Origin of the sequence: Clostridioides sp. ZZV15-6388 (assembly GCF_020657755.1) — a bacterium.
GTDB lineage: Bacteria > Bacillota > Clostridia > Peptostreptococcales > Peptostreptococcaceae > Clostridioides.
On the sequence record NZ_JAGWCU010000033.1, the window covers coordinates 1 to 43,431 of the forward strand.

General features: G+C 28.9%; 33 protein-coding genes. 31 read left to right on the forward strand and 2 right to left on the reverse strand.

The window, feature by feature from the left end; all coding sequences use genetic code 11:
• Positions 1-190: 190 nt before the first annotated feature.
• The 30 genes from KGF48_RS16190 to KGF48_RS16335 all read left to right on the forward strand — a co-directional run bounded on the left by KGF48_RS16190 (position 191) and on the right by KGF48_RS16335 (position 40,409).
• Positions 191-691, forward strand: coding sequence for a QueT transporter family protein (locus tag KGF48_RS16190; protein ID WP_227841590.1), 501 nt, complete (start codon positions 191-193; stop codon positions 689-691).
• 82 nt (positions 692-773) lie between these two features.
• Complete coding sequence (locus KGF48_RS16195) at positions 774-1,742, forward strand: WYL domain-containing protein (RefSeq protein ID WP_227868262.1); 969 nt, start codon at positions 774-776, stop codon at positions 1,740-1,742.
• A gap of 49 nt (positions 1,743-1,791) precedes the next feature.
• Entirely contained in the window at positions 1,792-2,514 is a 723-nt protein-coding gene (locus KGF48_RS16200; protein WP_227868251.1) for a cell division protein, read from the forward strand.
• Positions 2,515-2,541: 27 nt separating this feature from the next.
• Positions 2,542-4,476, forward strand: coding sequence for an AAA family ATPase (locus KGF48_RS16205; RefSeq protein WP_227868252.1), 1,935 nt, complete (start codon positions 2,542-2,544; stop codon positions 4,474-4,476).
• The gene (locus KGF48_RS16210; protein ID WP_227840345.1) at positions 4,469-5,737 is read left to right on the forward strand and encodes an McrC family protein; all 1,269 of its coding nucleotides are present in this window, start codon (positions 4,469-4,471) and stop codon (positions 5,735-5,737) included. Before KGF48_RS16205 ends, KGF48_RS16210 begins: the two co-directional genes overlap by 8 nt.
• Positions 5,738-6,073: 336 nt before the next feature.
• Entirely contained in the window at positions 6,074-7,114 is a 1,041-nt protein-coding gene (locus KGF48_RS16215; protein ID WP_227829400.1) for a sigma-54 interaction domain-containing protein, read from the forward strand.
• 354 nt (positions 7,115-7,468) lie between these two features.
• A complete protein-coding gene (locus tag KGF48_RS16220; RefSeq protein WP_413894817.1) occupies positions 7,469-8,791 on the forward strand; it encodes a uracil-xanthine permease family protein in 1,323 nt (440 codons plus the stop codon).
• Positions 8,792-9,086: 295 nt separating this feature from the next.
• On the forward strand, positions 9,087-10,448 hold the full coding sequence (locus KGF48_RS16225; RefSeq protein ID WP_227840343.1) for a uracil-xanthine permease family protein: 1,362 nt from the start codon (positions 9,087-9,089) through the stop codon (positions 10,446-10,448).
• A gap of 72 nt (positions 10,449-10,520) precedes the next feature.
• Positions 10,521-11,915 carry an amidohydrolase gene (locus tag KGF48_RS16230; RefSeq protein WP_227840342.1) on the forward strand — a complete coding sequence of 465 codons (1,395 nt, stop codon included), beginning with the start codon at positions 10,521-10,523 and terminating at the stop codon, positions 11,913-11,915.
• A 61-nt stretch (positions 11,916-11,976) separates the two neighbouring features.
• Positions 11,977-12,447, forward strand: coding sequence for a (2Fe-2S)-binding protein (locus tag KGF48_RS16235; RefSeq protein WP_227434737.1), 471 nt, complete (start codon positions 11,977-11,979; stop codon positions 12,445-12,447).
• Positions 12,448-12,449: 2 nt separating this feature from the next.
• On the forward strand, positions 12,450-14,666 hold the full coding sequence (locus tag KGF48_RS16240; protein WP_227840341.1) for a xanthine dehydrogenase family protein molybdopterin-binding subunit: 2,217 nt from the start codon (positions 12,450-12,452) through the stop codon (positions 14,664-14,666).
• Between the two features lie 94 nt (positions 14,667-14,760).
• Positions 14,761-15,432: a flavodoxin family protein gene (locus tag KGF48_RS16245; RefSeq protein ID WP_003424384.1), complete on the forward strand. Its 672-nt coding sequence runs from the start codon at positions 14,761-14,763 to the stop codon at positions 15,430-15,432.
• Between the two features lie 393 nt (positions 15,433-15,825).
• Positions 15,826-17,040, forward strand: a complete 1,215-nt coding sequence (gene dpaL, locus KGF48_RS16250; RefSeq protein ID WP_227829395.1) for a diaminopropionate ammonia-lyase — start codon at positions 15,826-15,828, stop codon at positions 17,038-17,040.
• 138 nt (positions 17,041-17,178) lie between these two features.
• Entirely contained in the window at positions 17,179-18,366 is a 1,188-nt protein-coding gene (locus tag KGF48_RS16255) for a YgeY family selenium metabolism-linked hydrolase (RefSeq protein WP_227829394.1), read from the forward strand.
• A 139-nt stretch (positions 18,367-18,505) separates the two neighbouring features.
• Positions 18,506-19,876 (forward strand): dihydropyrimidinase, encoded by a 1,371-nt coding sequence (gene hydA, locus KGF48_RS16260; protein WP_227868253.1) that lies wholly within the window; start codon positions 18,506-18,508, stop codon positions 19,874-19,876.
• Between the two features lie 17 nt (positions 19,877-19,893).
• A complete protein-coding gene (locus KGF48_RS16265; RefSeq protein ID WP_227829392.1) occupies positions 19,894-21,300 on the forward strand; it encodes an amidohydrolase in 1,407 nt (468 codons plus the stop codon).
• Positions 21,301-21,378: 78 nt separating this feature from the next.
• Positions 21,379-21,825 (forward strand): (2Fe-2S)-binding protein, encoded by a 447-nt coding sequence (locus KGF48_RS16270; RefSeq protein ID WP_227829391.1) that lies wholly within the window; start codon positions 21,379-21,381, stop codon positions 21,823-21,825.
• A 39-nt stretch (positions 21,826-21,864) separates the two neighbouring features.
• The gene (locus KGF48_RS16275) at positions 21,865-22,659 is read left to right on the forward strand and encodes an FAD binding domain-containing protein (RefSeq protein WP_227829390.1); all 795 of its coding nucleotides are present in this window, start codon (positions 21,865-21,867) and stop codon (positions 22,657-22,659) included.
• A complete protein-coding gene (locus KGF48_RS16280; protein ID WP_227840339.1) occupies positions 22,649-24,940 on the forward strand; it encodes a molybdopterin cofactor-binding domain-containing protein in 2,292 nt (763 codons plus the stop codon). Before KGF48_RS16275 ends, KGF48_RS16280 begins: the two co-directional genes overlap by 11 nt.
• A 34-nt stretch (positions 24,941-24,974) precedes the next feature.
• A complete protein-coding gene (locus KGF48_RS16285; protein WP_227829388.1) occupies positions 24,975-26,288 on the forward strand; it encodes an amidohydrolase family protein in 1,314 nt (437 codons plus the stop codon).
• 35 nt (positions 26,289-26,323) lie between these two features.
• The gene (locus KGF48_RS16290; RefSeq protein WP_227840338.1) at positions 26,324-27,409 is read left to right on the forward strand and encodes a dihydroorotate dehydrogenase; all 1,086 of its coding nucleotides are present in this window, start codon (positions 26,324-26,326) and stop codon (positions 27,407-27,409) included.
• Between the two features lie 249 nt (positions 27,410-27,658).
• Entirely contained in the window at positions 27,659-28,486 is an 828-nt protein-coding gene (locus KGF48_RS16295) for a hypothetical protein (RefSeq protein WP_227868254.1), read from the forward strand.
• A 1,348-nt stretch (positions 28,487-29,834) separates the two neighbouring features.
• Positions 29,835-31,196 (forward strand): solute carrier family 23 protein, encoded by a 1,362-nt coding sequence (locus KGF48_RS16300; RefSeq protein WP_227868255.1) that lies wholly within the window; start codon positions 29,835-29,837, stop codon positions 31,194-31,196.
• A 108-nt stretch (positions 31,197-31,304) separates the two neighbouring features.
• Positions 31,305-32,093, forward strand: coding sequence for an FAD binding domain-containing protein (locus KGF48_RS16305; RefSeq protein WP_227868256.1), 789 nt, complete (start codon positions 31,305-31,307; stop codon positions 32,091-32,093).
• Entirely contained in the window at positions 32,093-34,393 is a 2,301-nt protein-coding gene (locus KGF48_RS16310) for a molybdopterin cofactor-binding domain-containing protein (protein ID WP_227868257.1), read from the forward strand. Before KGF48_RS16305 ends, KGF48_RS16310 begins: the two co-directional genes overlap by 1 nt.
• A 139-nt stretch (positions 34,394-34,532) precedes the next feature.
• Positions 34,533-35,810 (forward strand): transposase, encoded by a 1,278-nt coding sequence (locus KGF48_RS16315; protein WP_227829382.1) that lies wholly within the window; start codon positions 34,533-34,535, stop codon positions 35,808-35,810.
• Between the two features lie 201 nt (positions 35,811-36,011).
• Complete coding sequence (yqeC, locus tag KGF48_RS16320; RefSeq protein WP_227868258.1) at positions 36,012-36,740, forward strand: selenium cofactor biosynthesis protein YqeC; 729 nt, start codon at positions 36,012-36,014, stop codon at positions 36,738-36,740.
• 106 nt (positions 36,741-36,846) lie between these two features.
• Complete coding sequence (mocA, locus tag KGF48_RS16325) at positions 36,847-37,416, forward strand: molybdenum cofactor cytidylyltransferase (RefSeq protein WP_227868259.1); 570 nt, start codon at positions 36,847-36,849, stop codon at positions 37,414-37,416.
• On the forward strand, positions 37,413-38,432 hold the full coding sequence (locus KGF48_RS16330; protein ID WP_227841013.1) for a molybdopterin-binding protein: 1,020 nt from the start codon (positions 37,413-37,415) through the stop codon (positions 38,430-38,432). The genes mocA and KGF48_RS16330 overlap by 4 nt, the downstream gene beginning before the upstream one ends.
• A 351-nt stretch (positions 38,433-38,783) precedes the next feature.
• Complete coding sequence (locus tag KGF48_RS16335; protein WP_227868260.1) at positions 38,784-40,409, forward strand: ATP-binding cassette domain-containing protein; 1,626 nt, start codon at positions 38,784-38,786, stop codon at positions 40,407-40,409.
• 304 nt (positions 40,410-40,713) lie between these two features.
• Here KGF48_RS16335 and KGF48_RS16340 read toward each other — a convergent pair whose 3' ends face one another.
• A complete protein-coding gene (locus KGF48_RS16340) occupies positions 40,714-41,169 on the reverse strand; it encodes a GNAT family N-acetyltransferase (RefSeq protein ID WP_227868261.1) in 456 nt (151 codons plus the stop codon).
• 189 nt (positions 41,170-41,358) lie between these two features.
• On the reverse strand, positions 41,359-42,471 hold the full coding sequence (locus KGF48_RS16345) for a tyrosine-type recombinase/integrase (RefSeq protein ID WP_227841010.1): 1,113 nt from the start codon (positions 42,469-42,471) through the stop codon (positions 41,359-41,361).
• Positions 42,472-42,732: 261 nt separating this feature from the next.
• On the opposite strand from KGF48_RS16345, the gene KGF48_RS16350 reads away from it, so the two are divergent.
• Positions 42,733-43,110 (forward strand): BlaI/MecI/CopY family transcriptional regulator, encoded by a 378-nt coding sequence (locus tag KGF48_RS16350; protein WP_227827923.1) that lies wholly within the window; start codon positions 42,733-42,735, stop codon positions 43,108-43,110.
• Positions 43,111-43,431: the final 321 nt, after the last annotated feature.

Genomic DNA, 43,431 nt, shown 5'->3' on the forward strand with positions numbered 1-43,431 from the left:
TTATAACATATATTTAAAATCTAACTATTTAATTTTATATGTATTCTATTGTATAATATAAATTAGATTAATAAAATAGTTCGTCAAAGTAATTTATTTATTTGAAATTATTGTTTAAGTTTATAGATTTTGTATAAAATAAAATTATGTTATTAATTTTTAGCAATAAAATTTTTACTAGGAGAGATATATGAGAAGAAATAGTATCAATATAGCAGTAACAGCAGTTGTTACATCAATTTATGCAGTTTTAACTTTATCATTGGGATTTATAAGTTATGGACCAATACAATTTAGGATAGCCGAGATTATGATGCTTCTAGCATTTTTAGATAAGGGATATATAGTAGGTCTTACATTGGGTTGTTTTTTAGCAAATGTAATAGGTCCATATGGTGTACCTGATATAATTTTTGGAACGTTTGCCACATTTATAAGTGCAAGTTTAGTCTATATTACTAGTAAGTTAGGAGGTCAAAATAAGAGCACATTAATTATAGCTTCTATATGGCCTACTATTATAAATGCAATTGTAGTTGGACTAATGCTAAATATATTTTTTGGACTTCCTCTAATATTATCAATGATACAAGTAGGTTTTGGAGAATTTGTAGTAGTAACATTGGTAGGAGTACCATTCTTTTGTTTTTTAATGAAAAAATATAGAAATATCATTGACATTAAGTTTTAGAGTGAAGAACGTTATTTTGTAGATTGAAAATTAGTGTGGATTAAGGATAGTATTATTATAAGGGGGATTTTATTTGTCAAAGATGAAGAGATTAACTGATGTTTGGACATATATTAATGATAGGCAAAAGTTTACAATCAAAGAGTTGTCAGAAAAGTTTAATCTTTCAACTAAAACTATTCAACGATATTTAATAGAATTAAATAAAATGGGACTTCCAATTCAAGCAGAAAAAGGTAGAAATGGAGGTTATAGAGTATTAAACAATAGCTATATACCTCCTGTTATATTTACAGAAAAAGAAGTTATGTCTATAGTTTTTGCATTTAAGTCACTACAAGTTTACAATTTTTCACACATAAAAAAAGAAATTGATTCTATAATTAAAAAAATAAATTATAATCGTGAAAGTAGTGCAAAAATAGGTATAAACAACATTGAAAAATATATTGAGTTTATAGCTAATTATAGAAATATTGATATTAATATTGTAACTAAATTTTTCAAGGCTTCATCAAACTCTTGTGTTTTGAATATTCAATATAAATCTGGAAATCAATTGCTAGAGAAAAAAATATGCCCAATAGGTATATTTTTAAATGAAGGATTTTGGTTTTCGCCAGTGTATGACTATGAAAGTGATAGTATCACAATAATTCGTATAGATAAAGTACTAGAAATTAAAAAAGTAGGAGAATGCAAAAAGGCATGCATGAGTTTGAAAAAATGGCTAGATACAGTATATAGTAAGTTAAATGAAGAGATGGCAATTACTAATAAAACTAGTGAAATTGTCCACTTACATATATTACTCACAAAAGAAGGTATTTCTAAAATAACTAGAAGTTTTTTAGATTTGGATATAGAATTAAATGAAAATGGAAGTGGAACAATTAGTAAACTTATAAAGTATGAAGAAATAGATTGGTGGATATCTACATTATTTTCAATAGGAAAAGATGCTAAAGTTGTAGAACCAAAATTTATGAATAAATTACTTTATGATAAGGCTAAAGAGTTAAAATATTTTTATGAAGAAAATATGATATAATATTTAAAAATGTTAAAATTAAATAATTATTAAGGAGATACATATTATAATGGAAAATGTTAATAAGAATGCTAAGATAATTGGTGTTGGAGTTGAAGGTATTAGTATAATAGATGAAATAGAAGAAAAAGTAAAAATAAATATGGATATAGAAAGAATTACTATGAATCAAGAGGTTGAAAAAGAATATGTTAGAAGTCTTTTAGATGGAGTTGATATATTATTTTTAGCATATTCAACTGAAGATAAACAAAGTCGAGAAGTTATAAAAGCTATTTCATATATGTCTAATGAAAGACGAATTTTATCTATAGGTATAAATTCTTCAGAAGAAGAAAATAAAGATGACTTAGGAATTAATAGAGAATTTAAAGTCAATGAAAATAGTATTTTGAAATTTGTTGATTTGATGAATGTTATGATAGAGTCTATTTCAGATTCTTGTATGATAAATATAGATATAACTGATTTAAAAGAAGCTATTATAAGTGATAAAGGGATTAAGTACTCTTTTGAAGAATTTGAAGATTCAAAACAGCACAGTGAAATAGTAGATATTTTATTTGAAAAGATGGAACATTTTGGTGAAGAATTTATTGGGAAAAAAGGTATAGTTTTTGTTGAAGGAAATAATAAATTTTCACTAGTTGAATTAAATGATTTGATGAACAATATTCAAAATAAGGCAGAAGAAGGCTATGAAATGATATTTTCTTTATACTTAAAAGAAAATTTAGATGGAAAGATTAAAGTGGGAATGTTATATAATTAATGTATTTTAGATATTAAGGAGAAGTATATGTCTGAAAATATAAATGTTACAGAGTATTGGTTAATGGAAGAATTTTTTTATCAAGAGACAGACACACCACAAGTTTTTAAAGAAGAAAGCATAATTGCATTAGGATTTGATATAAAAATAAATTTAAAAAAAGTACTTAATATGGGAAAAAAATCCGAAAAATACATTAATGAGAACTGTAATGACAAAGATTTTATAAAAAAATTTATGTCAGTTAAAAAAGGAGATTATTTTCTATATAGGGCATATCAAAATGTAGAAGGAAAAATTAAGTATAGTGTCCTTATTGGTATTGTTGAAGAAAGTTTTGAAAATGGTTATGAATTAAGTCATATTTTGGGTCATACATTACCTATAAAATGGATGTACACATTTGATACAGTTTTAAATTGTAAAATATATACTAGTGAGTTTTATAAATTAAATAATGAAGATATAAATACATATTTAGACATTATTAAATTACAAGATAATAAATCATTAAAAAAAAGAATAGAAGAAAGTGACAATAATAAATGGTACCTAAAAAACTATTATTATATAGATGTAGATAAGTGTGTGGAGAATGAAGAACTATTTATTCAACCTACTAATTTAGAACAATTAGAAAACTTGAAAAATATAAATACAGATGATTATATTCTAGTATATAATAGCGAAAAAGTAATTTACGAAAATGACCATACAATGAAAAGCTTATTTGGTGTTTGTCAAGTTAAAGAAGGTTTTGATAAAGATAAAATAACTACTTCAGAAGGTGGATGTTTTTTACCTGTAGAATGGCTAGAAAATGAAAAAGAGAATATTGATGGAAATGCATGGGTTATCTTTAAAAATAATAATTTAGTTGAAAAGTATATAAAAAGATATACTAATAAAATTTCGTTAAATACCATACTCTATGGTCCACCAGGGACTGGTAAAACATATAACGCAAAACAAATAGCTTATAATTTAATAAATGAAACTAGTTTAAAAAATAATGATTGTACAAGTTATGTAGATTATAAAAATAATGTAGAATTTTGTACTTTTCATCAATCATATGGATATGAAGAATTTATAGAAGGTCTCAAGTCTGATGGTGAAGGTAATTTTAAGCCAGAAGATGGTATATTGAAGGACATATTTATAGAAGCATGTTATGATGGGTTGAAACTTGAAAAGAAGTTAAATTTTGAGCTAGAAAAAGATACTTTAACTATAGAAGATATAAAGGCAAGAAAAAAGATGTTGGTGCTTGATAATATAGAAGATGTTGAGAACTTTAATTTTGAAGAATCAGAAAGATATGTTTTAATAATAGATGAAATCAATAGAGGGAATATCTCTAAAATATTTGGCGAATTAATAACATTATTAGAAGATGATAAAAGACTTACTAAATCAAATCAAACTATTGTCAAACTGCCATATTCAAAAGAAAAATTTTCTCTACCTCCAAATTTATATATAATTGGTACTATGAATACATCAGATAAATCCATAGCTCTTTTAGATATAGCTTTGAGAAGAAGATTTGATTTTGAAGAAATTATGCCAGACTATGAATTACTGTCTGTTGCAGATGGAATAGATGTTAAAAATATGCTGTATACAATCAATAAGAGAATAGAGTTTTTATATGATAGAGACCATGTTATTGGACAGGCTTACTTACTAAATGTAGAAAATATTGATGATATAGTAGTCGTATTTAGAAAAAAAATAATACCACTTCTTCAAGAATATTTCTATTATGACTCAGAAAAAGTAGGACTTATTTTAGGTGGTATAGGTAAAAATGAAAAGGATAAATATATTGTTTATAAGGAAGAAATCACAGCATCTAAATTATTTAAAAATAATAATTCATCAATAATGGAAAGTAAAGTTAATTATTATATAAAACGAAATATATCTATTGAGGAGTTAAAAAATATATATGAGTAAAAATATATATGTAAAGGAAACTTATGAATGGATAAAAGTAGGTAATGATGAAAATGAGCTTACAGAAACTGAATATGAAAAATTACTTAAATATTTGGATAATAATAACGATGTATTAAAGAGCAATATAATAGATATCAGATATAAAAAACTGAGATTCATAAATTATGTAGGAGTTATATGTTTTGAAAATGTAATATTGGAGATACTTCCAAAGCTGTCATTAAGTAATAATACTGTAAAAGATAGAGAAATGCTATTACAAATGCTTTCTACATGTAATAAGATTCCAATTATAATAAACGAAAATATAAAATCAAGTTTAAAAAATTATAATCTCATGAATTTTTTTGTTCTGTATTTTATTGAAAGTATGCAAATGCAAATTAAGAGAGGGATTTATTTTGAATATATAAATAAGATAGATAATTCAAATGTTGTAAAAGGTAAGATATTAATAAGTAAATATGCAAGAGAAAAAAATATATCTCCAATGAAAATAAAATGTGAATATGATGAGTATAGCGAAAATAATTTTTTGAATCAAGTTTTAAAAAAGGCATGTATATCTATTTTATGTAGAATAGATGATAATTTAATTCAAAATAAGATAAAAAAAATTTTGAGTTATTTTTATAATGTAGATTTAGCTTATATAAATAGAGAAGAACTATTAGATTACAAATTTTATAAAAATAATGATAGATTTAAAGATTGTTACTCATTGGCCAAACTTATACTTTTAAATTTATCGATGGATAACAGCGAAAATAATCAAGATGCATTTTCTATATTATTTGAAATAAACATTTTATATGAAGAATATATAGGAAACTTAATAAAAAGTATATGGAATAATGAATTTAGAGAAACTTATATACAAGATAAAAGTAAGTTCCTTTTAAAAAATGAACAAACAGGAAAGAAAACTTTTAATTTAAGGCCCGATATAGTTTTATATGATTCAAAATATGAATCTGAAATCATAATTGATACAAAATGGAAAGCTATTGAAGTGGATTCAAATATTTTCTATAGGTCAAGTGATATATATCAGATGTATGCATATATAACATCTTATGAAAATGCAAAAAGATGTATATTATTATATCCTTGTATCAAAAAAGATAAAAATTACAGCTCATGGAGATTGTTGGAGTCATTTAAAGGTAAATTTATAGAAGCAAAAACTGTAAGATTGGATGACATAAAAAATACCATATCTGATTTAAAAAAAATAATTTTTAATTATAAATTTTAAAAATAAGAATTATAAAAATAATAAAAATACATTGTATAAAGTAATAAATAATTTTATAGCATGAAAGAACTATATAAAAGTAATAAATGAAAAGTTTTGGAAATTATTTTAGATATTAAATATGGTACTGTAATTGCTTATTTAATATAGAATGCTTGCAAAATAAAGAAAGTATACCTGTTAAATTAAAATTTAAGTAGGTATACTTTTTATTAAGCTTCATTTGAAAATTAAAATATTATTGTAAAATTATAACTAAGCTTTTCTGTTATGATATAATTAAATAGATAATTTGAATGATGATTATATATAATATTTATTTGGAGTTGATATTTTATGGATAAACACAGTGATTCAGTAATGTATGGTGGAATGGAAGTATACAATATTTGGGGAACAACAACAGTAGACTCTATAATTGGAGAATCTGATGTAATGCTTGCTCTTAAGAATAGAATTTGTAAAATTGGAAATAGTGATTCTACTGTAGCGATAACTGGAGAAAGTGGCACTGGAAAAGAGTTAATAGCAAGAGCCATTCATCTCGCAGGAAACAGAGGGAATAAAACATTCGTTGCTATAAACTGTGCTGCTATACCAGAACCCTTGCTAGAAAGTGAACTTTTTGGGTATACAAAAGGAGCTTTTAGTGGGGCAGATTCAAAAGGTAAAATTGGTAAATTTGAATTAGCTAATGGAGGAGTTGTATTTCTAGATGAGATAGGGGATATGCCAATTCAATTACAATCAAAGCTTTTGAGAGTGTTACAGGAAAAGAAGTTTACAAGAATAGGTTCAAATGAATTAATGGATATAGATGTTAGAATTATATCAGCTACTAATAGAGATTTATTTGAGTTGGTTAAAGAAAATAAATTTAGAGAAGACTTATATTATAGATTAAATGTAATACCTCTAGAAGTGCCTCCTCTTAGAGAAAGGGGAGATGATATACAAATATTAATAAATAATTTTATAGATAAATATTCAAGGAAAATGAAGAAAAATGTATACCATATAGAGCCAGATGTAGAACATATGCTACTTAAATATCCGTGGCCAGGAAATATAAGAGAATTAGAAAACACTATAGAATTAGCTTTAAATCTTCTTGAGGAAGATGGAATAATACATAAGGGTATAATAAATAGAAAGATACTTGAATATTTTAAGTTAAACAAAATAAATATAAAGTTGCTTGAGGAAAGTGACTATGAGATAAATATGGAACAAGATATACTTACCCTTGAAGAATTTGAGAGAGCATATATAAAAAAGGTATTAAAGTTTTATGGAAATGATACTAAATCTAAAAAGTTAGCTGCTAAAAAACTTGGAATATCGCTAGCAACATTGTATAGAAAGATAGATGTATAGTAATTATGCTTTTAATTCTCAATTCTAAAATTTGAAATTATAAAATTGATAAAAATCACTTGAAAAACTATTTTCCAAGTGATTTTTTTGTAATAAGATTTTATTATCCAAAAATAAAAAAAATTTAAAAGAATTTAAAAAAAGAAATGGTTTATCAAATTATCAAATACTAACAAATATAATAAAAATTATATATGTAAAACAATTTTGTTAAAATATTGGCATTATAATTGCTTCATATTAAATTAAGATGGCAAAATAAAAAAAGAAAGGATGTTGTGTGAGATAATAATAACTGTCATTAAAAAATAGTTGGGAGTGATAACCTTGAGTAAATATCAAAAAAGTGTTTCTATGTTTGATATTGATGGAAGGCCACCAATTTTAAAGTGTTTACCACTATCAATGCAACATATACTAGCGATGATAGTTGGAACTGTTACAGTACCTATAGTTGTTGGAGGAGCTGTGGGTGCTAGTGCTACACAAATAACACTTTTAGTGCAATATGCATTAATAATAGCTGGAATATCAACACTTATACAACTATATCCAATAGGAAATATTGGTTCAAGATTGCCTATAATTTTTGGAGTCGGCTTTACTTATGTGCCAACACTCGTAGCAGTCGGAGGAAGTTACGGACTAGCGAGCATCTTGGGTGCACAATTAATAGGGGGAGTAGCTACAGTATTAATAGGAATATTTATAAAAAAGATAAGAAAATTTTTTCCTAATATAGTTGCAGGAACAGTAGTTTTTACAATTGGATTATCTTTATATCCTATAGCAATAAATTATATGGCAGGTGGTGTAAATAGTCCTACTTATGGCTCTATGCAAAATTGGGCAGTAGCAGCTATAACACTAGTGGTAGTTATAGGTCTTAGCCAATTTGCAAAAGGGTATGCAAAATTGGCAGCAATATTTTTAGGAATTATAGTTGGATATTGTGTATCTTTAGTTTTGGGAATAATAAATTTTGACCCTATTAGAGAGGCAGCTTGGTTTGCTATACCTAAGCCACTTGAATTCGGATTGGAATTTGATATACCAGTAGTAATCTCTGTAGTAATTGTAAGTATAATCAATGCTGTTCAAGCAATTGGAGATTTGTCAGCTACTACAATGGGAGGTATGGATAGAAATATAACAGATAAAGAATTGTCAAGTGGAGTAATAGGAAGTGGAATTTGCACTATGATAGGCGCTTTGTTTGGAGGTTTACCACCATCATCATATAGTCAAAATGTAGGTATGGTAGCTATGAACAAAGTAATAAGTAGATTTGTGCTTGGAATAGCTGGTATATTTATGTTATTATCGGGGTTTGTACCTAAGTTTGGTGCATTGATGACAACTATACCATACTCTGTTTTAGGAGGAGCTACAATATCTATATTCAGTATGATAACAATGACAGGTATAAAGTTAATTATTACAGAAGAATTGTCATCAAGGAATATTACTATTGTAGGTTTGGCAATAGCTTTAGGTATGGGAATAACATCAGTTCCAGCAGCACAGGAAGCATTTCCTCCATTTATAAAATTAGTATTTGGAGAATCTCCAATAGTAATTGCGACATTGGTTGCATTTGTTTTAAATCTAATAATGCCAAATAAAAGTCTAGAAGATGAAGCTAAAGAAAGAGCTGTTATGGAAAAGGCTAATTAAAAAATGATAATTTAAAGGGGTTGTTTAAATTATCTTATTATGAGATTGTTAGATTACTTCAGATAGCTATTCATTTTAATAAGAAATTTAATAAAGAGTATACATCAGACATTTAATGTTTAGTCAAAAAGAAAATCGGGGAGGGTATATTTGCACGTTTGTTAATTTTTTATAAAAATAGCTCAGTTTAGCTGTGGTTATCGGTTGAGCAATAAATTCATGGTCATAAAAATATTTATAGAAAATAATTATAAAATATTTAGTCAAGATATTTATGTATGGGAGGATTTATTTTATGAAAACACGTAATACTTCAAAATATGATGTGGATGGGATACCACCACTAAAGGAATCGGTACCTTTAGCTTTACAACATTTGTTAGCAATGATAGTAGGAAATATGGTGCCTGCAATATTAATAGCAAACGTGGTAGGACTTAACCAGGGGCAAGCGACGATGTTGATTCAAGGTTCTATGTTAGCAGCAGGTTTGGCAACGTTTTTACAATTATATCCAATACCTTTATTTAAAGGATTTAAATTAGGTTCAAGATTACCTGTAATGATGGGAATGAGTTATGTATTTTTAGGAGCTTGTCTTTCTGTAGCAGCTAAAGATGGCTTAGCAGCTTTATTTGGAGCACAAATTGCTGCAGGGGTAATCGTATTCTTTGTAGGCTTTGCAGTTAAGAAAATTAGACATATATTCACTTCTATAGTTTCTGGAACTATAATAGCATGTATGGGACTTGGATTATTTGCAACAGCTATAAAGAATTTAGCAGGAGGAGAAGGTGCACAAACGTTTGGAAGTCCAATAAATTTTATAGTAGGAGTTATAGTTGCTTTTGTAATAATAATGATAAATAAGTATGGTAAAGGCTTAGTTAAAAACTCTTCAATATTAATTGGGATATTAGTAGGATATGCTATATCTTTAGTTTTAGGATTAGTTGATTTTTCTGCAGTTAAAGGTGCAGCTATAGTATCTTTACCAACACCAGCGGCTTTTGGATTGGAATTTAGACCAGAGTTAATAGTAATGTTTACTATTATTTACATAATAGGTATAGCTGATATGATGGGTGCGTGTACAATAGCAACAATAGGTGCAATGGATAGAGAGGTAACTGATGAAGAGTTATCATCAGTTGTTTTAGGAAACTCTGTAACTTCTATAATTTCATCACTATTTGCAGCTCTTCCAACTGGAGTATTCAGCCAAAACACAGTAATTGTATCTATGAATAAAGTTACAAGTAGATTCGTAATAGCATTAGGAGCACTTGTATTATTACTAGCAGGAATATCTCCAGCATTAGGAGCAATAATGACAACTATACCATCTTGTGTTGTTGGTGGAGCAACTTTAGTAGTATTTTCATCAATAGCGATGTCTGGTTTCTCTATTATGAGTATGGATGGTTTTACTGAAGAAAACAATCTTATAGCAGGAGTATCTATAGCAACAAGCATGGGTCTTACAACTGCTCCACAAGTTTTAGACCAATTTCCAGCGACAATTGGAACTGTTCTAGGAGGCTCAAGTATAGTTTCTGGAGCAATAATAGCTATATTACTTCAAACACTATTTAAACTAAAAGGAAGTAAGAAATCTGAAAACGTTACTTCAAATCTTGAGGAAAATATTGGATAAATGTATTAGATATGATATGAGAAAGCTATGTGATAAAATGTTGTAATGAAAGTATTAAAAGGGGGATTTAAGATGATTGATATACTAATAAAGAATGCAATAGTTGTTACAGTTAATAAAAATAGAGAAGTTATATTTGATGGAGCAATAGCTATTCAAGGTGACAGAATCTTAGATATAGGAAATACAGCTGATGTTGAGGTGAAGTATCCTGACGTTAAAAAAGTTATAGATGCTAAAGGAAAAGTGATATTCCCTGGATTTATAAACACTCATAATCATTTATTCCAAGTATTATTAAAAGGTCTAGGAGACGACATGGCACTTCATGAATGGTTAAACACAATGATGTTTCCATCAGCAAAATTCTTAACAGAACAAGATACTTATGATGCTGCAATGCTTGGATGTATGGAAGGTTTAAAAAGTGGTATAACTACAATGGTTGATTATATGCATACACATAATAGACCAGGACTTACAGATGGAATAGTAAAAGCATATAAAGACTTAGGTATAAGAGGAGTAGTGGGTAGAGGCTGTATAGATTTAGGTATTCACAAAGAGCTTATAGAAGACGTGGAAACGGTTGAAAAAGATTTGAGAAGAGTATTTGAAAAATATCATAATTCAGAAAATGGAAGAATAAAAATTTGTGTAGCACCTTCTTCAATGTGGGCTATATCTGAAGAAATGGGTAAAATGCTTTGGAATATAGTCAAAGAGTATGATTCATACTTCACAGTTCATATTTCTGAAACTGAATTTGCAAGAACAGCAACAAAAGATATACATGGGGAAATAGATATAAAATTACTTGAAAAATGGGGAATAGTAGGCCCAGAAGTTGTAGCAGTGCATTGTGTATGTATAACTGATGAGGACATGGAAATGCTTAAAAAGTACGATATAAAAGTTTCTCATAATGTTGCAAGTAATATGTATCTTGCTTCTGGAGTTGCACCTGTTCCAGAGATGTTAAAGAAGGGGATAAATGTAAGCTTAGGTCTTGATGGTGCAGCAAGTAACAATGCACAAGATATGGTAGAGCTTATGAAATTAACAGCTTTGCAACATAAAGTAAACAACTGCGACCCTCTTGCAATTTCTGCAGAAAAAGTTCTTGAAATGGCCACAATTGAGGGGGCAAGAACTCTTAGAATGGAGGATGAAATAGGTTCTTTAGAGGTAGGAAAAAAAGCTGATTTAGTAATATTTAACTCAATGCTTTCTCCAAAATCAATACCTCTTCACAATCCTGTATCGACTTTGGTATACTCAGCTAGTATGCACAATGTAGAAAGTGTTTTAGTTGATGGAAATATAATACTTGAAAATGGTAGAGTAACTACAATTGAAAGTGAAGAACAAGTCTTATTGAATGCTCAGCATGCAGCAGAAGAATTATGTAAGAGAGCTAATGTAACTAATAGAATGGAAGGACATAAGTGGAATAGCTTATACTAATATGAAAATAAGCTTGTAATAATATTCTATTACAACATTAGTTTATCTGTAGGAGGAGAAAATGGAAAAAATAAAATTAAATATTAATGATTACATGTATGAAGTAGAAGTTGAAAAGAATGAAACTCTTTTGCATGTACTTCGTGAAAAATTAAATCTAACTGGAGCGAAACAAGGTTGTAATAGTGGCAGTTGTGGAGCATGTAAAGTTTTGATAGATGGAGTAGATATAAAATCTTGTAAACTTCTTGCAAGGAACTGTGAAGATAAAGTTATATACACTATAGAAAGTTTTGCTAATGGAGAAAATCTTCATCCGATACAAGAAGCTTTTATAGAAGTTGGAGCTGTACAATGTGGATATTGTACTCCTGGCATGATTATAACTACACAAGCTCTTTTAAATAGAAATTCATCTCCTAGTGAAGATGAAATTAGAGAGGCTTTTAAAGAAAATCTCTGTAGATGCACAGGATATATAAAAATTATAGAAGCTGTAAAATTATCTGCAGCTAGATTAGGAGGTAGATAGTTATGGAAAAAATCATAGGAAAATCATACCCTCTAAAAGATGCAGCTTTAAAAGTTACTGGTCAAATGAAGTATGTAGCGGACATGAAACCGCAAAATGCACTTCATGCTAAAATGCTTTTAAGTCCTGTAGCACATGCAAAAATAAAAAGTATAGATACAAGTGAAGCTGAGAAAATCGTTGGAGTTAGAGCCATAGCTACTCATCTTAATACATCACAGAGAAAATATAATGGCTCTTTACGATTTTATGAACATAATATACCTGAAAATGAAGTTATTTTTTCAGATACAGTTAGATTTGTAGGTGACCGTGTAGCAGCAGTTGCAGCAGAGACACCAGAAATAGCAGAAAAAGCTGTAAAACTTATAAAAGTGGAATATGAAGAATTACCAGCTGTATTTACTATACAAGATGCAATAAAAGAAGATGCTATATGTATACATGGAGATTCAAACATGGTTTCTCAAAATAATATAAATGGTGGAGATGTAGAAAAAGGTTTTAAAGAATGTGACTACATTTTTGAAGACGAATACTCTACTCCTGCTATACATCATAGTGCAATAGAAACTCACAGTGTAATTGCACATTATGATTATAATGATAAATTAATTGTACATACACCTTGCCAAAACACATTTGGTTTCAGAATAATATTATCTCAAATCTTTGGGATGTCATTAAATAAGATAAGAGTTATAAGACCTGCTATTGGAGGTTCATTTGGTGGAAAACTAGAAATGACAATTGAGCCAGTAGCAGCAGCATTGTCAAAAATGACGAGAAGACCAGTTAAAATGGTTCTTACAAGAAAAGAGTCTATGATATCAACAAGAACTCGTCATGGGTCTTTTGTAAAACTAAAAACTGGTGTAAATAAAGATGGAGAAGTAATAGCACAGGAGATAAAAATATATACAAATACAGGTGCATATGCATCAAGTGCTTTAAATGTTATAGGCGCACTTAGCCATAAAGTGTTTAAAGTCTATAAAATACCAAATATAAAATTTACTGGAATACCAGTATATACAAATACACCAATAGCAGGAGCTATGAGAGGTTATGGTTCACCTCAAATATTTATGGCTCAACAAGCTCAATTTGCAAAAATAGCTAAGAAAATAGGTATGGACTTAGTTGATTTTCAAAATAAGAATGCTGTAGAACCAGATGATGTTGATATAATCTTCCACGGTTCTCTTGGAAATCCTAGAGTTCTTGACTGTATTGAACAAGGTAAAAAAATGTTTAAATGGGATGAGAAGAAAGCTCTTCCAAAAGAAGAAGGAAATTATTTAAGGGGTATAGGTATGGCAATAGGTGCACATGGTAATGGAGTTTTTGGTGCACATAGAGATGTTGTCACATTGACTCTTAAATTAAATGAAGATGGCACATTAACACTACTTACAGGAGCACATGATATGGGTAATGGTGTTGTAACTATGCAAACAATGATGGTAGCTGAAGTTTTGGGAATAACTCCTGATAAAGTTGATACTTTTGAAACAGACACTGATGCATGTACATTTAATCTTGGAGATTATGCAAGTAGAGGTGTATTTGTAGAAGGTGGAGGAGCTAAAAAGACAGCAGAAAAATTAAAGAATTTAATACTGGAAGAAGCAGAAAAATTACTTGAAACTTCAAAAGAAGAGTTATATCTAGATAATGGATATGTAATCAGTAAACTTGATGAAAATATTAAAGCATCATTATCTGATGTTGCAGTATATAGTCAAAGTAAGTCTTTGAGAGAATTGACAGTTGTTGAGGATTATTCTTCTCCAGCAGGTCTTACTTCTTATGGTGTACATTTTGTTGAAGTTTTAGTAGATAAAGAAACTAAAGATGTAAAAGTAGTCGATTTTGTAGCCGTACATGATGTTGGTAGAGTTATAAATCCTCTAAATTTAGAAGGTCAATTAGAAGGCGGAATTCATATGGGGTTAGGTTATGCATTAAGTGAAGAGTTAGCCTTTGATGAGCAAGGAAGACCTAAAGTTACTGATTTTAAAAATTATAAATTATTTAGAACTGTCGATATGCCAAAGTGTCAAGTTGCATTTGTAAATAGTTATGAAAAAGCTGGACCATTTGGTGGTAAGAGTATTGGTGAATGTGCTGTTGTACCAGTTGCACCTGCTGTGGCAAATGCAGTATATGATGCAACTAATGTAGAGATACATTCATTGCCAATAAAATTAAAATAATGAAGCTTAAAATAAAAATTTAAATTTAAAATGAAACTCTATTAAAATTATAGAAAGCAATAAAAATAGATTTATTTGATGAGGAGATATTGTTATGGCAAAGATATTAGGTATTTGTGGAAGTCCACGTAAAGGAGCAACAGAATATGCAGTATTAGAAGCTTTGAAAGAAGCTGAAACTATACCTGGTATAGAGACTGAGTACTGGTCAGTTAGAGGAAAAAAAATAAGTCCTTGTGTACATTGTGATGCATGTATAAGAAAAGAAACTATGTGTATCATAAAAGATGACATACAAGAATTAGAGCAAAAAATATTAGAAGCGGATGGAATTATAGTGGGTTCTCCAGTGTATGATATGAATATAACTGCTCAACTTACAGCAGTATTTAATAGACTTCGTCCTATGTATTTAGTTCATCCAGGAAAGCTTCAAAATAAAGTTGGAGCAGCTATAACTACTGGTGGAACTAGATATGGTGGTCAAGAATTAACAAAACTTCCTATAATAAATTTCTTCTTAATGCATGAAATGTTAGTATCTGGAGGATTAGGTGGATGCTATATAGGCGGTACAATATGGAGTAAAGATGGAAAAGCAAAAGGAGCTCAAGAAGACGAAACAGGTATGGACACAGTGAAAAGACTTGGAAAAGGTGCTGCAGAAGCAGTAATGGTTTCTAAGTTTGGTCTTGAAAAATGGAATGTTGTAAAAGAAGAATTAGATGTTAAAAAAGATGAAAAATCGCCTCTTAGAGACCATTAAGAAGCATTTACTTCTTCAAAAAAATAAGTTGAATTTTTACTATTGGCTCAATAAAAAATAGTGATGTAATAAAATATTACATCACTATTTTTTGCCTCTTATTAAATGCTTTATAGATTTCTATGTCAAAAAATACATAAGGAATACGTTTTAAGTATTAATTTTTAAATTTTAAAAATGAGAATTAAAAAGTGAGAAGATAAAAAAGGTTTTTTTATTATCAAATTCTATATACATTAGATAATCCAATAGATAAAGGTAAAAAAAGTTGAAAGTATTGCAAATTCTATGCTAAATAGCTACAGAAAAATATTCGATATATGTTAAGTGTTGGCATGTTAATTGCTAATATATAGGGTATAAAAATTTAACAATAGTTTGGAGGTATTTTAGATGCTAAAAGAAATTAAATGGAAAGTAAACAATCTGCCAAAGGGCGATAAGGAAAATTGTATCAAATTTTTAAATGAAGAAGAAATAACTAAGGTTAGAAACTTCCATAAAAGCTTTCCTCAATATAAAGAAACTCCATTAGCAAACCTAGAAGGTTTAGCAAAAAAATTAGGTGTTGCAGGAGTATATGTAAAGGATGAATCTTACAGATTTGGATTAAATGCATTTAAAGTTTTGGGTGGCTCTTACTCTATGGGTAAATACTTAGCTCAAAGATTAGATACAGATATATCAGAGTTAGGATATGAAAAATTAATTTCAAAAGAAATAAAAGAACAATTAGGAGAAATAACTTTCTTTACAGCTACAGATGGAAATCATGGTAGAGGAGTTGCTTGGACAGCTAATAAATTAGGTCAGAAATCTGTTGTATTAATGCCAAAAGGTTCTTCTGAATTTAGATTAAATAAAATCAAGGGAGAAGGTGCAGATGCTAGTATAACAGACCTAAATTATGATGATGCAGTAAGATTAGCTAATGATTATGCAGAAGCTGATGACCATGGTGTAATGGTTCAAGATACAGCATGGGACGGATATGAAGAAATACCAGCATGGATAATGCAAGGATATGGAACTATGGCTCAAGAAGCTATAGAACAATTAAAAGAATATGGAGTAGATAGACCAACGCATGTATTTGTGCAAGCAGGAGTTGGTTCGCTTGCTGGTGCAGTTCAAGGATATGTTGCTTCAATATATGATGAATGCCCAATAACAGTAGTAGTAGAAGCTGATGAGGCAGATTGTTACTATAAATCAGCAGAAGCAGGAGATGGAAAACCAAGATTTGTAGGTGGAGATATGCCAACTATAATGGCAGGTCTTGCTTGTGGAGAACCAAATACTATAGGATTTGAAGTATTAAAAAATCATGCAGCAGCATTTGTTTCAGCACCAGACTGGGTTTCTGCTAAAGGTATGAGAACATTGGGAAATCCTTTAAATGGTGATGAAAAAGTAATCTCTGGAGAATCTGGAGCGGTTACAACTGGTCTTTTAATAGCAGCTATGGAAAGAGAAGATTTAGCTGACTTAAGAAGAGATTTAAAGTTAGATGAAAATTCAAGAATACTTTTAATAAGTACAGAAGGAGATACTGACCCTGATAAATACAGAAGTATAGTTTGGGATGGAGAGTATCCAAGTATATAGACGATTATTAAACTATTATATTCATAAAATAACAATTTACATATTAAAAAGATATATAAGTTCTAAAATTTAGAAATTATATAAATTATAAAGACTTAAATTAAAATATATATTTATAAAATTTAGGGGGATAACGAAATGCTAAATGAACAAAGAAAACAAGAAGTAACTGAGATATGTCAAAAATTAATCCAAAATCCTAGTTCTTCTGGAAATGAAGAAGGGGTTGTAAAAGCAATAGAAGAATCTTTTGAAAAATTAGGTTTTGATAGCTGGTCAAGAGATAGATATGGAAATATAGTGGGATGCATAAAAGGAAATAGACCAGGTAAAAAGATATTATTTGATGGTCATATAGACACAGTTCCAGTTCCAGATGCAAGTAAATGGAGTGTTCCTCCTTTTGAAGGAAAAATTGTAGATGGAAAGATATATGGTAGAGGAACTTCTGATATGAAAGGTCAGTATACTGCAATGATGTCTGCTGTAGCGTATTTTGCTAAAGACACTAATAAAGATTTTGCTGGAGAACTATATGTAGCAGGAGTTGTTCATGAAGAAATATTTGAAGGAGTTTCAGCTAGAGAAATAAGTAAAGCTGTTAAACCTGATTATGTTGTAATAGGAGAATCTTCAGAATTAAACTTAAAGATTGGTCAAAGAGGTAGAGGAGAAATAGTTGTAGAGACTTTTGGTAAACCAGCTCACTCTGCTAATCCAGAAAAAGGTGTAAATGCAGTTTATAAAATGGCTAACGTAATTCAAAAAATACAACAATTAGTACCTCCAACTCATCCAGTGTTAGGTGATGGAATATTAGTTTTAACAGACATAAAATCTTCTCCATATCCAGGAGCATCAGTAGTGCCAGATTACTGTAAAGCTACTTTTGATAGAAGATTATTGGTTGGAGAAACAAGAGAAGGAGTACTAGCTCCAATACAAGCATTATTAGATGAAATGATGAAAGAAGACTCAGAATTAAATGCAAAAGTTTCTTATGCATCTGAAAAAGCTGACTGTTATACAGGAAATACTATAGAAAGTGAAAGATTCTTCCCAGGTTGGTTATATGATGAAAATGATGAATTTGTTCAAGCAGCATACAAAGGATTAAAAGAAGCTGGAATAGATTCAGAAATAACTCAATACTCATTCTGTACAAATGGAAGCCATTATGCAGGTGAGGCTGGAATAAAAACTATAGGATTTGGTCCTTCTAAAGAAAATCTTGCTCATACAATAGATGAGTACATAGAACAAGAACAATTATTTATAGGAACAGAAGGTTACTATGGAATATTAAAATCTGTATATGGAAAATAATATTTAGTTCACAATAAATTATTTAAATATAGTCTAGAGGTGCTAAATATAGCACCTTTGGCAAACATAAATTTATGTAAATAATATAAAATTAAAATACTAAGAGAATTTACTAGAGCTTAAAAGTTAGGAGGTATATATGGGAACAATACTAAGAGGTGGAACTATAATTACCTCTGATAAAACTTATATAAGTGATTTAAGAATAGAAGATGAAAAGATAATTGAAATAGGAAATAATTTAGAAATAAATAATGATAAAGTAATTGATGCTACAGGGAGACTTATAATTCCTGGAGGTATAGATACACATACTCACTTTGATATGAATGCAGGCTCTATAACTACTGCTGATAACTTTAAAACAGGAACAAGAGCGGCTATAGCTGGAGGGACTACTACTATACTAGACTTTGCAGAGTCAAGTGAAGGAGAAAATCTAATACAGGGTATAAAAACATATCATAAAAAAGCAAGTGGAAATTGTTATTGTGACTATGGGTTTCACATGACAATCACATGCTTAGATAAAGATACATTTACGCACATGGAAAAGCTTATTTCAGATGGAATAGTATCCTTTAAAATGTATATGGCATATGAAGGTATGAAAGTAGATGATGGAACAATATACAAAGTACTAAAGGAAGCTAAAAAACTAGGTTGTATAGTTGAATTTCATTGTGAGAATGGAGATTTATTGGATGCATTAATAGAAGAACGTTTACAAAATGGAGATTTAGAAACTAAATATCATCCACTTACAAGACCAAACATAGTTGAGAAAGAGGCTGTTTCAAGACTTGCTGATATAACTGAATTGTCAAACTCAAAATCATATGTAGTTCACCTAAGTTGTAAAGAGTCACTAGAAGTTGTAAAGATAGCTAGACAAAAAAGTGTAGATATGATAGTAGAAACATGTCCGCAATATCTATTATTAGAAGACAGTTTATACAATAAGGATGAGTTTGAGGCAGCTAAATATGTAATGTCTCCTCCACTTAGAAAAAAAGAAGATATAGATTTTCTTTGGAAAGGCTTGTCTGAGGGCGATATTCAGACCGTGGGTACAGACCATTGTTCATTTAATTTTAAAGGTCAAAAAGATTTGGGAATTGATAATTTTAGTAAAATACCAAATGGAGCACCAGGTGTTGAACATAGGTTATCTCTTTTATATACATATGGGGTTTTGGAAAATAGAATAAGTGTAAATAAATTTGTAGAAGTTACTTCCACAAATGCTGCTAAAATATTTGGGATGTATCCTAAAAAAGGTGAAATAGCTGTAGGAAGTGATGCAGATATAGTGATTTTAAATACAGATAAAGAAGAAATAATCAGTTATAAGAATCAAAAACAAAATGTAGATTATACTCCATATGAGGGAGTTAAGGTCAAATGTAAAGTTGAAGATGTTTTTTTAAGAGGAAAGCATATAGTACAAAGTTGTAATATCGTGGAGCAACCAACAGGTCAATATATTAAAAGAAAAATTACTAAATAATGCGGGGGGAAATAAGAATGATAGATATACTTATTAAGAATGCCATAATAGTAACTGTAAACAAAGAGAGAGAAGTTATTTTTGATGGGGCATTAGTAGTAAAAGATAACAAGATTGCAGATATTGGGAATTCTAAAGAAATAGAAAGTAAGTACACTGATGTTAAAAAGGTAATAGATGCTAAAGGCAAAGTCCTATTCCCAGGTTTTATAAATACACATAATCATTTATTCCAAACTTTATTAAAAGGGTTAGGAGATGATATGGTACTTAAAGATTGGCTAGAAACTATGACATTTCCAGCAGCCAATTATTTAGAGCCAAAGGACACTTATGATGCTGCAATGCTTGGCTGTGTGGAAGGTCTTAGAAGTGGTATAACAACAATGGTTGACTATATGTACCCTCACAGTAAACAAGGTCTTTGTGATGGAATAATAGATGCTTATAAAGAATTAGGAATAAGAGGAATACTTGGAAGAGGATGTATGAATACAGGTGCTCAATTTGGAGTTCATCCTGGAATAATGCAAGATGTAGAAACGGTTGAAAAAGATGTAAGAAGATTGTTTGAAAAACACCACAATACAGAGAATGGAAGAATCAAAATAGGAGTAGCTCCAGCAGCAATATGGTCAAATTCTCAAGAAATGCTTGAGATGCTATGGAGAGTAGTAAAAGAATATGATGATGCTTTATTTACAGTACATATATCAGAAACTCCTTTTGATAGAGAAGCAGCAAAAGAATTGCATGGGCAATATGACATAGATGTTTTAAAGAAATTAGGAATACTTGGACCAAATGTGCTTATGGTACATTGTGTATATTTAACTGAAGAGGATATGGAACTTACTAAAAAATATGACATGAAGGTATCTCATAACACAGCAAGTAATATGTATTTATCTTCAGGAGTTGCACCAGTACCAGAAATGCTTAAAAAAGGAATAACAGTTAGCTTAGGCGTAGATGGAGCTGCTAGCAATAACTCTCAAGATATGCTTGAACTTATGAAATTAACAGCACTTCAACATAAAGTTAATAAATGTGACCCATTAGCAATGTCAGCAGAAAAAGTTCTTGAACTAGCGACTATAGATGGAGCAAGAGCTATTGGAATGGAAGATGAGATAGGTTCATTAGAGATTGGTAAAAAAGCAGATTTACTAATATTTAATCCAATGCTTTCACCAAAAGCAATACCTATGCATAATCCGGTGTCTACATTAGTATATTCTTCTAGCATGAAAAATATAGAGAGTGTTATAGTGGATGGAAATATAATAATGGAAGACTCAAAAATATTAACAACTAATGAAGAAAAAGTATTAAAAGATGCTCAAGATACAGCTGAGAGACTTTGTGTAAGAGGAGCTATAAAGAATAGAATGGAAGGTCATAAATGGAATAACCTTTATTAATAAATATAATATTATTCTTAAATAAATTAAGTGTAGTATAGACTTTAACTTAAAAATATTAGTTTTGAGGTGATTTATTTGATTATCAAATGTACCATAAATAATAAAGAAAAAGAATTGAATATAAGACCAGATGATTTTTTAGCAGATACATTAAGGGAAAATGGATATGTAAGTGTTAAAAAAGGATGTGATACTGGCTCATGTGGTCTATGTACAGTAATGGTAAATGACAAAGCTGTGTTGTCTTGTAATTATCTTACTGCTAGAGTAGAGGGACAACGTATTACAACACTTGAAGGCGTAGTAGATGAAGCTAAGAAATTTGGGGATTTTCTTGCGGATGAAGGAGCTGACCAATGTGGATTTTGTGCTCCTGGATTTATAATGATGGTTTTAGCAATGAAAAGAGAACTTCAAAATCCAACAGAAGAAGAAGTTATAGATTATGTAAATGGAAATCTTTGTAGATGTACAGGATATAAAGGTCAACTAAGAGCAATACATAAATATTTGAACACTTAAACTTTTTAAGTGAAAATTAAATTGATATGGGGAGAGAATATGATAACTATAAAGGAATATGTAGTTCCAAAAAGTTTAGATGAAGCTTATGAACTGCTAATATCAAGAAAAAACAACATAATACTTGGAGGCTGCGGATTTTTAAAACTAGGTAGCAAAAATATTGGTTCAGCAATAGATTTAAAAGACCTAGGTTTAGATTATATAAATGAAACTGAGGATAGTATATTAATTGGAGCAGATACAAGTTTAAGAACTTTAGAATTAAATAAGGTTATTAAAAATTACTGTAGTGGAGTAATTTCAAACGCTGTTTCTAATATAGTAGGAGTTCAATTTAGAAGTGGAGCTAGAGTGGGAGCTAGCGTATTTGCTAAGTATGGATTTTCAGATTTAATACCTTCATTACTAGTAGTAGATGCAAAGGTTAAGTTATATAAAAAAGGGGTTATGAATTTAGCTGACTTTTTAGAAAGTGAGCTTGAAAAAGATATATTAATAGAAATTATATTACCTAAAAAAGATGCTATAGGTGTATTTGATTCAATAAGAAAATGTACAGGTGATTTTGCAGTATTAAATGGGGCAATGTTAAAAGAAGGAAATTCTTATAAAATTGCAATAGGAGCTAGACCAAGAAGAGCAAAGATTGCCTACAAAGCAAGTGAAGTGCTAAGTTTAGAAAATGATGCAGACAAAGCTGGAGATATATCAAGTGAAGAACTTTCATTTGGAAGTAACATAAGAGGAAGTAAAGAGTATAGACAAGATATGGCAAAAGCATTAGTTGTTAGAATGTATAATAGTATTGGGGGTGAGTTTAATGGTAAATAAAGAAGTAAGAAAAATAGATAGTGAAGCCATTGTTACTGGTAAGCCAATATATACTGAAGATTTAATTTTTCATAGAGATGTTTTGACTGTTAAACTTCTTAGAAGCCCACATGCTTTTGCAAAAATAAAAAATATTGATGTAAAAAATGCATTAAAAGTAAAAGGTGTAGTAGATATATTTACTTACAAAGATGTACCAAATTATAGATATTCAATGGTAGGAGAATCATATCCAGAAGCATCACCTCATGACCAATTAATACTTGAAGATATAGTGAGATATGTAGGAGATGAAGTTGCTATAATAGCGGCTGAAGATGAAAGAGCAGCTATTAAAGCAATGAAACTCATAAAAGTTGAATATGAAGTAATGACACCAATATTAGATGCAAGAGAATCAGAAGGTAATAAAATTTTAATACATGAAGAAGATGACTTATTTTGTCCATTTGATTTTGGATTAGATGCTACAAAAAATATAGTATCAAGAGAGAAAATGGGTAAAGGTGATGTAGAAAAAGAGTTTAAAGAGTGTGATGTAATAGTAGAAGAATCTTATATGACTCAATCACAAGCACATTGTATGATGGAAACTCATAGAGCTTACACGTATATAGACACTAATGGTAGACTAGTAGTAACTTCTGCAAATCAATCAGCTTATCATATGAGAAGACAGGTTTCTAGAGCATTAGGAATACCTCTTTCAAAGGTGAGAGTAATAAAACCAAGGATAGGTGGAGGTTTTGGTGGAAAAAATATAGCTGTAACAGAGATATATGCATCATTTGTAACTTGGATGACGAAAAGACCAGCAAAACTTATATATACTAGAGAAGAAACTTTTGCAATGACTAACACTAGACATCAGATGTTCTTTGACATAAAGATTGGAGCAGATAAAGAAGGAAATATAAAAGCTATAGATATGAAAGCATTAAACAATACAGGTGCTTATGGTGACAATGGACCTTCAGTTTGTTCCGAGTCAGGGCATAATGTACTTCCAACATATAATAATGTACCTGCAATAAAGTTTGATGGAAGAACTGTATATACTAACTTGGTTCCAGGGGGAGCGTTGAGAGGATACGGAGCAACTCAGGGGACATTTGCACTTGATTGTGCAATAGACGAATTAGCACATAAACTTAATATGGACCCAACAGAAATAAAGTTGAAGAATATTATAAAAAAGCAAACTGAAGGCGGAATAATGAATTTTCCAATAAGAAGTTGTGCACTTGATGAATGTATAATTAGAGGTAAAAAGCTAATTGGATGGGATGAAAAATACCCTGTTATAGACATTGGAAATAATAAAGTAAGAGCTGTTGGAATGTCAGTTGGAACTCATGGTTCTGGTATAGCTAATATAGATATGGCAATAGTCAATATGAGAATGGATGAGGATGGAACTTACAAGTTATTTTCTGGGTCTTCAGATTTAGGAACTGGTTCTGATACAATACTTGCACAAATTGCTGCCAAGACATTAAATACATCTATTGATAGAATTTCCGTTTATACAGGAGATACAGATATGTGTCCATATGATACTGGTGCATATGCTTCTTGTACTACTTATGTAACTGGAAATGCTACAATAAAATCTGCTGAAAGTTTGAAACAAAAGATATTAAAAGTGGCTCAGAAAAAATTAGACTTACCAATAGATGATTTAATATTATATGAAGATAGAGTTTGTCATAGTGAGGACGTAGAAAAATTTGTTTTATTAAGTGAATTAGGAAGAGAATCTGTTGGTGGTGGAAATCAAGATGTTTTATATTCATCTGAATCTTATGGTATAAAAGAGAGTGCAAAACCATTCTTAGCAGGTTTTGCAGAGATTGAACTAGATAAAACAACAGGTGAGTTTAAAGTGATAAACTATGCTTGTTCAACTGATTGTGGTACAGTTATGAATCCTGCACTTGCCAGAATACAAGTTGAAGGAGGAGTAACTCAAGGTATAGGGCTTGCAATGTATGAAGACCCTAGACATGGTTCTGATGGGAAACTTCAGACTTCTAATTTGTTACAATATAAAGTTCCAACAAAAAAGGATATAGGAAATATATTAGTAGACTTTGTGGATAATTATGAACCAACAGGACCATATGGAGCAAAATCTTTAGGAGAAATAGTTATTCATACACCAGCACCAGCAATAGCAAATGCAATTTTTAATGCAGTGGGTGTGAATATAAGAGAACTTCCTATAACTTCTGAAAAGGTTTATATGGCTATGAAGAAACTAAATCAGGGAGGTAAATAAATCTATGAAGAAACTAAATCAGGGAGGTAAATAAATGGTTGCTATAAAAAGTAAATACTTAATATCTTCTGCTGATGAAATATATACAAATTATGCCGTTGTAATAGAAAATGACATTATAAAAGATATATTGCCAAATGAAGAAGTTGAATTAAAATATAAAGATATTACAGAGATAATAAATAAATCAGATGCTATAGTAATGCCAGGCTTTATCAATGGGCATATGCATCAATATGGAGTGCTTTCTAGAGGAATACCAGCAAATGTACATTTTACTGATTTCGAAGGATTTTTAAATGACTATTGGTGGCCATTTATAGAAAATAGAATAGGATTAAAGGAAGTAAAAGCCACAACTAAAGCGTCTGCAATAGAACTTATAGAATCTGGTGTAGTAGCATTTTGTGACACTCTAGAAGCTCCAAATACAGAAAAAGGAACTTTAATTGAGCAAGGTAAGATACTAGAAGAAATAGGAATGAAAGCAGTTTTATCTCTAGAAAGTTGTGAAAGAATAAGTTATGAAAATGGATTAAGATGTTTAGATGAAAATTCTAATTTAATAAAATGGAGCAGAGAAAACAGTAAATTAATAAATGGAATAATGTGTACACATACTAGTTTTACATGTTCAGATAAATTTATCAAAAAAGCTAAAGAAGATGCAAGAAAATTAGATGCACCAATGCAATTCCATTTATGTGAGAGTATATATGAACCAAACTACTCTAAAAAACACTTTAATAAAAAAGCAGTTGATTACTACAATGATTTAGATATATTAGATGAGACTGTATTAGCATCTCAATGTGTAAAAGTAGATGATGAAGAGATAGACATATTAAAGGAGAAAGGTGTAAAGGTAGTTCACATGCCTCTTAGTAACTGTGAAGTAGGTGGCGGTTTTTCTCCAGTTCCAAGAATGATTAAAAAAGGCATAAAAGTAGCATTAGGTACAGATGGATATATAAATGATTTTTTTGAAGTTATGAGAGGTGCGTTTTTAATGCATAAATCAGTTGAAGAAGATGCGTCTGTAATGCCAGCAAGTTTAGTATTTAAGATGGCAACAGAACATGGTGCTTATGCATTAGGGCTTCAAAAATCAGGAAAAATAACAGTTGGTAATAAAGCAGATATAGTAGTTATGGAAGATGAATTTAAAACTCCTGTAACACTTGATAATATATTTGACCAGATAGTAGTGCAAGGTAAAAAAGAATTTATATCGAATGTATACATAGATGGTAAACATATTTTAAAAGAAAAACAATTAGTTGACTTAGATAAAAAAGCCATTGTTAAAGAAATGAAAGATGTTGCCTGTGAATTCTGGAAGTTTTAATAAATGTAAATAAATATGAAAAGGGGAAGTAAATAATGTATAATTTTTTAGGGAAAGAATTAAAATCACCTTTTATAATAGGTTCAGGTCCGTTGACATATAGTGCAGCTGGATGTAAGATACTAAGTGATGCAGGAGCAGGGGCAGTTGTTACTAAGACAATAAGAAAAGAAAGAGCTATAAATCCAGCACCTCATATGGTGAGAAATACAGCCAATGCTCTTTTAAATAATGAGAAATGGACAGATTTTGAACCAGAGCAATGGATAGATTTTGAAATACCACAAATGAAAAAAGATGGAACTGTATGTATAGCTTCAGTAGGTCATACAATAGAAGAAAGTAGTGAACTAGTAGAAAAGGTTGCAAATGCAGGAGCTGATTTTATCGAGTTGGTATCTTATGACTATAGAGATTTAATACCAATGCTTAAAGATGCGAAAGAGAGAGTGAATATACCAGTAATAGTTAAACTTCCTCCTATGATAGATGAAATAGGGGCTTTTGCTAAAAAATTAGAAGAAGCAGGAGCAGATGCAATAACTGCTTGTGATTCTGTAGGACCAGCACTTAGAATAGATATAGAAAATGGTCAACCTTTATTAGGTGGAAATGGAATTGGATATTTAAGTGGAGAAACTATTAAACCAATAACTCTACAAAGAATATATGAAATAAAAAAAGAAGTAAATATACCTATAATTGGATTAGGTGGATGTGTAAGTGGAGATGATGCTTTAGAGATGATTATGGCAGGTGCTGACTTTGTTGGTATATGCTCAGTAGTAATATTAAAAGGAGCTCAAGTAATAGCTAAAATACACAATGACCTAAATTCTAATCTTGAAAGACTAGGATATAAAACTATAGAAAATGCTTGTGGGATAGTACATAAGCATATGGGAGAGGTAAATGAAAGACTTAGTTTTGAATTTACTTATGATGAAGAAAAATGTACTAAATGTAAGATGTGTGAAAGAGTGTGTGCATATCAAGCTAGAAAATTAAATGATAAGATGGAATTGAATGAAGATGAATGTAGATATTGTGGTCTTTGCATATCAGTATGTAAACCAAAAGCACTTGGAAGAAAAATTTCATGTCCAGAATTAAATGCATAAGATATTTTATAAAAAATATAATTTTAAAAGATAAAAATTTAGATACAAATAAAGGATACCATATTAAAGTGGTATCCTTTTGTTTGTAATTATTATTTTTAGATTTATATCTATATTAATTATTTTTTATAGTAATTATACATAATAATTTTATTAATTAAATTTATGATAACTATTTTAGATATATATGTTAACATTGTATAGCATTTGTATAAGATGTTATAATAATTAATAGGGATGGTGATGTAAGTGGAAGATAAAATTTTAGAATTATTACATATTATAAATAAAGATGTGGTTAGCATGAAAAATGATATGTCAGAAGTAAAACAAGAAGTAAGTATAATGAAAGAAGAAATAAGTGAAGTAAAACAAGAAATATGCATAATGAAAAATGACATGTCAGAAGTAAGACAAGAAGTAAGTGTAATGAAAGAAGAAATGAGTGAAGTAAAACAAGAAGTAAGTGTAATGAAGAAAGAAATGAATGAAGTAAAACAAGAAGTAAGTGTAATGAAGAAAGAAATGAGTGAAGTAAAGCAAGAAGTAAGTGTAATGAAAGAAGAAATGAGCGAAGTAAAACAAGAAGTAAATCTGATAAAGAAAGAAATAAATGAAGTAAAACAAGAAGTAAGTGTAATGAAGAAAGAAATGAATGAAGTAAAACAAGAAGTAAATGTAGTGAAAGATAATTTGCATGAAGTTAAATTAGAAATGAACTCTATGAAAAATCAAATAAGTAAAGCAAGTAAAGATATAAGTGAAATTAAAGCAGAAAGTATTATAGTTAATGAAAAACTATATGAAATAGATGTTAAAGTAGATGCCTTAGAATCTGAAGGAAAATCAATTAAAGAACAACAAATTGAACAAAATAGTATTTTAGGAAGTTTATTACATAACTCTGAAATAAATAAAGCTACTCATGATAATATGGAACATAGTATAGCACATATAAAAGGTGATACAAACGCCATAAAAGAAGATGTTTCCGAAATAAGAAGAGATTTAAGTTTAGTAGAATTAGCTACCAGCAAAAATTGGAGCGATATTGTAAAACTAAAATCAGCTAGATAATCTTTTAATTACATTAACTTATCATCCATAAAAGTATAAACTTTCATATACAAATAGATGCTTATATAATCTTACTATTTATTATAAATTTTAGAAATTAAAATAAAAATTTGAGAAAAGATCACTTGAAAAATACTTTTGGTCTTTTTTTTTATGTAATTATAAAAATATCATAAAAATAAAATTTAAAATTTGCTTAATAAAAAATTACAGAACAGTTGGAATAAGTAAATTTTTATCAATGAAAGTATAAAAAATTTATTCTATGCAAACATTGGCATTAAAATTGCTCTATAGAAATAATAAACAGTAATATACATAAAGATTGTATTATACAATACTGTTACTATTTTTAATTATAGATATTGGTTTATATTTATAAGCTAGATAGAAACTTGTATGTTTTATGTTGCAGATACAAATATAGTAAAGGAGAGTACATGGGTACAACTGAGATACATAGCTTATTAAGTTTTTCTGTCTTATGATAATTATATTATAAAATATTCATAAATATTTTGATTTTCAATTTGAAAATTATTTTATGCTCAAATTAATTATTATGTAATTAATTTAATAACAAAAACAGTGAAAGAGTAAATAATATTATTTACAGGGGGTAATAAAAAAGTATATTAAATAAGTTGTACTTTTAGCCCCGTACATAAAGAAATTTATGTAGGACACAACTTTAAAACCAGTAAATCCTAAAGCCTTGCAACTACAATAAAAGATAGAAAGAAACTTTTATGAATGTGGTGAAAACCAGAAACAATAGCAAGGATGGTATATGGTGAGAGCCTAAGTACTTTACAATGGACATTTGGTCGCCAAGCCTAGAAATAGGAAGGTCAAACGACTATCTCGAAAGAGAGTACACTATAAGCTATTGATAGTGGAAACGGGTTGCTCTTAACAGGTAATGCTGAAGATGAAGAAATAGTCTACGCTCATATGAAAGTATGAGGTCACTTAAAAATTAAAGTGGCATCTATAAAGTAGCGTTTATAGGTAAATGTTTAAAACTTACAAGATATAAATACTTATGAAAACTTATAACTTATAATGATTAAGATTGAAAGATTTAGATTGGATTAGAATTGTTGTAAAAATTTTTAAAGTCCATAGCTACAATACTCTTATATTTGTAAAGCACTATAGAACATATACAAAATAATAGAATAAATTTGATTGTTAATAATTAAATTTGTTGCACATGATTTTTAAGTATGAAAACTTAAATGTATTACTGAGTATAGTAAGATTTATAAAAGTCATTTAGTTTAATATATTAAATTTTTAAGTATTTATATAATTCAATAAGTTTTATGTAACGGGAGTTTTTATTATGAAAGCAAAAAGTACATCAAAATTTGAATTAGACGGAATACCACCACTAAAGGAAGCAATACCTTTGGGGTTACAACACTTAATGGCAATGGTAATAGGTAGTTGTTTACCAGCAATATTAATTGCAAATGTAGCTGGACTTGATCATAAAATGTCTACACTATTGATTCAAGCTGCATTAATTTTTGCAGGATTATCAACTTTGTTACAATTATATCCAATACCACTATTTAAAGGGTTTAAATTGGGAGGAGGAATACCAGTTATAATGGGAGCTACAGCAATGTTCATAGGAGCTGGAGTTTCTGTTGCAGGTAAGTATGGATTACCTGTGTTATTTGGTTCTCAAATAATTGCTGGTATAGTAATAATCATAATTAGTTTTGGTCTTAAAAAAATAAGATTTATATTTACTCCAGTTGTATCTGGCACGATAGTTGCATGTATGGGTCTTGGACTTTTCCCAATAGCAATAAAAAACTTGGCTGGAGGTATGGGGAATGAGACATTTGGACAACCAATTAATTTTATAGTTGGAATAGCTGTGTCACTTATGATATTAGGATTAAATAAATATGGCAAAGGATTATTTAAAGATGCATCAATATTAGTTAGCATAATTTTTGGATATATTTTATCTCTAATGTTGGGAATAGTAAATTTTTCTTCAATTCAAGAGTTTACTTTGATTGCACTTCCAAAACCACTTGCTTTTGGATTAGATATAAAGATTGAGGTTGTAGTAATGTTTTCAATAATATATTTGGTTGAAATAGCTGATATTATGGGAGCATGTACACTTTCTGCAGTAGGAGGGCTTAATAGACAAGTGACAGATGAAGAACTTTCTTCTGCTGTTTTAGGAAATGGAGTATTATCTACAATAGGAGCATTATTTTCTGCTACTCCAATGGGGATGTTTGGTCAAAATTCTGCAATCGTTTCTAATACAAAAATTATAAGTAAATTTGTATTAGCTATTGGAGGAATTGGATTATTTCTGGCGGGAGTATCACCTTTGTTAGCTAATTTAATCAGAACAATACCTCCTTGTGTGGTTGGAGGAGCAACTCTCGTAATATTTTCAACTCTTACAACCTCTGGATTAAGACTTGTTAGTATGGATGGTTTTAATCAAGAAAATAGTATGATATTAGGTCTTTCTATGGCAGCTGGCATAGGATTTATGGTGGTTCCTCAAGTGCTTGAAAAATCTCCAAAATTTATAGAAACATTACTTGCAGATTCGAGTGTAGTTTCAGGGGCTATGGTTGCCATAATAGTTCAAGGTTTATATATGATAAAATTTTCAAAAGGTAAGGACAATAAAAATAAAAAAGATAAAAAAGAAAATATATAGAGTAAAAAATTAATAGAACTAAATTAAGTTTACTATATATTTATAAAAATTAAAGCAATGTACTTAATAGGTTTAGAGTTTTAATAAATATGATATAAGGGGGATAAGATGGTTACTATAAAAGAATATTCTGTTCCACAAAGCCTGGAAGAAGCATATAAAATTTTAATTTCTAAAAAAAATAATGTTATTTTAGGTGGTTGCGGATTTATAAAATTAAGCAATAAAAACATAGGAACAGCCATAGATTTAAAGGATATAAATCTAGACTATATAAAAGAGGATGAAAAAAATATACTAATAGGAGCAGATACATCTTTGAGAAGTTTAGAAATAAATAAAACTATTAAAAATTATTGTAGTGGAATAGTCTCAAGTGCTGTTTCTAATATAGTTGGTGTTCAATTTAGACAAGGAGCAAGAATTGGAGCTAGTGTATTTTCGAAATATGGTTTTTCTGACTTGATTCCAGTACTTTTAGTTGTTGATGCGAAGGTAAGGTTATACAATAGTGGAATATTAGAGCTAAATGAGTTTTTAGATAGTGAATTAAATAAAGATATATTAATTGAAGTAATACTTCCTAAGAAAGATGCAGTAGCTGTGTTTGATTCAATAAGAAAATGTACAGGAGATTTTGCTATATTAAATTCAGCTATGTTAAAAGAAAATGATACTTATAAAATAGCAATTGGAGCAAGACCTCAAAGGGCTAAATTAGCACTTGAAGCAAGTAATATATTGAGTAAAGAAAAGGATATAGATAAAGCATCTATTATTGTAGGTAAAGAATTAATTTATGGAAGTAATATGAGAGCAAGCAAAGAGTATAGAATAGATATGGCAAGTGCGCTAGTTAAGAGGATGTATAGTGCTACTGAGGGAGGTAATAGATAATGATTAATAAGGGGATAAGAAAGATAGATAGTACAGCAATTGTGACAGGAAAGCCTCTATATACTGAAGACCTTATTATGCATAAAGATGTTTTGACTGTTAAACTTCTTAGAAGTCCACATGCACATGCCAAAATAAAGAATATAGACACGTCAAAAGCTGAAAAAATTCCAGGAGTTGTAGGAATTTATACTTATAAAGATGTCCCACAAGTTAGATATTGTGTTCCAGGTCAAACAGAACCAGAAGCATCTCCTTATGATAGAGTCTTACTTGAAGATACGGTTAGATTTGTTGGAGATGAGGTAGCATTAGTAGCAGCAGAAGATGAAAAAACAGCCATTAAAGCTTTAAAAATGATAAAAGTAGAGTATGAAACTTTAAAGCCTGTATTTAATGCAAGAGAAGCAGAAGGAAATGAAGTTATTATACATCCAGAACAAGATATAGTAGAACCATATCCTTTTGGATTAGATGCAAAAAATAATATAGTATCAAAAGAGTTTTTCGAGTTTGGTGATGTTGAGGCTAAGCTTAAAGAAAGTGAATTTGTGGTAGAAGCATCATATAAGACTCAAAGTCAATCACATTGTATGATGGAAACTCATAGGTCATATGCATATAAAGATATAAATGATAGGATTGTTGTTGTGTCATCATTACAATCACCACACAATGTAAAGAGAATACTTAGAAAAGTATTGGGGATTCCTTCTTCTAAAATAAGGGTAATAAAGCCTAGAATAGGTGGTGGATTTGGAGGAAAGAATATAGCAGCAACAGATATATTTACTGCATTTGTGACTATGAAAACTGGAAGACCAGCAAAATTCGTTTTTACAAGAAGTGAAACTTTTGTAGGTTCTAATAGTAGGCATGAAATGTTTTTTGATGTTAGAGTAGGTGCAGACAAAGAAGGAAATTTAAAGGCGATAGAATTAAAATCACTAAATAATACAGGTGCCTATGGTGGTAATGGAGTTTCTGTTTCTTCAGAATCAGGTCATAATACATTACCAATATATAATGATATTGATGCTGTTAGATTTGATGCTAGAACAGTATATACTAATAGATTGCCAGCAGGTGCACTTAGAGGTTATGGAGCTACACAAGGCATATTTGCAATAGATAGTGCTATTGATGAATTAGCTAATAAGGTTGGTATAGACCCTCTTGAATTTAGAGTTAAAAACATAATAGATAGATATACTAATGGAAAAGCAGCAGAAGAAGAAATACTAAGCTGTGAATTAAAACAGTGTATAGAAAAAGGGAAAAAATTAATTAATTGGGATGATAAATATCCGTGTAAAGATATAGGCAATAACAAGGTAAGGGCAGTAGGTATGGCAGTGGCAAATCATGGTTCTGGTATACCACGTGTGGATATGGCAACAGTGACTATACGAATGGATGAAGATGGGACATATAAGTTATTATCTGGTCTTGCTGATTTAGGACAAGGAGCTGATACAATTCAAGCACAAATTGCTGCTGAGACTTTAAATACGACTGTAGATAGAATATCTGTTTATACAGGTGATTCGGACCTATGTCCATATGATACAGGAGCATTTGCTTCTTGTACTACAACAGTTACAGGAAATGCAACAATAAAAACAGCAAACAAATTAAAAGAAATATTACTTTCAATAGCAGAATCTAAACTCGGGTCTAAAAAAGAAGATTTAGAGTTAAGTGAAGATAGAATTTTTGTTAAGAATGATGAGAGTAAATTTGTGTTATTAGAGGAATTAGGAAGAGAGTCAGTTGGAGGTATTGGGTTTTCAAGTGACGATGTACCAGTTGTTTTAGAAGCAACAGAATCATTTGGTATGTTAAAAAGAATAAAACCATTTATAGCAGGATTTGCTGAAATAGAATTAGATAAAAATACAGGGGAATATAAGGTAATAAATTTTGCATGTGTCCCAGACTGTGGTACAGTTATAAATCCAACATTAGCTAGAATACAAGTAGAAGGTGGAGTAATGATGGGAATAGGGTTTGCAATGTATGAAGACCCTAAATTTGATAGATATGGAAAGTTATTGACAGACAGTTTCTTGCAGTATAAGGTTCCTACAAAAAAAGAAGTAGGAAATATATTGGTAGATTTTGCTGATAATTTTGACCCAGGAGGACCTTATGGAGCTAAATCTTTAGGAGAAATAGTTATACATACGCCAGCACCAGCAATTGCAAATGCAATCTTTAATGCTACTGGAGTTCGTATAAGAGAGCTTCCTATAACTTTTGAAAAAGTGTACATGGGTATGAAAAACAATAACAAATAAATTTAATAAATGATATACTATAAAGTATAAAATTAAGTTATTTTGTAAAATAAAGTAATTGAATAGACATTATATATGGTGCTTTCTAAAAATACCATATATAATGTCTAATAGAGTAAGAGTTAAAGGAGGTGAGTTTATGCCAAATAGAACAAAAAACATACATTATGGGACTCAGAGACAACAATTAAAAAATTTAACTAAAAAAGAATATCAGGCTTTGCGAGAGATGTGCTTTTTAGCAAAGAATTTGTATAATGTTGGTACATATAATGTCAGACAACATTACTTTAATCAAGGAGAGCATCTTAATTATGAAGCTAATTATCATGTGTGTAAAGAAAATGAAAACTATAAACTACTCAATAGTAATGTAGCACAACAAATACTAAAAGAAGTTGATAGTTCGTTTAGGTCATTTTTTGGTTTAATTAAATTAGCTAAAGAAGGCAAGTATGATTTTAGAGGAATAAAATCACCTAAGTATTTAGACAAAGAAGGTTTTTTTAGTATAATAATAGGTCAAATAAGAATTAAAGACGATGGAATTTTAAATGTTCCTATGTCTCCAGCATTTAAAAAAATGTATGGAAAGGTGAGTATAAAAGTTCCAAATAATATATTAGACAAAAAAGTTAAGGAAATAAGAATAATACCTAAACATAAGGCTAGGTTCTTTGAAATTCAGTATTGTTATGAAATACCGAAATCAGAGGAAGTTTCAAATAAAAAAAATGCACTGGCAATAGATTTAGGTTTAGAAAACTTATGTACTTGTACTACCAATTTAGGTGATAGTTTTATTATAGATGGGAGAAGGCTTAAGTCTGTGAATCAATGGGCAAATAAGCAAAACGATAAAATAGAGGCTTTAAAATTAAAAAAGAATATAAGTTTAATTACAAGAAAACAATTTAAAGTATGGAATAAAAGAAATAATCAGGTTAAAGACTATGTAAATAAAACTTGCTTTTACATAATTGACTACTGTGTAAAAAATAATATTGGCAATTTAATTGTAGGATATAATGCTAAGTTAGAAAAAAGTGATAATATGGAAAAGAAAATATATAGAAATTTTATAAGAATTCCTTTTGGAGAGATAAAAGGAAAACTAGAGTACCTATGTAAAATAAAAAATATTAATTTCATTAGACAAGAAGAAAGCTATACTAGTAAATCCGATTTTTTTGCCAATGATTATCTTCCTGATATTAATTTGGATGATGTACAGAAATACAAATTTAAGGGAGAAAGAATAACACGTGGTCAATATAAATCTAGTATGGGTATGATTATAAACGCAGATGTAAATGCAAGTCTTAATATATTAAAAAAATCAAAAATAGTTGATTTATCTTATTTGCAGAATAATCCTCAGGTGTTAAAGCAACCACAAAGAATAAGAATATCTTAATAATAATTAAAAGATAAACTGATAGCGTATAAGCTTACAGCTTAGCGGCGAATTGGATCCGCCTTGTTGTTTACAACAGAATCTATTTACTTTTTAGTTTATAGAATTTCAAAAATCACTTTTACTAAAAAAGTTAAATTATAAATTTCAAATAAATAAAATTTAGGATATTTAAAAGAAATAGTTATGAGAGGTGAAAGTGTGAAATTATCAAATATGATAGGAGCAAATGAAATAATAACTGTAGTTGGAGCAGGAGGAAAAACTTCATTTATAAAATACTTTGCGAATTTTTATAGAGATAAGCTAAAAGTTTTACTTACAACAACTACTAAAATATATTTACCTGATAGAAAAGACTATGACAATATATTTATGACAATAGGTGGAACTTCTATTCCATCTATTTGTCATGGAGTAACAGTATGTGGAAGCTGTATAAATAATGAAAATAAAATAGTAGGAATAAAGTTATCTGATTTAGAAAAAATGATAGATAAATTTGATTTGGTCTTGATAGAAGGTGATGGTTCAAAGAGAAAAAAACTTAAAGGTTGGAATGATGGAGAACCAGTAGTATATTGTAAAACTACAAAAACTATAGGTATATTAGATATAACTTCATTTGGAATGGATATTAATGAAGAAAATATACATAGGTTAGATGAATTTAAAAAAATAACTAATTTAAATATGTGTAATATAAATGATAATCCTAAAGTAAGCCTTGATAATTTAAAAAATGTAGTATTAAATCCAAAAGGATTGTTTAAAAATTATCATGGAAAAAAAATATTATTTATTAATAAAATCGAAAATGAAATATATGAAAGTTTAGCTATAAATTTAATTAAAATTATTAAAGAGCATGAAAGCGAAATAGATATATTTTATGGAAGTATAAAACAAAATTTTTGTATAAGATATTGAAGTATTAAAATAGTTTATGTGATATTATATATATAGATAATATCAATAAAGATACTATAAAATCATAACAATATCAATACATTATAAATGTTAAGGAATGATATATATGATAAATGCAGTAATAATGGCGTCAGGATTTGCCAGAAGAATGGGAAAAAATAAACTTTTATTGGAATATGATGGATGTTCTATAATAGAACATGTACTTAAGGCAGTTAGTAAAATTAATTTTCATCAAGTTGTAGTTGTAAGTCAATATAAAGAAGTTTTAGCACTATGTAATAAATATGGCTTTAAATATGTAGATAATAAAGATGCAAATATAGGTCAGAGTGAATCCATAAAATTAGGAATTTTAAATAGCTCAAAATGTGATGGATATATGTTTTTTGTGGGAGACCAACCATTTATTGATGATTTATATATAGATAAAATTATAAATACTTTTAAATTATATAGAAATTTTATAGTAATTCCAAGATGCAAAGATGTATGTGGAAATCCAGTTATATTTCCATTTAGCAAAAAAAAGGAATTGTTGGCACTTAAAGAAGATGAAAAAGGGAAAACTATTTTAAAGAATTCATCAAAAATAAAATATGTAGAAGTTCCCAAAAAAATGTTATTAGATATTGATACGAAAGTGGATTATGAAAGAATAGGGGGTAAATTATGAAATTAATAAAAACTATAGATGCTGTTGGACAAGTTTTATGTCATGACATTACTCAAATAATACCAGGAGAATTTAAAGGAAGAAAATTTAAAAAGGGACATGTAGTAAAAGAAGAAGACATTCCAGTTTTATTATCTCTTGGTAAAGACAACTTATATGTATGGGAAAAATCAGAGGGAATGATTCATGAAAATGAAGGAGCTTTATTTTTAAAAGAATTAACTGCTGGAGAAAATTTAGATTTCAGTGAAATAAAAGAAGGAAAGATAGACTTTATAGCGGCATGTGATGGGATTTTAAAAATAGATGTTGATGCACTTTTTGATTTAAATTGTGTTGGTGAAATAATGATGGCAACTCTTCATAATAATTTTGTAGTAAATAAAGGGCTAAAAGTAGCTGGAACAAGAGTCATACCTCTAGTCATAGATGAGAAAAAACTAGAAGAGGCAAAAAAAGTAGTTGATAACAGAAAAATAGTCAAAGTAATACCTTTTAAACCTAAAAAAGTAGGAATCGTTACTACTGGAAATGAAGTATTTTACAGTAGAATTGTTGATAAATTTGGACCAGTAATAGAAGAAAAAGTAAAGGGGTTTGGATGTGAAGTTATAGGCCAAACTATATGTCCAGATGATAAGGATATCATAAAAAATGCAATAAAAGAATTTATAAGTCAAGGAGCAGAACTTATCTGTTGTACTGGTGGAATGAGTGTAGACCCAGATGATGTCACACCTACAGCTATAAAAGAGACTGGAGCTGACTTAGTTACATATGGTTCACCAATATTACCAGGAGCAATGTTTTTACTTGCTTATTATGGAGAAGTTCCGATTATGGGGATACCTGGATGTGCAATGTATCATAAAACTACAGTATTTGATATAGTTCTATCTAGGATTTTAATAGATGAAAAACTTGACAAATATGATATAGCTAAATATGGTCATGGTGGTCTTTGTATGAACTGTGATGTATGTACTTACCCTGCATGTAATTTTGCTAAAATATAAAATCATAAAAATAGAGTACTTACAAACTTAGGTACTCTTTTTAAGTATTAATGATATATAAACTATGATTAATTATACAGAAACTATGTTTTAACTAATAGCTAGAACAGATTAAAGATTCAAATAAAGTATTTAGAGTGTGTAAAAGAATTAATAAAGTTGCAATTTGAATTTTTTATAAGTATAATATAATAGATTGTTAATTTTTATGAAACTTACAATCTTTAATACAATTTTAATAAATATTTCACGAATTTGGTATAAAAAATATGCTGTTTACGTGATAATAAAAATGTTATCAAAATTTTATGATAAAATAAATTATGAACAAAAAGAAAGGAAAATACATTAATGTTACAAGTTACAGGTGTTGGACTTAGATTTGGTGATAAGGAACTATTTAAAGATGTTAACTTAAAATTCACTAAAGGAAATTGCTACGGAATAATAGGAGCTAACGGTGCGGGAAAATCTACTTTTTTAAAAATATTATCAGGAGAAATAGAACCAAATACAGGGAGTGTATCTATAACTGATAAAGAAAGAATGTCAGTTTTAAAACAGGACCACTTCGAATATGAGGAAGAAACTGTTTTAAATGTTGTTATAAGAGGTCATGAAAGACTTTGGAGTATAATGCATGAAAAAGATGCTTTATATATGAAAGAAGATTTCAGCGAAGAAGATGGAATAAAAGCTGCTGAGCTTGAAGGTGAGTTTGCAGAACTTGATGGATGGGATGCAGAAACTAATGCTGAAAAAATACTTATGGGTCTTGGTATAACTAAGGATATGCATTACAAACAAATGAAAGAATTAGTTGGTGGAGAGAAGGTTAAAGTGTTGTTAGCACAATCACTTTTTGGTAAACCTGAAATACTATTAATGGATGAGCCTACAAACCACTTGGATTTCAAATCAATAAATTGGTTAAATAACTTTATAATGGATTTAGAAGAGTCTATAGTTATAATAGTATCACATGATAGACATTTCTTAAATCAAATATGTACTAATATAGTTGATGTTGACTTTTGTAAAATACAGATGTATGTTGGAAACTACGACTTCTGGTATGAATCAAGTCAATTAGCATTACAACTTGCTAAAGACCAAAACAAAAAGACTGAGGAAAAGATAGCTCAATTAAAGGAATTCATAGCTAGATTTAGTTCTAATGCTTCAAAAGCTAAACAAGCGACATCTAGAAAGAAACAATTAGATAAATTAGAAGTTGAAGATATACAACCATCAAGAAGAAGATATCCATATGTAGGATTTACACCTGCTAGGGAAATTGGTAATGAAGTTTTAGAAGTACACAATTTAACAAAAACTATAGATGGAGTTAAAGTACTTGATAATGTTTCATTTAGATTGGATAGAGATGACAAAGTAGTATTTATGGGTGATGAAATAGCTACTACTGCACTTTTAAATATAGTTATGGGAGAACTTGAACCAGATAGTGGAGAATATAAATGGGGAGTAACTACTTCTCAAGATTATCTTCCAAAAAACCATAATAAGTTTTTTGATGGAGTAGAGTATTCTCTAGTTGACTGGCTTAGACAGTTTTCTGAAGAAAAAAGTGAGAGTTTCATAAGAGGATTTTTGGGTAGAATGTTATTCTCTGGAGAAGAAGCTTTAAAAGAAGCTCAAGTTATATCTGGAGGAGAAAAAGTTAGATGTATGCTTAGTAAGCTAATGCTTTCAAATGCAAATGTACTTGTGTTAGATGACCCTACTAACCACTTAGACTTAGAAAGTATAACTTCTGTCAATAAAGGACTTGAAAAATTCCCAGGAGTGCTTTTATTTACTTCTCATGACCATGAGTTTATATCTACTATAGCAAATAGAATTATAGAGATAACTCCAAATGGAATAATGGATAGAAAGATGGATTTTGATGAGTATTTAGAAAGTAAAGATATACAAGAACAATTAGCTAAAATGTATGGGAAAAATAAATAATTATTTAGTTTAAATATTATTTTTACTAAATATAATTATTAGAATAAAAACCTTTTAATGTTTGAGAATACTCTATATAAGTGTGTAGGTATTTAATCAATATTAGGAGGTTTTTTATTTAGTATATACTGTAGTAAATAGGATTGTAGAGATAATGCAAATGGAACTATGAATAGAAAGATATATGGATTTTTTAGATTATAAAAAAGCACATGTCTCCAAATCTAAATTGATTGTTTACATTGTGTCAAATTACAACAATATTTGGAGACATAATAAGCAAAAATTATATAATATAATGAGTCTATAGATATTCTCTTTTATGATAATGTATTTTTTGTAAAGTTACAGGGGTTACTGATTCATTATAAAAATCTTCAGCTTTACCAGTAACTATACCACCTAAGTTACAAATGATTTTAACTGTTGTGTCACGTGCTTCCATAAAAATTTCATCAATATCTTGAGAAAATAAATCATCAATGGAAAAATATGCTAGTTTTGTTCCGATATGCTGACTACGAAAATCTTTTCTAATTGCAAATCTACCCCAGTGAACTTGTCTATTTTCGTACCAAGATGCAACTGCTCCAATAATAACATCATCAATTGTTGTGCACCACCATGATGGATTCTTATCTTGAGAAATAGGGATTATATCTTTTGGAATCTTTTGTTCTACCGAAAAAACATCTAATTCAAGTTTATTAATATCTAGCATATCATCTGCTGTAGCTTTTCTGAATATAATTTTTTTCATAACAATCCTCCTAATTTGAGAAGTAGAAGCTGTATTTATAATACTAAAACTATTTTGTAATAAATATATTTTAACTCTTCTATTATAAAATTAAATTTGAATATTAATTTAGTTTTAATTTTATTAGTAGTAAAAATTAATTTTATAGATAATAAAGATTAGAGTAAATATAATCAAAAAAATGTAATATTAGTTAGCATTAAATAAGTTTTCAGAAATTTTGTCAGATGCTTCTTTATCCATTTCTTTTAGAACATGGGAATAAACACTTAAGGTTGTATTTATATTTGAATGACCAACTCTTTCTGAGATAACTTTTATAGGTACCTTAGAATTTATAAGTAAAGTAACATGTGAATGTCTTAAATCATGAAATCTAATGTGGGGCAAGTCATTCTTTTCTAAAAATCTTTTAAATTTTTTACTCATAACATCTTCAGCAATAGGTTCACATTTTTTATTGAAAAATAACAAGTCACGACTATTTCTAATAGAAGACTTTAATAAATTTTTATTTTGTTTTATCTTATATTCTTTTAGTAAAAAGATTAATTCCTTTGGAGCAGATATTTTTCTAATAGAGCTTTCCGTTTTGGGTTCTTTAAGAATTACAGAGCCATTAATTCGAGCTGTTATCTTATTTACAGTTATTGTATTTTCTTCAAAATCAATATTATCCCAAGTTAAACCTAAAACTTCTGAAATTCTAAGACCTAAACCAACTGCTAAATTAATAGGTAATTCCATATATGTATTTTTTGATAAGTTCAACAATTTTATCATTTGCTCTTTGTCATAAATTTCATTTTTAAATTTTTTATATCTTGGAGCTTCTATATTATCCATGATATTTTCTTTTACTAATTTGAGCCTATATGCTCTTTTTATTGCAAGTTTCAATATATTTATATGAATCTTAATTGATTGAGGATTCAATTTATGAGATAGTTTATCAATGTAGTTCTGTATATGAATTGGATGTAAATCCTGTATTTTATATTTACCAATAGAGGGATTAATATAATTCTTACAAATACTAACATAATTATTGTATGTAGCTAATGATATATTTTCACTGTACTTTTTTAAAAAATCTAAGAGAAATTCTGAGACAGTGATTTCGTTTGGAATTAAAAAGCCATCTTTATATAGACTTTCCTTTACTTCATTTAACCTTTTGCTCGCATCTCTTTTTTTATCAAAAATACCCATGTTCTTTTGTTTTCTCTTTCCAGTATCTTCATCTGTAAATTCGAGATAAACTACATAATTCTTGTTTCGTTTTCTAATAAATGCATTCATATATAACCCACCAATCAAAATTTTATACATTTATTATAACATATGGATAAACTCAAAAATAGTTTTTGAAATAAATTTATAGTTATTTCAAAGATTGATATTTATTGATTATAAAATGGGTATATTATCTTAAATATTAGAATTTTAACTTAATAATCTGTTATACTTAATATATATAAAAATAAAATTTATTTTTTACTTTGGGATTTTATATGTTTGGGTAGTACTGAAAATATAAGTTTGAGAGGAGTGTAAAATCATATGACTATTACTAAGATACCACCAGCAGAATTAAAGGTCATGAAATTTATTTGGGGGTCAGATTTTACAGTAACATCAAAAGATGTCATTGAAGCTATGGAAAAACTATATGATTGGAAGCAAACTACAACACTAACACTTTTATCAAGATTAGTAAATAAGCAATTCTTAGATGCGAAAAAGATAGATAGACATACACATTATACAGTTATTATTAGAGAAGATGAATATTTACATTTTGAAACAAAAACTTTTCTAGATAATATGCATGGAAGTTCTATTGAAAGCTTTATGAAGGCATTGTTCAAAAAGGGGGTAAATGAGGAAGAATTAAATTCTGTTGAAAAATGGGTAAAAGATATTAAAAAAGATGAATAGTTTGTTGAGATTAACAACAAGAATAACTTTAAATATATATTTTTTGTATTAATTGTACGTTTAAATGTATGAACATTTAGGCACTTAATAGTATATAAAAACTAAAACTTTTTAGTTATTTTTAAAATAAATTTAATTATCATAAAATAAATAGTTTTTACAATAATTAGTCAAATGAATTAAAAGTAGAGTAAACTGTAAAATACATAGATTTCTTTATTAAGTATTCTTAGTTTTCTAACACATTTTAATACTCTAGGTCTAATATAAAATTAAATTTATTAAGATTTGATTTTATATTAGACTTAGAGTTAATCAGAA

Excerpts from the sequence above, each read along its gene's own strand:
- KGF48_RS16315 (WP_227829382.1), top strand. The coding sequence starts at position 34,533 with ATGCCAAATAGAACAAAAAACATACATTATGGGACTCAGAGACAACAA.
- KGF48_RS16240 (WP_227840341.1), top strand. The coding sequence starts at position 12,450 with ATGGAAAAAATCATAGGAAAATCATACCCTCTAAAAGATGCAGCTTTA.
- KGF48_RS16285 (WP_227829388.1), top strand. The coding sequence starts at position 24,975 with ATGGTTGCTATAAAAAGTAAATACTTAATATCTTCTGCTGATGAAATA.
- KGF48_RS16195 (WP_227868262.1), top strand. The coding sequence starts at position 774 with ATGAAGAGATTAACTGATGTTTGGACATATATTAATGATAGGCAAAAG.
- KGF48_RS16245 (WP_003424384.1), top strand. The coding sequence starts at position 14,761 with ATGGCAAAGATATTAGGTATTTGTGGAAGTCCACGTAAAGGAGCAACA.
- KGF48_RS16310 (WP_227868257.1), top strand. The coding sequence starts at position 32,093 with ATGATTAATAAGGGGATAAGAAAGATAGATAGTACAGCAATTGTGACA.
- KGF48_RS16215 (WP_227829400.1), top strand. The coding sequence starts at position 6,074 with ATGGATAAACACAGTGATTCAGTAATGTATGGTGGAATGGAAGTATAC.
- KGF48_RS16210 (WP_227840345.1), top strand. The coding sequence starts at position 4,469 with ATGAGTAAAAATATATATGTAAAGGAAACTTATGAATGGATAAAAGTA.
- KGF48_RS16190 (WP_227841590.1), top strand. The coding sequence starts at position 191 with ATGAGAAGAAATAGTATCAATATAGCAGTAACAGCAGTTGTTACATCA.
- hydA (WP_227868253.1), top strand. The coding sequence starts at position 18,506 with ATGGGAACAATACTAAGAGGTGGAACTATAATTACCTCTGATAAAACT.
- KGF48_RS16265 (WP_227829392.1), top strand. The coding sequence starts at position 19,894 with ATGATAGATATACTTATTAAGAATGCCATAATAGTAACTGTAAACAAA.
- KGF48_RS16205 (WP_227868252.1), top strand. The coding sequence starts at position 2,542 with ATGTCTGAAAATATAAATGTTACAGAGTATTGGTTAATGGAAGAATTT.
- KGF48_RS16305 (WP_227868256.1), top strand. The coding sequence starts at position 31,305 with ATGGTTACTATAAAAGAATATTCTGTTCCACAAAGCCTGGAAGAAGCA.
- KGF48_RS16200 (WP_227868251.1), top strand. The coding sequence starts at position 1,792 with ATGGAAAATGTTAATAAGAATGCTAAGATAATTGGTGTTGGAGTTGAA.
- KGF48_RS16225 (WP_227840343.1), top strand. The coding sequence starts at position 9,087 with ATGAAAACACGTAATACTTCAAAATATGATGTGGATGGGATACCACCA.
- KGF48_RS16300 (WP_227868255.1), top strand. The coding sequence starts at position 29,835 with ATGAAAGCAAAAAGTACATCAAAATTTGAATTAGACGGAATACCACCA.
- KGF48_RS16275 (WP_227829390.1), top strand. The coding sequence starts at position 21,865 with ATGATAACTATAAAGGAATATGTAGTTCCAAAAAGTTTAGATGAAGCT.
- dpaL (WP_227829395.1), top strand. The coding sequence starts at position 15,826 with ATGCTAAAAGAAATTAAATGGAAAGTAAACAATCTGCCAAAGGGCGAT.
- KGF48_RS16330 (WP_227841013.1), top strand. The coding sequence starts at position 37,413 with ATGAAATTAATAAAAACTATAGATGCTGTTGGACAAGTTTTATGTCAT.
- KGF48_RS16350 (WP_227827923.1), top strand. The coding sequence starts at position 42,733 with ATGACTATTACTAAGATACCACCAGCAGAATTAAAGGTCATGAAATTT.
- KGF48_RS16230 (WP_227840342.1), top strand. The coding sequence starts at position 10,521 with ATGATTGATATACTAATAAAGAATGCAATAGTTGTTACAGTTAATAAA.
- mocA (WP_227868259.1), top strand. The coding sequence starts at position 36,847 with ATGATAAATGCAGTAATAATGGCGTCAGGATTTGCCAGAAGAATGGGA.
- KGF48_RS16335 (WP_227868260.1), top strand. The coding sequence starts at position 38,784 with ATGTTACAAGTTACAGGTGTTGGACTTAGATTTGGTGATAAGGAACTA.
- KGF48_RS16345 (WP_227841010.1), bottom strand. The coding sequence starts at position 42,471 with ATGAATGCATTTATTAGAAAACGAAACAAGAATTATGTAGTTTATCTC.
- KGF48_RS16340 (WP_227868261.1), bottom strand. The coding sequence starts at position 41,169 with ATGAAAAAAATTATATTCAGAAAAGCTACAGCAGATGATATGCTAGAT.
- KGF48_RS16220 (WP_413894817.1), top strand. The coding sequence starts at position 7,469 with ATGTTTGATATTGATGGAAGGCCACCAATTTTAAAGTGTTTACCACTA.
- KGF48_RS16280 (WP_227840339.1), top strand. The coding sequence starts at position 22,649 with ATGGTAAATAAAGAAGTAAGAAAAATAGATAGTGAAGCCATTGTTACT.
- KGF48_RS16290 (WP_227840338.1), top strand. The coding sequence starts at position 26,324 with ATGTATAATTTTTTAGGGAAAGAATTAAAATCACCTTTTATAATAGGT.
- KGF48_RS16235 (WP_227434737.1), top strand. The coding sequence starts at position 11,977 with ATGGAAAAAATAAAATTAAATATTAATGATTACATGTATGAAGTAGAA.
- KGF48_RS16255 (WP_227829394.1), top strand. The coding sequence starts at position 17,179 with ATGCTAAATGAACAAAGAAAACAAGAAGTAACTGAGATATGTCAAAAA.